Source organism: Pseudomonas sp. GD03875 (genome assembly GCF_029840585.1).
GTDB classification, from domain to species: domain Bacteria; phylum Pseudomonadota; class Gammaproteobacteria; order Pseudomonadales; family Pseudomonadaceae; genus Aquipseudomonas; species Aquipseudomonas paralcaligenes.
The window spans coordinates 225,186-282,195 of sequence record NZ_JAOCCV010000003.1 but is presented as its reverse complement, the minus strand read 5'-3'; the positions used below and the strand labels follow the sequence as shown (position 1 = coordinate 282,195).

The following is a 57,010-nucleotide window of genomic DNA, read 5'->3' as shown; positions in this document are numbered from 1 at the left end:
CTGCAATGTGGCCTGGTAATCACCCTGCGGGGTGGGCAGGCGCTGTCGCAGCCGTTCTTCGGAGCCTTCGAGGGCGACGATTTCGGTCTTGGTGCCACCCAGATCAATGCCTAAGCGGAGAGACATGCGCATTCTTAACCTTAAGTTACAAAGGGTGGCGCCGATATCCGGTATACAAGCTGTGGGGGATCTGCGCCTGGCAATTGGCCATTTCCGCTGATATCCACAAACACCGATACCTTGCCGTTCAATAGACCAGCCAGCAGCGGCTGGCATACAACAATAATGGCAACAGGAGACGTCTAGTGAATAGCGTGTTGTACCCTGCCATCGCGCTGATGAACCGCATGAGCTTTGGCATGAAGTTCAGCCTGATCAGTGTGCTGTTCTTCCTGCCCATGCTGGTCACCAACTACTTCCTGGTGCGGGACTCCTATGACGCCTTCGTCGATACCCGCACCGAGCTGCAGAGCCTGGAGCTGCTCAAGCAGAGCCAGAAGATGCGCCAGGAGCTGGAGCGCCTCAACGACCTCTACGAGATCAATGCCGTGCTCGGCCAGTCCGGCGAGTCGGACCGGCTCGCCGCGCTGATCGGCCCGCTGGAGAAGAGCATCGGCGAAACCCTCGCCGCGCTCGAGTCGCCCAGCGATGACGCGCAGAAGATCGAGGAATTCAACGCCCAGCGCGACGCCATCAAGGGCGCCCTGGACGCGGTGGCCGCCGAATCCTCGCTGCGCAGCAAGGCCGGCCTGGTGGTCAAGGCGCTGGACAATGCCGAGGTGTTCATCAAGTTCGTCGCCAGCCAGTCCGGCCTCAGCCAGGACAGCGACCTGACCGTGCGCCAGATGGCCGAGCTGCTGACCACCGCCACTCCCCCGGTGACTGCGGCGCTGAGCAAGGGCCGGGCCCTGGGCTCCTACTCCCTTGGCCAGGGCATCCTCGGCTCTTCCGACAGCACCAAGCTCGACGAGCTGCTGGCCGAACTGGAGAAGCTTCACGCCGAATACGGCTTCAAGATTCAGAGCGCGCTGGACGGCAACGCCCGGGCGCAGAGCGAGCTGAGCGCGCCGGCCGAGGCCAGCCGGGCCTCGCTGACCGAGGTCAGCGGCGTGCTGGAAGAGCAGCTGCTGATGGCCGACAGCCTGGACGCGCCCTGGCAGGGCTTCTTCGACCAGCTCACCACGGCCATCGACAAGACCTACACGCTCAACGACAAGGTGCTCGGCTTCCTCGACCTGGAGCTGAGCCAGCGCCTGGAAGGCAAGCGCACGCAGATGGTCCTGCTGGTGGTGGCCCTGGTCGTGCTGTTCCTCGCCATCGGCTATCTCTACGGCGGCTTCTACGTCTCCACCCGCGCCACCCTCAAGGGCTTCGGCAAGACCCTCAACCAGGTCGCCGCCGGCGACATGACGGTGCGCGTCAGCGTGCGCAGCCAGGACGAACTGGGCGAGCTGGGCGAGGTGTTCAACGGCACCGTGGCGAAGATCCGCGACCTGATCGAGCTGGTCGGCCAGACCGTCACCGAGGTCGAGCGTCAGGCCGACCGCGTGGAGCTGGTGTCCGGCGAGAGCAGCCAGGCGGTATCGGCCCAGCGCGGGCAGATCGAGCAGGTGGCCACGGCGATGAACCAGATGTCCGCCACTGCCCTGGAGGTGGCGCGCAGCGCAGCCGCCGCGGTGGGTAGCGCGCAGAGCGTGAACCAGGAGACGGTCAGCGGCCGCGAGCTGGTGGAGGCCCAGGTGGCCCGCATCCAGCGCCTGGCCAGCGAGATCGACCAGTCGGTGAACGTCATCAACCAGTTGGCCGCGGACAGTTCCGCCATCAGCCAGGTACTGGAGGTCATCAAGGGCATCGCCGGGCAGACCAACCTGCTGGCTCTCAACGCCGCCATTGAGGCCGCGCGGGCCGGCGAGCAGGGCCGCGGCTTTGCCGTGGTGGCCGACGAGGTGCGCAACCTGGCCAAGCGCACCCACCAGTCCACCGAGGAGATCGAGCAGATGATCGGTCGCCTGCAGAACGGCGTGGGCGCCACGGTGACCGCCATGAACGGCAGCCACCAGATGGTGGAGAGCACCGTCAGCCAGTCGACCCAGGTGCAGCAGGCGTTGGAGAACATCCTCGGCGCGGTCGGCATGATCGTCGACCAGAACCAGCAGATCGCCGCCGCCGCCGAGCAGCAGACCGCCGTGGCCCACGACATCGACATGAACATCGTCGAGATCAACCAGGCCGGCGAGCGCACCGCCGAAGGCGCCGTGCAGACCGAGCAGGCCAGCCGCGAGCTGTCCGATCAGGTGGCGCGGTTGAAGGAGCTGATCAGCGCGTTCCGCGTGTGATCCGCAGGTGGGCTCCATTCCCGGATTGCATCCGGGCTACATGAGCGTGATCGAAGAGGCTCGCCGATTGGCGGGCCTTTTCTTTGGCTATGTCCCCGTTATGTGTTGGCGACGCAATCCTGCTTCTGTGGGAGCGGCTGGGCGGCATTTCGATTGGCCGCGAAATTCGCGGATAAATCCGCTCCCACAAGGTGTGCAACAACTAACGGGGCTTTGTAGGGCGGGTGAAACCCGCGTTGCCGGTCCGCGGGTTGCACCCGCCCTACGTCGACCAGCCGAACAGCTCGGCGGCGTTGCGGCTGCTGGCGGTGGCCAGTTCCTCCGGCGCCACGCCCCACAGTTCGGCCAGGGCGGCGCAGATGTCCGGCAGGTGTTCCGGGCTGTTGCGCACCCCCGGGTGCATGGCCGGGGCCATGTCCGGCGAGTCGGTTTCCAGCACGACGGCGTCCAGCGGCAGGCGCGGGATCACCTTGCGCAGGCGCAGCGCCTGGGGCCAGGTCGGCGCGCCGCCCAGGCCTAGGCGAAAGCCCAGCCTGAGGTATTCGCGGGCTTCCTCGTAGCTGCCGGCGAAGGCGTGGATCACGCCGCCGCGGGCCAGTTTGAAGCGCTTGAGGGTGGCGATGGTGGCGGCGTGGGCACGGCGTACGTGAAGCAGGGCGGGCAGCTCGAATTCGGCGGCCAGCGCCAGCTGCGCCTCGAACAGCGCCTGCTGGCGCTCGCGGTCGAGGGTTTCCACGTAGTAGTCCAGGCCGAATTCGCCCACCGCGCACACGCTGGGATGGTCGGCGAGGCGCTGCAGCCAGTCGCGCAGTGCCTCCAGATGTTCGGGGCGGTGTTCCTCCAGATACACCGGGTGCAGGCCGAAGGCGGCGTACAGCCCCGCGTGCCGTTGCACCAGGTCCCACAGGCGCTGCCAGTTGCCCTGATGCACGCCGAGCACCACCAGCCGCTCCACCCCGAGCGCCCGGCTGCGCGCCAGCAGCGCGTCACGATCGGCGTCGAAGTCGGGGAAGTCCAGGTGGGTATGGGTGTCGATCAGTCGCATGGGCGGTGCCGTGGCCGGGCCTTGCAGCATCGGGTATTTCACTGGAGTGCGCCAGTCGAGGGAGCGTTCCCGGGTTTCGTCAGTCGAAGATTGCAACGATGTCGTGACACAGCGGAGGTGAAGGTGCGGGTACGCAAGTTGGTGAAGGGGGCGCTGGCCGTGCTCCTCCTGTCGGTGGCGGCGCTGATGCTGGTGCTCGTGTTGTTCGATTGGAACCTGCTGCGGCCGACCATCAACGAGCGCGTCTCGGCGGCGCTGAACCGGCCCTTCGCCATCGAGGGCAATCTCAGCGTGGTCTGGCGCCGCGAACCGGACGAAGGCGGCTGGCGCGCCTGGCTGCCGTGGCCGCATTTCTCCGCCGAGCAACTGGTGCTGGGCAACCCCGACTGGGCTCAGGGCGACACCTTCGTCAGCCTGGACCGGGTGCGCTTCCGCCTCGCGCCGCTGCCGCTGCTGTGGAAGACGGTGCGCATCCCCCGCATCGAGCTGGGCGCGCCCTACGCCAACCTGCAGCGCCTGGCCGATGGCCGCGCCAACTGGACCTTCGACCTCGGCAAGGATGAGGAGAACCCCGACGAGCCGAGCCCCTGGACGCTGGACATCGGCACCATCGGTTTCGACCAGGGCGTGGTCAGCGTCGACGACCAGGTCTCGCGAACCCGCCTGGAGATGCAGATAGACCCCCTCGGCCAGCCCATCCCGTTCAGCCAGATCGTCGGCGAGGGCACTGCCCAGCGCCTGGCCGAGGAACACGCCGCGGCCCAGGACTATGCCTTCGCCTGGCTCGCCAAGGGGCGCTTCCAGGGCCTGCGAGTGAACGGTCGCGGCAAGGTCGGTGGCCTGCTGGCGCTGCAGGATGCCAGCCTGCCGTTCCCCCTGCAGGCCGACGTACGGGTCGGCAGCACTCGCATCCAGGTCGCCGGCAGCCTGACCGATCCGAAGAACCTGGGCGCGCTGGACCTGCGCCTGCGCCTCGCCGGAACCAGCCTCAGCCAGCTCTATCCGCTGACCGGCGTGACCCTGCCGGACACGCCTGCCTACGCCACCGACGGCCGCCTGCGGGCGGACCTGCGCGACGAGGGCGGCGCCAGCTTCCGCTACGAGGGCTTCAACGGCCGCATCGGCGCCAGCGACATCCACGGCGACCTGACCTTCGTCGCCCGCCAGCCCCGGCCCAAGCTGTCTGGCCGGCTCACTTCCAACCAACTGCTGTTCGCCGACCTCGCACCCCTGGTCGGCGCGGACTCCAATGCCGAGAAGAAGGAGCGCGGCGCCGCCGCCAACCAGCCGGCCAACAAGGCGCTGCCGGTGGAGGAGTTCCGCACCGAGCGCTGGCGGGCCATGGACGCCGACGTGCGTTTCACCGGCAAGCGCATCGTCCATTCCGAGAAGCTGCCGATCAGCGACCTGGACACCCATGTGGTGCTCAACGACGGCATGCTCAGCCTCGAACCCCTGCGCTTCGGCATGGCCGGCGGCACCCTGGACGCGCAGATCCGCCTGAACGGCGCAGTGACCCCGCTGCAGGGCCAGGTGCGCCTGAGCGCGCGGGAGCTGAAGCTCAAGCAGTTGTTCCCCACTTTCGCACCGATGCAGACCAGCTTCGGCGCGCTCAATGGCGATGCCACCCTTAGCGGCACCGGCAACTCGGTGGCGGCGCTGCTGGGTGGCGCCAACGGCGAGCTGAAGATGCTGATCAACGACGGCGCGGTAAGCCGCGACCTGCTGGAGATCGCTGGGCTCAATGTCGGCAACTACCTGGTGGGCAAGCTGTTCGGCGACGAGGAGGTGACCATCCACTGCGCCGCCGCCGACCTGGGCATCAAGCAGGGGCTGATGAGCACCCGGCTGTTCGTGGTCGACACGGAGAACGCAGTGATCCGCGTCGACGGCAGCGCCAACTTCGCCAGTGAGCGGCTGAATTTCGACATCACCCCGGCGACCAAGGGCCTGCGCATCTTCTCCCTGCGCTCGCCGCTCTACGTGCGTGGCACCTTCAAGGACCCGGACGCCGGCGTGCGGGCCACGCCGCTGGCGCTGCGCGGCGCCGGCCTGGTGGCGCTGGGCGTGGCGGTGGCGCCGGCGGCCGGGCTGCTGGCGCTAGTGGCGCCCAGCGAGGGCGACAAGAGCAGCCAGTGCGCGCCGCTGCTGCGGCAGATGCAGCAGGGCGGCAAGGGGTAGCGTCGTTTCGCGGGGCTCCGTCACTGGCCGCAGGGGCGGTGCGCATGGCGCACCCTACGATCGCGGCGGGTCGGGTTTCGTTTAGCGCGCCACGCTGGCGGAGATGGCTACCGCGGCGGCGGCGGTGCGGGTTTCCACGCCGAGCTTCACGTAGACGTGCTCCAGGTGCTTGTTCACTGTGCGCGGGCTGAGGCCGAGGATGTCGCCGATGTCGCGGTTGGTCTTGCCGCAGGCCACCCAGCGCAGCACCTCCACCTCGCGTTCGGTGAGCTGGAAGCGGCTCGACAGCGCCTCGAAGGTCGGCTCGTTGCTCAGGGTCAGGTCCACCGGCTGGGCGGCGGCGCGGGCCGATTGCAGGGTGCGTGCCGTGCGCAGGTGGGCGGCGACCCGCGCTAGCACCTCGTCGGTGTGGATCGGCTTGGTCACGTAGTCGCTGCCGCCGGCGGCGAAGCCTTCCACCACGTGTTCGCTGTCGGTCAGCGCGGTCATGAACAGCACCGGGATGTCGGCGCTGTTCGGCTCGGCCTTGATCCGCCGGCAGGTCTCGAAGCCGTCCAGGCCGGGCATCATCGCGTCGAGCAGGATCAGGTCGGGGCGCCGCCGTTGGATGCGGTTCAGCGCGCTCTGGCCGTCGAGAGCCACCAGCACCATGTAACCCTGGGCGTCGAGGGCGTCGGAGAGCAGGGCGAGGTTGTCCGGCGTGTCGTCTACGATCAGCACGGTGCCGCGCTCAGCAAGCTGCGTGGCTGCATTCATGTTCGGCCTCCTTGAGTTGGCGGTTGAGTTCGTCCAGGCGGAAGCCCTTGGCCAGGGCCCGCAGCCGGGCGGTGAAGGGCGCGCAGGCGGGCGTCTGCCGCTCGATGGCGTCCAGCTTGTCCTGGATGCCGCGCATGTAGCCGAGCGCCACCAGCTCGCGCAGCTCGGCCAGTTCGCTGGCGCTGGGCAGTATTTCGATCGGTGGCGGCACGGGCTCCGGCTCGGCGACGCGGTGCAGCCACTGCAGGTCGAGCTGCTGCTGGATGCGTTCGAGCAGCGCCGGGGTATGTACCGGCTTGGCCAGGTAGTCGTTGCAGTAGGCGGCGATGCTGCGTTCGCGGTCGTCGGCGAAGGCGTTCGCCGAGATCACGATGATCGGTGCCTGGGACAGGGCGTTGCGGCGGATCAGCCGGCTGGTCTCGAAGCCGTCCATCTGCGGCATCGACAGGTCCATCAGGATCAGGTCGGGGTTCAGCAGCGCCACCTGGCGGATCGCCTCCTGGCCGCTGGCCGCCTGTTCGACGCGAAAGCCCAGCGGTTCGAGCATGCCGGCCAGCACGCGGCGGTGTTCCAGGTGATCGTCCACCACCAGGATCAGCCGGCGCGGGCCCTGGTAGCCGATGATGTCGTGCGCCACGTGCACCACTGCCCGGGGGGCGCGCACCTCGGAGAGGAACAGGCGCACCTGGAAGCGCGTGCCCTTGCCCGGCTCGCTGTGCACCGACAGTTCGCCGCCCATCAGCGCGGTGAGCATGCGGGTGATGGTCAGGCCCAGGCCGACGCCGTTGTCCTGGCGCATCAGGTCGCCGCGCTCGAAGGGCTGGAAGATGCGTTCGATCTGCTCCGGCGCGATGCCGATGCCGGTGTCGACGATCTCGAAGCAGGCGGTCTCGCGCAGGTAGCTGACGCGCAGGCGCACCTCGCCCTGCTCGGTGAAGCGCACGGCGTTGCCGAGCAGGTTGATCAGGATCTGCCGCACGCGCTTCTCGTCGCCGCGCACCACCGCCGGAATCCGCCCGACCGTTTCCAGGTGGAAGGCCAGGCCCTTCTCGGCGGCCTGCGGGGTGAACATGCGTTCGAGCTGGTCGACGAACTCGGGGAGGGGGATTTCCGAAAGCTCCAGGTGCAGCTTGCCGGCCTCGATCTTGGCCACGTCGAGCAGGCCGTCGATCAGCGACAGCAGGTGCGAGCCGCTGCGGAAGATGGTCGCCAGGGCGTCGCGGTGGCGCGCGGGCATGGCCGCGTCGCGCTGCAGGATCTGGGTGTAGCCGAGGATGCTGTTGAGCGGCGTGCGCAGCTCGTGGGACAGGCCGGTGACGTAGCGGCTCTTCGCCGCGTTGGCGCTCTCGGCCAGCACCTTGGCCTTCTGCAGCGCCTCGTCGGTCTTGCCGTGGGCCTCGATCTCCTGCATCAGCAGCAGGGTCTGGCGGTCCGACTCCTGCTGCGCCACCTGGCGGCTCTCGCGGGTCAGGACGATCCACCAGGCGAGCATGCCGGCGAACAGCGAGAGGGTAAGGAAGGCCTTGAGGAAGGCCTGGTACAGGGTCTGCTGGACCTCCGGCGAGTTCGGTACCAGGCCGTGGGAGACCTGGCTGTAGATCAGTGCCAGCGCGCCGAACAGCATCAGCACCAGCAGCGCGAGGAAGCCCAGGTACTGCGCCAGGCGGCTGTGCAGGCGCGGGATGCTAGCCCAGGGGAATAGCCAGTGGAGCAGGCCGTCGACCTGCCGGGACAGCCGTGCGTGGGGCTTGCAGGCGTCGCCACAGCGGGCGTCCAGCGAGCAGCACAGCGAGCAGATCGGCGTGCTGTAGGCCGGGCAGAAGGCCATGTCCTCGCGCTCGAAGGCGTTGTTGCACAGGCCGCAGCGCGGCGCCTCGCGCGCACCCGGCGGGTGGATCAGCGCCGCCGAGCTCTGCCGCGCGATGTAGAAGCGCCCGCCGGTGAGCCAGGCCAGCAGCGGCGCGCAGAGGAAGGCCGAGCCCAGCGCCACCATCGGCGAGGCGGCCTGGGCCAGGGCGCCGAACAGGCCGGCGTGGGCCAGCACCGAGAGCAGCGAGGCGATCAGCATGGCGCCGACGCCCACCGGGTTGATGTCGTACAGGTGGGCGCGCTTGAACTCGATGTGCTTCGGCGACAGGCCCAGCGGCTTGTTGATCACCAGGTCGGCGACCAGCGCGCCGATCCAGGCGATGGCGATGTTGGCGTACAGCCCGAGCACCTCCTCGATCGCCTCGAACACGCCCAGCTCCATCAGCATCAGGGCGATGGCGACGTTGAACACCAGCCACACCACCCGGCCCGGGTGGCTGTGGGTGACCCGGGCGAAGAAGTTGGACCAGGCCAGGGAGCCGGCGTAGGCGTTGGTCAGGTTGATCTTCACCTGGCTGACGATGACGAACAGCACCATGGCGCCGAGCGCCCATTCCGGCGACGAGAACACGTAGTGGAAGGCCACCAGGTACATCTGGGTCGGCTCGGCGGCGCGCTCGATGGGAATCTCGTGCTGCAGCGCGAGGAAGGCGAGGAAGGCGCCGGCCAGCATCTTCAGCGCGCCGGGGATGATCCAGCCCGGCCCGGCCATCAGCAGCGCGGCCCACCAGCGCTTGCGGTTCTGCGCGGTCTTCTCCGGCAGGAAGCGCAGATAGTCGACCTGCTCGCCGATCTGCGTGACCAGGGCCAGGGCCACGGTGCAGGCGGCGCCGAACGACAGCAGGTTGAAGGCGCCGGCCTCACCCTCGCGGCCGGCGAAGCTGGTCCAGTCGGACAGCGCGCCGGGGTTCTTCAGGATCACGAACAGGTAGGGCAGGAACAGCAGCACCAGCCACAGTGGCTGGGTCCAGGTCTGCAGGCGGTTGATCAGGGTGATGCCGTAGGCCACCAGGGGAATGATGATCACTGAGCAGATCACGTAGGCCAGGGCCAGCGGCAGGTCGAAGTACAGCTCCAGGGCCAGGGCCATGATCGCCGCTTCGAGGGCGAAGAACAGGAAGGTGAAGCTGGCGTAGATCAGCGAGGTGATGGTCGAGCCGATGTAGCCGAAGCCGGCGCCGCGGGTCAGCAGGTCCATGTCCACGCCGTAGCGCGCCGCGTAGTAGCTGATCGGCAGGCCGGTGAGGAAGATCACCAGGCTCACCGCGAGGATCGCCCACAGGGTGTTGGTGAAGCCGTAGGACAGCGCCAGGGCGCCGCCGATGGCTTCCAGGGCGAGGAACGACACGGCGCCCAGGGCGGTGTTGGCGATACGCAGCTCCGACCACTTGCGGAACGCCCGCGGGGTGAAGCGCAGGGCATAGTCCTCCATGGTCTCGTCGGCGACCCAGCTGTTGTAGTCGCGGCGGATCTTGACGATGCGCTGGGTTCCGGTGGGTTGCACGGTGCGGTTCCTGGTCGATGACATGGGTACTCGCGCCGTCCTTGCGCTGGGGTTCTTGTTGCCGGTGTCTGGTGTCTGGTGTCTGGTGTCTGGTGTCTGGTGTCTGGTGTCTGGTGTCTGGGGTCTGGGGTCTGGGGCTTTGGGTGGGAGCGGCCTTGGCCGCGATGGGGCTTGCGGGCATGTATTCGCGGCCGAGGCCGCTCCCACAATCCACGCCGACACCGACACCAGCGCGGTTGCAACATCCATGCCCCGGCCTTGCAGCCCTCGCCACGCGCGCACGGGCTTCTGTCCGGCCGCTGGCCTTGCGCGCAGCGTGCACCAATACGGTGCTCCGGGGCTGTACGTCAGATGACGTATGCGCTTACGTCATGCTGCGTATACCCCGGCGGGAGGGGCGCACGCATTCTTGCGGCGAACCCGGAGCAGACCTGCGCAGACAGGCCGGCGACGACCCAACCGCACGAGGAGCACGACGATGGATGCACAACCGACCCGACTTCTACCCCGCCGGCTGGCGCTGGGCGCCGCCGCGCTCTCGCTGCTGGCCGCCAGCGTGTTCAGCCAGGGCGCCATGGCCGACGCCGCCAACACCACCGGCCTGGCGGTGACCGACACCGAGGTGACGGTCGGCCAGCTGCACTCGGCCACCGGCACCATGGCCATTTCCGAGACCGGTTCGATCCAGGCCGAGCGCCTGGCCATCGAGCAGATCAACGCCTCCGGCGGCATCCTCGGCCGGCAGATCAAGGTGATCCAGGAAGACGGCGCCTCCGACTGGCCGACCTTCGCCGAGAAGGCCAAGAAGCTGCTGGTGGGCGACAAGGTCGCCGCCGTGTTCGGCTGCTGGACCTCGGCCTCGCGCAAGGCGGTGCTGCCGGTGTTCGAGAAGGAGAACGGCCTGCTCTACTACCCGACCTTCTATGAGGGCCTGGAGCAGTCGAAGAACGTCATCTACACCGGCCAGGAGGCGACCCAGCAGATCCTCGCCGGCCTCGATTGGATCGCCAAGGAGAAGGGCGCCAAGACCTTCTACCTGATCGGCTCCGACTACATCTGGCCGCGCACCTCGATGAAGATCGCGCGCAAGCACATCGAGAACGTGCTCGGCGGCGAGGTGGTCGGCGAGGAGTACTACCCGCTGGGCAACACCCAGTTCGGCTCGCTGATCAACAAGGTCAAGCTGAAGAAGCCCGACGTGGTCTTCACCGCCGTGGTCGGCGGCTCCAACGTCGCCTTCTACAAGCAGATGAAGGCCGCCGGCGTGACCTCCGCCAAGCAGAACCTGCTGACCCTGTCGGTCACCGAGGATGAGCTGCTCGGCATCGGCGGCGAGAACATGGAAGGCTTCTACGCCTCCATGAAGTACTTCCAGAGCCTGGACAACCCGAACAACGCCGCCTTCGTCGAGGCCTTCAAGGCCAAGTACGGCAAGGACGCGGTGATCGGCGATGTGACCCAGGCCGCCTACCTCGGCCCGTGGCTGTGGAAGGCCGCGGTGGAGAAGGCCGGCAGCTTCGACGTCGACAAGGTGGCCGCCGCCTCGCCGGGCATCGAGCTGAACACCGCCCCGGAGAGCTACGTGAAGGTGCATGACAACCATCACCTGTGGAGCAAGACCCGCATCGGCCAGGTGCAGAAGGACGGCCAGTTCAAGGTGGTCTACGAGTCCGGCCTGATCGAGCCGAACCCGTTCCCGAAAGGCTACCAGTAACAGCAGCGACGAGCTGCAAGCCTCAAGCGGCAAGTGGAGTGCGCTCTGCTTGCGGCTTGAAGCTTGAAGCTTGCAACTTCTTCTGAGGGTGCTCCTATGGAATGGCTATCGGAATTTGGTGCCATCGCGGCCATGCAGGGCTTCAACGGCTTGTCCGTGTTCTGCGTCCTGCTGCTGATGGCTCTGGGGCTGGCGATCATCTTCGGCCAGATGGGCGTGATCAACATGGCCCACGGCGAGTTCCTCACCATCGGCGCCTACACCACCTTCGTGGTGTCCTCGCTGACCGAACAGTACGCCCCGGCCTTCGGGCCTTACTACTTCTTCTTCGCCATCGCCCTGTCCTTCGTCATCGCCGGCGCCATCGGCTGGCTGGTGGAGTGGGCGATGATCAGCAAGCTCTACCACCGGCCGCTGGATACCCTGCTGGCGACCTGGGGCCTGTCCCTGGTGATGCAGCAGGCGTTCCGCTCGATCTTCGGTGCGCGCGAGGTCAGCGCCACCCTGCCGGAGTGGCTGATGGGCTCGTGGAACCCCACCGAAGCCATCGACATCCCGCGCAACGGCCTGTTCGTGATGGGCCTGACCATTCTGCTCACCGCCACCATCTTCCTCATGCTCTACCGCTCGCGCTGGGGCCTGCAGGTGCGCGCCACCATGCAGAACCGGGTGATGAGCCGCGCGGTGGGCATCAACACCAAGCGCGTCGACCGCATGACCTTCGCCCTCGGCTGCGGCGTGGCCGGGGTGGCCGGCGCGGCCTTCACCACCATCGGCTCCACCGGCCCGACCGCGGGCGGGTTGTACATCGTCGACACCTTCCTGGTGGTGGTCTTCGGCGGCGCGGCCAGCCTGCTCGGCACCATCGCCTCGGCGTTCACCATCGCCCAGGCCCAGTCGATCATGGAGTTCTTCATGAGCGGCTCGATGGCCAAGGTGCTGACCCTGTCGGCAGTGATCCTGATCCTGATGATGCGTCCGCAGGGGCTGTTCTCGATCAAGGTGCGCAAATGAGCGGCAACGCTGTCACCCCTCTCCCGCTGGGAGAGGGGCCGGGGGTGAGGGGCGGGCTCCGCGCTGCCGCCATCTCCCTCGCCCTGACCCTCTCCCAGGGGGAGAGGGAACGTTCAAGCATGAGGACCCGCAGATGAACCCGACTCTCGACAAACTCCTGGGCGGCAAGCAGGGCGCCATCGGCCTGGCGGTGCTCGCCGCGCTGATCCTGGTGGTGTTCCCGCTGGCGCTGGACGCCTTCCGCCTGAATATGGTCGGCAAGTACCTGACCTACGCCTTCGTCGCCGTCGGCCTGGTGCTGTGCTGGGGCTACGGCGGCATCCTCAGCCTCGGCCAGGGCATCTTCTTCGGCCTCGGCGGCTACTGCATGGCGATGTTCCTCAAGCTCGAGGCCTCCGACCCGGAGAGCACCAAGATCCAGTCCACCCCCGGCATCCCGGACTTCATGGACTGGAACCAGATCACCGAGCTGCCGATGCTCTGGCAGCCGTTCCACAGCTTCGGCTTCACCGTGCTGGCGGTGATCGCGGTGCCGGTGCTGCTGGCGCTGGTGATCGGCCTGACCATGTTCAAGCGCCGCGTCGGCGACGTGTACTTCTCCATCGTCACCCAGGCCATCGCGCTGATCCTCACCGTGCTGATCATCGGCCAGCAGGGCTTCACCGGCGGGGTCAACGGCATCACTGACCTGCGCACCCTGATGGGCTGGGACATCCGCACCGACGAGGCCAAGCTGATCCTGTACTTCGTCAGCGCCTTCCTGCTGTTCGGCTGCATCCTGCTGGCGCGCTTCATCATCGCCTCCAAGCTCGGCCGCCTGCTGCTGGCCATGCGTGACAAGGAGGAACGCGTGCGCTTCTCCGGCTACGACGTGGCCAGCTTCAAGATCTTCGTGTTCTGCGTCGGCGCCGCCTTCGCCGCCATCGGCGGGGCGATGTTCACCCTGCAGGTCGGCTTCATGTCGCCGAGTTTCGTCGGCATCGTGCCGTCGATCGAGATGGTCATCTTCGCTGCCGTCGGCGGGCGCCTGTCGCTGCTCGGCGCGGTGTACGGCGCGTTGCTGGTCAACTTCGGCAAGACCTACTTCTCCGAGAGCTTCCCCGAGCTGTGGCTGTACCTGATGGGCGGCCTGTTCATCGTCGTGGTGATGTACTTCCCCAACGGCATCGCCGGCCTGTGGGACAGCCACGGCAAGCGCTGGCTGGCACGCCTGATGCCGGCGAAGAAGGTGCCGGCGGTGGTCGAGCCGCCGACCAGGCCCATCGCCAAGGCCGCACCCACTCCCGAACTGGAGACCACCCCATGAGCCCGAATCCAACCGGCTTCCAGATGCCCAAACCGGTGCTGGCCATCGAGGGCCTGACCGTGTCGTTCGACGGCTTCAAGGCGGTCGACGACCTCAACCTGTACATCGACCGCAACGAGGTGCGCGTGGTCATCGGCCCCAACGGCGCCGGCAAGACCACGGTGCTCGACCTGATCTGCGGCAAGACCAAGGCTACTGCCGGCAGCATCCAGTTCGAGAACCGCGAGCTGACCAGGATGCGCGAGTTCGACATCGTCCGCGCCGGGGTCGGGCGCAAGTTCCAGAACCCATCGATCTACGAGAACCTGACGGTGTTCGAGAACCTGGAAATGTCCTACCCGGCCGGGCGCAAGGTGTTCGGCGCGCTGTTCTTCAAGCGCTCGCCGGCGGTGATCGAGCGGGTCGAGCAGGTGGCGGCGGAGATCATGCTCGGCGAGCACCTGCACATGCAGGCGGACCTGCTCTCTCACGGCCAGAAGCAGTGGCTGGAGATCGGCATGCTGCTGATGCAGGACCCGCAGCTGCTGATGCTCGACGAGCCGGTGGCCGGCATGAGCGTCAGCGAGCGGGTGGCCACCGCCGAGCTGCTCAAGCGCATCAGCCAGGGCCGCTCGGTGCTGGTCATCGAGCACGACATGGAGTTCGTCAAGAGCATCGCCCACAAGGTCACCGTGCTGCACCAGGGCAAGGTGCTGGCCGAGGGCAGCATGGACGCGGTGCAGAGCAATCCCAAGGTCATCGAGGTGTACCTGGGGCACTGATCCCGGGTGCCGAGGCTTCCACCGGCCGTAGGGTGCGCCGTGCGCACCGCCGGATGCGCAATGGTGCGCGCAGCGCACCCTACGTAGGAGTGACATTCATGTTCCAGATCAGCAACCTCGTCTCCGGCTACGGCCAGAGCCAGATCCTCCACGAACTCAACCTCGACGTGGCGAAGAAGGACATCGTCGCGGTGATGGGCCGCAACGGCATGGGCAAGACCACCCTGTTCAAGAGCCTGATGGGCGTGCTGCCGCAGTGGGGCGGGCAGATCAGCGTCGACGGCCGGGACATCTCCAGGCTGGAAACCCACCAGCGGGTCGAGGCCGGCATCGCCTACGTGCCCCAGGGGCGGATGATCTTCCCCAGCATGACCGTACTGGAGAACATCCAGACCGGCCTGCCGGCGTCGGCCAAGGGCAAGGTGCCGGACGACCTCTACGCGCTGTTCCCGGTGCTGCAGGAGATGCGCCACCGCAAGGGCGGCAACCTCTCCGGCGGCCAGCAGCAACAGCTGGCCATCGCCCGCGCGCTGGCCACCAACCCCAAGGTGCTGCTGCTCGACGAGCCTACCGAGGGCATCCAGCCGTCGATCATCAAGGACATCGCCCGCACCCTGAAGGAGATCCGCAACCTGCGCGACCTGACCATCGTCGTCTCCGAGCAGGTGCTGTCCTTCACCATGGAAATCGCCGACCGCTTCCTAGTCATCGAGAAGGGCAAGTTCGTGGTCGAGGAGGCGCGCGACAAGGTCGACGAGGCGACCATCAGCCGCTACCTCTCCGTGTGACGACGCACCCCGCGTAGCCCGGATTCCGTCCGGGCCGCAAGACAGACTCCCCCGTTTTACGGCCGGCGTGTTCTCCATGCGCCGGCCGCTTTTTCGCGCCCGCGAAAAAGCGCCGCAAGGCCCGCCGTTGCCGGCGCCGGCCATACGTCATCCGACGTATTTCCCGCCTCGCCGCGCTCCTCGAGACTGGCCACCGTACCCCGGCGCGCAGACGCCAGGCACCCACCACTGGTCCCAGGAGCACTGTCATGACCGATACCCTGATCAAGGTCGACCTCAACCAGGCCGCCACCGAGAACGAACAAGTCCACAACCGCTGGCACCCGGACATCCCGATGGCCTGCTGGGTCAAGCCGGGCGACGACTTCATCCTGGAGACCTACGACTGGACCGGCGGCGCGATCAAGAACGACGACGACGCCAGCGACGTGCGCGACGTCGACCTGTCCACCGTGCACTACCTGTCCGGCCCGGTGGGCGTGCATGGCGCCCAGCCGGGCGACCTGCTGATCGTCGAGCTGCTCGACATCGGCGCCAAGGCCGAGTCGCAGTGGGGCTTCAACGGCTTCTTCTCGAAGAACAACGGCGGCGGCTTCCTCACCGACTACTTCCCGTCCGCGCAGAAGTCGATCTGGGACTTCGAGGGCATGTTCACCAAGAGCCGGCACATCCCCGGCGTGCGCTTCGCCGGCCTGATCCACCCCGGCCTGATCGGCTGCCTGCCGGACCACAAGATGCTCGCCGAGTGGAACCGCCGCGAGCAGGAGCTGATCGACACCAACCCGACCCGCGTGCCGCCACTGGCCAACCCGCCGTTTTCCTCCACCGCGCACATGGGCAAGCTCACCGGCGCCGCCCGCGACATGGCCGCCGCCACCGGCGCGCGCACCGTGCCGCCGCGCGAGCACGGCGGCAACTGCGACATCAAGGACCTGTCGCGCGGCTCGAAGATCTTCTTCCCGGTCTATGTCGACGGCGCCGGCCTGTCGGTGGGCGACCTGCACTTCAGCCAGGGCGACGGCGAAATCACCTTCTGCGGCGCCATCGAGATGGCCGGCTGGGTGCACATGAAGGTCGAGCTGATCAAGGGCGGCATGGCCAAGTACGGCATCAAGAACCCGATCTTCAAGCCCAGCCCGATCGTGCCGACCTACAACAACTTCCTGATCTTCGAAGGCATCTCGGTCGACGACGCCGGCAAGCAGCACTACCTGGACGTCAACCTGGCCTACCAGCAGGCCTGCCTCAACGCCATCAACTACCTGACCAAGTTCGGATACTCGCCGGCCCAGGGCTATTCGCTGCTCGGCTCGGCGCCGGTGCAGGGGCACATCAGCGGCGTGGTCGACATCCCCAACGCCTGCGCCACCCTGTGGCTGCCGACCGACATCTTCGAGTTCGACATCAACCCCAGCGCGAGCGGCCCGACCAAGTACCTGGACGGCAGCATCGACATGCCCATCGCCTACGAGAAGTGAGGCCGGCACGCACGGCGCCGTAGGGTGCGCCGTGCGCACCGAATTTATCGAGGAACGCTGCCATGCCGATCTACGAATACGACTGCCCGCACTGCGGCGACTTCACCATGCTGCGGCCGATGGCCGAGCGCGACACCCCCTGCGCCTGCCCCTACTGCGAGACAGAAAGCGCGCGGGTGATCCTCAGCGCCCCGGGCCTGGCCACCATGCCCGGCAGCCAGCGCCGCGCCATCGAGACCAACGAGCGCTCGCGCCACGCGCCGCAGACCCTCGAAGAATACAAGACCAACCGCAAGCACCCGGCCGGCTGCAGTTGCTGCGGCCCGAGCAAGCCGGTCGAGCGGACCAGGGCCAACCCCCACGGCCTCAAGGCCAGCCCCTCGGCGCGGCCGTGGATGATCAGCCACTGAGGTTGTTTATTGGGTCCCCGCCTGCGCGGGGATGACGTGGGGCACGGACATCACCTTTCCACCGTCATTCCCGCGCAGGCGGGAACCCAGAGGCACAGCGCTGCGGCATTGCCCGGCACGACCTGATCCCCGGTGGGAGACGCTTCGCGCTTTTCCACCCTACGAAGCGAGGAGTCATTTATGCGTCACGGCGATATTTCCAGCAGCCCCGATACCGTCGGCGTCGCCGTCGTCAACTACAAGATGCCGCGCCTGCACAGCAAGGCCGAAGTGCTCGACAACGCGCGCAAGATCGCCGAGATGATCAAAGGCATGAAGCTCGGCCTGCCGGGCATGGACCTGGTGGTGTTCCCCGAGTACAGCACCATGGGCATCATGTACGACAAGGACGAGATGATGGCCACCGCTGCCACGGTGCCGGGCGAGGAGACCGCGATCTTCTCCGCCGCCTGCCGCGAGGCGAAGACCTGGGGCATCTTCTCGCTCACCGGCGAGCGCCACGAGGAACACCCGCACAAGGCGCCGTACAACACCCTCATCCTGATCAACGACCAGGGCGAGATCGTGCAGAAGTACCGCAAATGCATCCCCTGGTGCCCCATCGAGGGCTGGTATCCGGGTGATCGCACCTATGTCTCCGAAGGCCCCAAGGGCATGAAGATCAGCCTGATCATCTGCGACGACGGCAACTACCCGGAAATCTGGCGCGACTGCGCGATGAAGGGCGCCGAACTGATTGTGCGCTGCCAGGGCTACATGTACCCGGCCAAGGACCAGCAGGTACTGATGGCCAAGACCATGGCCTGGGCCAACAACTGCTACGTGGCGGTGGCCAACGCCACCGGTTTCGACGGCGTGTACAGCTACTTCGGCCACTCCGCGCTGATCGGCTTCGACGGCCGCACCCTCGGCGAGTGCGGCGAGGAGGAGATGGGCATCCAGTACGCCCAGCTGTCGGTCTCGCAGATCCGCGACGCACGCGCCAATGACCAGTCGCAGAACCACCTGTTCAAGCTGCTGCACCGTGGCTACACCGGCGTGTACAACTCTGGCGACGGCGACAAGGGCGTGGCCGACTGCCCGTTCGAGTTCTACCGCACCTGGGTGCTGGACGCGCAGAAGGCCCAGGAGGATGTGGAGAAACTGACCCGCTCGACCATCGGCGTGGCCGATTGTCCGGTGGGCGAGCTGCCCCATCCGGGCAAGGAGCGTTTCGCGTAGGGTGCGCTGTGCGCACCATGAGAGCTTGCGGTGCGCACGGCCTAGGCGGCCCCGCGACACCCTACCGGTGACCATCCCATGCCTTTTGCCAACGACCTGATCGAACACAACCGCCAGCAGCTGGACGAAATGCCGGCTGCCCGGTTGCAGTCACGCTTCCTGTTCGAGCCGGCCAGGGTCATGGCCCTATTGCGCGAGCGCATCGTCGGCCAGGATGCGGTGCTGGAGCAGGTCGAGGCGCTGCTCAAGGTGGTCAAGGCCGATATCGGCGAGCGCGAGCGGCCGCTGTCGGTCAACCTGTTTATGGGCCCCACCGGCGTCGGCAAGACCGAAGTGGTGCGCCTGCTGGCGCAGGCCATCCACGGCCGTGCCGACGCCTTCTGCCGCATCGACATGCATACCCTGGCCCAGGAACACTACGCCGCGGCGCTGACCGGCGCGCCGCCGGGCTATGTCGGCAGCAAGGAGGGCACCACCCTGTTCGACGCCGAGGCCATCGCCGGCACATTCGGCCGCCCCGGCATCGTGCTGTTCGACGAGCTGGAGAAGGCCAGCCCCGAGGTGCTGCGCAGCCTGCTCGGCGTGCTGGAGAACGGCCGCCTGACCCTCACCGCCGGCAGCCGTACTCTGGATTTCCGCAACAGCCTGATCTTCATGACCAGCAACGTCGGCGCCCAGCCGGTGCAGCGCTTGCGCGAGCGTTTCGCCCGCGGCTGGCGCCGCTGGCTGGGCCTGCGCGCCGACGAGGCCGGCGAGCGCGAACGGGCGCTCACGCGCAGCTTCGACCCGGAATTCCTCAACCGCATCGACCGTATCCTCGACTTCCAGCCCCTCGACGACGACTGGCTGGAGGCGCTGCTGGAGATCGAGCTGACCAAGCTCAACCAGCGCCTGGGCCGCCAGGGCCGTTCGCTGTGGCTGGAGGAGGGCGCGGTGGAGTGGCTTTGCCGCGCCCACGACGCGCGCTACGGCGCCCGCGCCCTGGCGCGGCGGGTGCGTACCGAGCTGGAGCCGGCCATCGCGGACTGCGTGCTGCTCGATCCAGCAGCGATCCGCCTGCGCGCGCAGGCCAATGAAGACGGGTTGTGTGTGGTGGTCGAGCGCGACCGGTCGAACGGTTAAACTGGCGTCTTTCCGTTTCTGGTTGCTCCGCCATGTCCTTCGAACCTCTCGGCCTGATCGAACCCCTGCTGCGTATCCTGGAGGCGCTCGACTACCGCGAGCCCACGCCGGTGCAGAAGCAGGCCATTCCCGCCGTGCTCAAGGGGCGCGACGTGCTCGCCGCGGCGCAGACCGGCACCGGCAAGACCGCCGGCTTCGCCCTGCCGCTGCTACAGAAGCTGACCATGGAAGGGAGCCAGGTGGCGGCCAACTCGGTGCGCGCGCTGGTGTTGGTGCCGACCCGCGAACTGGCCGAGCAGGTGGCGCAGGCCGTGCAGCAGTACGCGCAGAACCTGCCGCTGCGCACCTACACGGTGTACGGCGGGGTCAGCATCAACCCGCAGATGATGAAGCTGCGCAAGGGCATCGACCTGCTGGTGGCCACCCCCGGCCGCCTGCTCGACCTGTACCGGCAGAACGCGGTGCGCTTCGACCAGTTGCAGGCGCTGGTGCTGGACGAGGCCGACCGCATGCTCGACCTCGGCTTCGCCAAGGAGCTGGACGAGCTGTTCAGCGCGTTGCCGCGCAAGCGTCAAACCCTGCTGTTCTCCGCCACCTTCTCCGACGCCATCCGCCTGATGGCCAAGGAGCTGCTGCGCGACCCGCTGTCCATCGAGGTCAGCCCGCGTAATGCGGCGGCCAAGAGCGTCAAGCAGTGGCTGGTGACGGTGGACAAGAAGCGCAAGAGCGAGCTGCTGCTGCACCTGTATCGCGAACGTGGCTGGGACCAGCTGCTGGTATTCGCCAAGACCCGCAAGGGCGTCGACGAGTTGGAGCAACTGCTGCTGTCCGAAGGCATTGCTGCCGACTCGATCCATGGCGACAAGCCGCAACCGTCGCGCCTGCGCGCGCTGCAGCGGTTCAAGGCCGGCGAGGTGCGCGTGCTGGCAGCCACCGACGTGGCCGCGCGGGGCCTGGATATCAGCGAACTGCCGCGAGTGGTCAACCTCGACCTGCCGATCGTCGCCGAGGACTACGTGCACCGCATCGGCCGTACCGGCCGCGCCGGCGCCACCGGTGAGGCGGTATCGCTGGTCTGCGCCGACGAGGTCGAACTGCTGGCCGCCATCGAGACGCTGATCGGCCAGATCATCCGCCGCGAGGACGAGCCGGGCTTTGTGCCGGATCACCGCGTACCGCAGACCGCCCCCGGCGGTGCGGTACTGAAGAAGCCGAAGAAGCCCAAGGTCAAGGTGATTCCCGGTGCCGGTGCCGGTGCCGGTGCCCGCGCCGGCAAGGGCAAGATCCACATGGGCAACTGGTTCGAGGCCGACGACGACAAGCCGAAGGCCAAGGCCGTGCGCGCGGTGCCGAAGTTCGGCGAGAAGCCGCGGCCGAAGAAGAAGTAGGCCCCGCGCTCAGTCCTGGCGCAGCTGGCCGACCGCCGCGTCGGTCATGTCGTAGATCACCAGGCACAGGTGCTCGATGCGGCCCTGGGCGGCGGCCAGCGGGAGGATGGTCAGGTTCTGGTACATGAAGTCGGCCTGGCCGGTGATCGGCCGGTAGCTCTTGAAACGCATCAGGTAGGGCCGCTGCTGCCACAGGCTGAAGGCGCGGGTGCCCAGGCGCAGCACGGTGCCGACCTTGCGCTCCAGCCAGGGCCGGTCGATCTCCGGGAACAGCTCGAACAGCACCCGCCCCTGGGCCTGGTCGGCGCCCAGGCCCGAGTGGTTCTCCATGAAGCTGTTCCACACCTCGACCCGGTACTCGCGGTCCAGCACCAGCACGCCCACGTCCAGGCACTGGACGATGTCGAGCAGCCAGTGCAGCTCCTGCAGGTCGATCTGTGCGCGTTCGCCCATCGGCTCACTCCATCAGGTGCTGGATCTTGCCGGTCAGCCGCGGCACCGAGTCCTCGGTGAACAGCAACAGCAGATCGAAGTGCACGGCGTGGTTCTCCAGGCCGTAACTGATTTCCACCGCCAGGGTCTGGCGCCAGCGCTCGCGGTTGAGCTGGATCAGCTCGCCGACCCGGGCGTGCTGGCCGAGCAGTTGCGGATGACCCTGGGAGAAACGGATGTCCAACTGCTCGGCGATGCCGGACAGGCAGGCGCCGATCAGGATGCTGGCCAGGTCCAGAAGCATCTCCGAGGTGTCGTTCTCGTTGTCCGGCTGCCAGCCGAGCAGGCGGGCGATGTCGGCCACCTCCGAGTCGTGGAACAGCAGCAGCGCCTCGCCGGCGATGGCCTCGCCGATGAAGCCCTGGCACACGGCGCTGAGGTGCTCGCCACGGCGGGCGTCCTCCAGGGCCATGTGCAGCTCGCTGACCTCGAACAGGTTGACCGCCGGGATCGGCAGGCGCACGAACACCCCCAGTTCCTCGGCCAGCAGCGCGGCGGCGCGGCCCATGGCGACGTTGCTGACCTCGCGCAGGGCGTCGCGAAAGCCGACCTTGAAGGCCAGCTCCTTGCGTGCCGGAGGCGGCTCTTCGGTGGCCGGGGGCTGGAACAGGCCGAGGCTGCGCAGGGTCTCGCGCAGCTCGTCGGCCGGCGCCGGCTTGCGGATGAAGCCCAGGGCGCCAAGCTCGGCGACCCGCCGCTGGGCTTCCTCCTGGATATCGCCGGAGACCACCACGATGCGGCAGGCATGGCCCTCCTCGCGGACCTTGGCCAGCACCTGATAGCCGTCCATCACCGGCATGGTCAGGTCCAGCAGCACCACTTGGCCCAGGCCCTGGCGGATCGCGGCCATGGCTTCCTCGCCCTGGCTGGCCTGGGTGATGGACACCGGCCACTCGGGGGGCAGGGCGCGGATCAGTTGCTTGCGCGCCATGGTGGAGTCGTCGCAGACCAGCAGTGGGAGCACGTGGACACCTGCAAGAAGATCGATAGCGCAAGCATAGACCTCGGCGCCGCGCGTTGGTCGCATCGTTATGCGTGTCTTGAGGTGTTTTCGGCGGCGGTTCGGGCCGCTCGGGGTGCTAGGCGTTCTGCTGCTGCGGGGCGTCCAGCGCCTTCAGCTCCTGGCGCACCTCGGCCAGGCAGGCCTGGTGCAGGTTGCGATAGTGCCTCGGCGCGCGCCGTGCGTACTGCTCGATCTGCTCCAGCTGGCTGCGGGCCTCGGCGTCGCGGCCGGCCCGGCGCAGCAGCAGGGCGTAATGGTAGCGGGCCTCGGGGCCGGCAAAGTGGCCGAGCAGGGCGTGGAATTCCTCTTCGGCCTTGGCCAGCTCACCGAGCGCGGTCAGGGCCCGGGCGTAGAGCAGGTGGCCTTCGCTGGAGCGGTATTGCGGATTGTGCTGGATCAGTTGGTCCAGGGTGTCGCGGCAGCCGGCGGCGTCGTGCTGGGCGAACTGCGCCCGGGCGAGGCCGAGCATGATGTCCGGCGCGTGGCTGTGGACGCCGCGCAGGGCCGCGCGGTAGTGCTCGGCGGCTTCCGCGGCCCGCTCCAGGCGCAGCAGCTCGTCGGCCAGCTGCACCCGCGTCTCGCGGGTGTCGCTCTGCTCCAGCGCATCGAACAGGGCGCGCAGGTGGCGCTCGGGGTCGAGGCGGTCGTGCAGCTGGTTGAGGGTGCGGCGCCCTCGCCGGCTGCGCAGCAGGTCCGGGGCCATGATGCCGAGGAAGTAGATGAGGCAGCCGAGGCCCGGCAGGGCGATGATCAGGTACAGCCAGTAGCGCTCCTGGCCGCTGCGGACCACGTGCAGACCGCAGGCGACCTGGCAGGCGATGAGCAACACAGCGAGCAGGGGCATGGGCGGGACATCCTTGGCGGGTGGGCGCCTTGTGTAGCACGGCGCCGTGCCATTGTCACCGCGCCGCTCCGGCTTATGTGCGGTCCACCCACTTCGGCGCGGCGGTCGGCTGCCAGGCGTCCATCAGGTCGAGCAGTTCGCCGGGCGACTGGCTGATCTGGAGGATCGCGCGGTGCTGTTCGCGGACGAAGCGCTCGGCCACCAGATGGTCGAGGAAGTCGGTCAGGCGCGAGTAGAAGCCGTCCACTTCGAGCAGGCCGAGCGGCTTGGCGTGGTAGCCGAGCTGGCCCCAGGTCCAGACCTCGAACAGTTCTTCCAGGGTGCCCAGGCCGCCGGGCAGGGAGATGAAGGCGTCGGCCAGCTCGGCCATTCGCGCCTTGCGCGCGTGCATGCCGTCGACCACTTCCAGGCGGGTCAGCCCCTTGTGGCCGATCTCGGCGCGTTCCAGGCTCTGCGGGATGATGCCGATCACCTCGCCACCCGCGGCCAGGGCGGCGTCGGCGACCACGCCCATCAGGCCGACCGCGCCGCCGCCGTAGACCAGGGTCAGGCCGCGCTCGGCCAGGCTGCGGCCGAGGTTCTCGGCGGCTTCGCGGTAGATCGGGCGGGCGCCGGGGCTGGCGCCACAGAACACGCAGACGGACTTCAGGTTCATGCAGGGGGCTCCCGTGGTCGTGAAGGGCGCACAGGGTAACCCTGTCCGATCGGTCAGGCGAGTTGTTCCGGGCAGGTGCCGCTGGCGCCGGCGGCATACGCGGCCAGCAGGGCGTGCAGGAAATGCGGGGTGGACATGGCGGGTTCTCCGGGTGGGTCTGGCGGCCAGACTACGCCCGGGGCGGCGGGGCTTCCCGTTGATTGTTTCGATCAGGCCCATAGCCGGGCCGCGCGCCTCAGAGTCTGTTCAAAATCTCGCGAGCTGGCGCTATGCAAGGCAAAACAGACTCTCAGCGCGGCAGCGAGGTCAGGTCCCGCTGCGGGCGCTCGGCGAAGAAGCGCTCCAGCCAGGGCTGATAGTGGGCCAGGGTGCGCGGCGGGATGTAGGTCTGCTGCGCCTCGATGAACAGGGCGATGACCTCGGGGCGGCGGGCGATCTCGTCGATCCGGCGCACCAGCTCGGCGCCCTCGGCGTTGCGGCTGCAGTAGATGCCGCTGAGGTAGGGCGAGCCGACCTCGGCCAGCGGCAGCAGGCTCAGGCCCCGCGCCAGGCCCTGCTGGCGCTGCACGTATTGCACCACCTCGGCGTAGTCCAGCAGGTAGTCGATGCGCCCGCGTTCGAGCATGCCGTAGAGGTTGCTGCCGGCGCTGCTGGTCTGGATGCGCTGCAGCTGGGGCTGCGCCTCGGGGGCCAGCAGCAGCGGGTCGAGCACCGGCCCGTAGCTGCGGTCGCGGACCAGCCCGCCGCGCAGGCGCTTGTCGCGCAGCAACTCGCGTAGCGACACCTCGTCCCGGCCGGCGGCGAAGCGCTGCACGTCCTCGCTGCGCACCACCAGTTGGTGCGGCATGGCGACGAACAGGCCGACGTAGTAGCCGTGGCGGTCGCGCTCGGCGGTGCGGAAGGTCGGCAAGAAGCAGCTCAGCGGCTCGCGCTTGAGCTGTTCCAGGCCGCGGGTGAGGTTGTTCAGGCGGTAGTGGTGGCGGTATTCCGGGAGGCGCTCGACGATCTGCTGCAGCAGCTCGACCATGATGCCGCCGTCCGGCTGGTTGTCGCGCTCGTTGATCAGGCCCGGCCAGGGGCTCATGTTCCAGGTCACGTCCGGCTGGCGAGATGCTTCGCCGCGCACCGGCAGGGACAGCGTCAGCAGGACGAGCAGCAGGGGGACGAGGCGAGCGGGCATGCGGGACACTTCGGCGAAGGGCGGGGCCAGTCTAGCAAGGCGGGAAGGGGCTGCCCGTGCGCCCCGTCTCGGTGGCGCATCGCGGCGGCGGCCTTCAGTCGCTGCCCTGGCCGATACCGCGCCAGTGCTTGGCGCCGATGAAGATGAAGCGCAGTTGCTGGATCATCTTGGCTTCCGGCGTGAGGTGCGCGGGCAGCGCCTCGGCGGGTGGGTCGATCAGCTCGGGCAGGGTGGCGAACACGGTCTTCACCACCAGGTCGGAGACGATGTCCAGCGCGGGCTCGTCCAGGTGCGGCGTGCGGTTCATCAGTTTGAGGTCGGCGGCCAGGTCGTCGGTGATCCGCTGGCGCAGGTGGCCGATGGCCTGGCGCACCGGCTGCGAGCCGCCGTACTGCTCGCGGGCCAGGAACAGGAACTGGCTGCGGTTGTCGCTCACCGCGTCGAGGAAGATGCGCGCGCTGGCCTCGATGATGCTGCCCATCTCGAACTGGCTGCGGCGCACCTCGCGCAGGGTGCTGCGGAAGGTGGCGTCGACCTCGGCGACCAGCGCCAGGCCCAGTTCGTCCATGTCCTGGAAGTGCCGGTAGAAGCCGGTCGGCACGATGCCGGCGGTGCGGCTGACTTCGCGCAGGCTCAGGCTGCCGAAGCCGCGGCCGCTGTCCATCAGGCTGCGGGCGGCATCCATCAGGGCGTGGCGGGTCTGCTGTTTCTGTTCTGCGCGTGGCGACATGGCGTTCAGGGACGATGACGGCTTAGCGGGGCACTCTAGCATCTTGTCGCCGGCGAATCACAGTGAGTGAACAAGTGTTTACTGAGATATGAGGCTTCTGGTATTTTTGTGAACACTTGTTCACTGGAATTGCCGTATGTCCGTCTTGCCCCTTTCCCTCGTTCGTCGCTCCGCGCCCTGGCTGGAGCCCCTGCGACTGCTGGCCGCGCGCGACTGGCTGCGCGAGGCGGAGGTGGACGCCGTGCTGGGCTGGCTGCACCCGGCCTGGCGCCTGAGCCGTGTGTTCGCCCGGGTGGTCGGGCGCGAGTGGGTCAGCGACGACCTGCTGGCGCTGCGCCTGCGCTGTAACGGCAACGCCCGCGGCTGGCGGCCCGGCCAGCATGTCCAGCTGCACCTGGAACTGGACGGCGTGCGCCATGGGCGCAGCTACAGCCTGACCCGGGTCGACCCGGACGGCTGCGTCGAACTGGGCATCCGCCGCCAGCCGGGCGGGCGCTTCTCCAACCATGTGCTCGATCACCTGCCGGTGGGCGCGGTGGTGGAGCTGGGCCAGGCCGCGGGCGAACTGCATTGGCCGGAGCGCGCGGCCGGAGTCGGCCTGCTGGCGGCGGGCAGCGGCATCACGGCGCTGCTCGGCCTGATGCGCGAGGCGCTGGCGCGGGGCTACGCGGCGCCGGTGACCCTGCTCCACTACGTGCGCGAGGCCGGCCAGCGCGCCTACCAGGGCGAGCTGCAGCAACTGATGCGGCGCCATTCCAATCTGCAGGTGCGCTGGCTGCTGACCGGCCCGGATGCGCCGGCCGATGCCCGGGGCGGGCGCTTCCAGCCTGGCCACCTGCTCGGCATGAGCGGTTTCGAGCTGCTCGCCTGCGGCCCGGCGGGCTTCGTCGAGGCGGTGCGCAACGGCTGGGACGGCGTGCTGCAGAGCGAGGCCTTCAGCCCGCTGCGCCGCGTGCTCGAACCCGGCCAGGCGGTGCGCCTGGACTTCTTCCGCAGCCGCCTGGAGGCGAACGGCGACAGCGCCCGCAGCCTGCTGGAGCAGGCCGAGGAACATGGCCTGCGCCCGGCCCACGGCTGCCGCCAGGGCATCTGCGCCAGCTGTACCTGCCTGCTGCTCGGCGGCGCCGTGCGCGACCTGCGCAGCGGTGAGGTGTTCGCCGAGCCGGGGCAACCGATCCGCCCCTGTGTCAGCGCCCCGCTGGGCGATGTACGAATCGATCTGTAGGAGTGCCGCGATGCGCACCGACCGTGAATTGACCCCCGCCGAACTGGACGCCTTCGCCGCCGAACTGGACCAGCTGCGCCGGACGACCCTGGCCGACCTGGGCGAGGCCGACGCCCGCTACATCCGCCGGGTGCGCGCCGCCGTGCGCTTCTGCTGCTGGAGCGGGCGGGCGCTGCTGATGCTGGGCTGGTTCCCGCCCACCTGGCTGCTCGGCAGCCTGCTGCTGGGGCTGGGCAAGATCCTCGAGAACATGGAGCTGGGCCACAACGTGATGCACGGCCAGTACGACTGGATGAACGATCCCGAACTGGCCGGTCGTGCCTACGAGTGGGACATCGTCGGCCCCGGCGACTTCTGGCGGCACACCCATAATCACGTGCACCACACCTGGACCAACGTGCTGGGCATGGACGACGACGTCGGCTACGGCGTGGTGCGGCTGTTCCCCGAGCAGCGCTGGCGGCCCTTCTATCGCTGGCAGCCGCTGTGGGTGACCCTGCAGGCGATGCTGTTCCAGTACGCGGTCGGCATCCAGCATCTGCGCCTGGACAAGTGGTACAAGGGCAAGATAAGCGGTGACGAGGTGCGCCCGCTGGCCCGTCGCTTCGGCGCCAAGATATTGCGCCAGTGGGTCAAGGACTATGCGTTCTTTCCGCTGCTGGCCCTGGTCTGCGGCGCCAACGCCCTGGCGGTGCTGGCCGGCAACCTGCTGGCCAACCTGTTGCGCAACCTGTGGACCTTCCTGGTGATCTTCTGCGGCCACTTCACCGAGCGCGCCGCGGTGTTCCCCAAGGAGTCGGTGGAAGGCGAGAGCCGCGGCCACTGGTACCTGCGCCAGTTGCGTGGTTCCAGCAACCTGGAGGGCGGCAGGCTGTTCCACATCCTCACCGGCAACCTCAGCCACCAGATCGAGCACCACCTGTTCCCCGACCTGCCGGCGCGGCGCTACGCCGAGCTGGCGCCGCGGGTGCGCGAGATCGCCGCCCGCTACGGCCAGGTCTACAACAGCGGGCGGTTGTCGGCGCAGTTCGGCAGCGTGCTCAGGCGCATCTGGGTCTATCGGCTGCCGTCGCCGATGCAGGCTGATCTGTAGGGTGCGCCATGCGCACCACCTGCACGGAGGATCGGTGCGCGCGGCGCACCCTACGGGGCTGAGTGCGGAGTCGGCCTATTCGGCGACGAACAGGCAGGTCAGGTAGCGATTGCTGAAGCCGTAGCGCAGCATCGCCGCGAGGCGTGAGAACAGGTAGGTGGGGTGGCGCCGGTAGTAACCGAGCACCGCGTTGCCGACCCCTTCCGAGCGGTGGCGCTTGGCGTGGTCCGGTCGGCGCGAGAACAGGCCGCGGAACTGCCACCACTGGATCTGCTCCAGCTCCTGCTCGCCCGGGCGCAGGCGATGGCGGCGGAACAGGGCGAGGAACGAGCGGCGGCTGAAGTCGTGCAGGTGGTGCGGGTTGCCGTCCAGGGTCGGGGTGATCGGCACCGAGGCGATCACCCGGCCGCCCGCCGTCAGCAGCCGCGCGTAGTTGGCCACCAGGCGCACCGGATCGGGCAGGTGCTCGATGGTCTCCAGGCTGACGATGCTGTCGAAGCCCTGGCCTTCGTCGAAGCGCTCGGCGTCGGCGCACACGTAGCGCAGGTTCGGCAGCTGGTAGTGGCGCTGGGCGTAGGCGATGGCTTCCGGGTCGATGTCGACGCCGGTCACCTGCTTGTCCGGGTGCCGCTCGGCCAGCAGGGCGGTGCCGTAGCCGCAGCCGCAGGCCATGTCCAGCACGCGAGCGCCGCCCAGGTGGCGGGCGGCGAACTCGTAGCGTTCGAGGTGGATGTGCAGGGTGGCCTGGTCGCTGGGGCTGGCGGGGTCGAGGTCGGGCGGATAGATTCGCTCGATGCTGTGCATGCCCACCGCCGTGCCGTCGTTCATGTCAGCTACGCCTTTGCCGCCTATCGCTCCACTGGCTCCACTCGAAGCCGAGCACCACCAGCAGGGACAGGGCGAACGGCAGCAGCAGGTAGAACATGCGGAACACGATCAGCGCCGCCAGCACGTCGGCCTTGGGCAGCTCGGGCATGGCGGCCAGGAAGGTCACCTCCAGCACGCCCAGCCCGCCCGGCGCGTGGGACAGCAGCGCCAGGGAGAAGGAGGCGAGGAACACGCCCAGCACCACCAGGTAGCCGGGGTTGGATTCCGCCGGCAGGGCGAAGTAGATGATCGCGGCGGCGCAGGCCAGCTCCAGCGGGCCGGCCAGCAGCTGGCGGCCGACGATGCCCAGGCGCGGGTACTCGACGTGCAGCTTGCCCAGGGTCCACGGCTTGAAGTGGCGCCAGGAACCCAGTACGTAGAGCGCCACCAGCCCCAGCAGGAGCAGGCCGATGCACACCGACAGCCAGGGGCTGACATCGGCCACGCGCTTGATCAGGTCGGGCTGGCAGACCAGCACGGCGCCGCCGGACAGAAGCACGCCGAGGGCGAAGGTGAAGGAGCAGAAGACGATCAGCACGCCGATCTCGGACGGCAGCAGCCCCTTGCTGGTGTAGGCGCGGTAGCGCACCACTGCTCCCGAGAACACCGAGGCGCCTATGTTGTGGGCCAGGGCGTAGGTGGTGAAGGAGCAGAGGGTGATGAACCACCAGGAGATTTTCTTGCCCAGGTGGGCGATGGCGATGCGGTCGTACCAGGCCAGCGCGACGTAGGCGCCAAAGGTGGCGCCGGCGGCCATCAGCCAGTTGTGCAGGGAGATGGCATGGAGGCTGTCCTGCAATTCGTCCAGGGAGATCGTGCGGATCTCCTTGTAGAGCAGATAGCAGGAAAATACGACTGCGGCCAGACCGATGAGGGTCCAGATCCAGTCGCTTCTTTTCATCATCGACGATGGCTCCCCGTCTTTTCGCTGTAAGGCAATCCATTGGCCATTGGGCGCATTCGCCGGATGAATGGTCAGGCGCTGCGTAAATCGGCGTGCAGTATCACGGAGCCGGGCGCTTGGCTCAAGCCGCGCGTTTTCAACGGGCGTAACCGGCTGTTACAGAGCGCGACGGCAGCGGAACCCGTTCACGTTCCGCCGCGTGCCTTTCGAGAGGCGTGGAAACGAAGCGGGGCGCGCCCGTCCCGGAACGCTCATCCATTGCTCCGAGACCTCCTTTCCCCGGCCACCGTGAACGGGGTCTCAGGCGATGCGCGCCTGGGCCGTGCTCGGTTCCAGGCGGATGGCGACGAACTTGGAGGTGGGCGTGTTGCTGCCCTCGCCGACGCTCTCCAGCGGCACCAGCGGGTTGGTCTCCGGGTAGTAGGCGGCGGCCTGGCCGGGTGGGGTGTCATAGGCGATCAGGGTGAAGCCGCGCACCCGCCGCTCGATGCCGTCGTCCCACAGCGACACCATGTCCACCTGCTGCCCCGGGGCGAAGCCGAGGCGGCGGATGTCCTGTTCGTTGGCGAACAGCACTTCGCGCATGCCGTATACGCCGCGGTAGCGGTCGTCCAGGCCGTACAGGGTGGTGTTGTACTGGTCGTGGGAACGCAGGGTCTGCAGCACCAGGTGCGGTGCTTCGGCCTGATTGCGCACCTGGATCGGCAGCAGGTCGTCGGGCAGGGCGTGGGCGACGAAGCGGGCGCGGCCGGTGGCGGTGTTCCAGCGCCGGCTGCCGGCGGCGTTGCCCAGGTAGAAGCCGCCGGGGTGGGCGAGGCGGGCGTTGAAGTCGGCGAAGCCGGGGATGGTGTCGGCGATCAGCTCGCGGATGCGCCCGTAGTCCTCGACCAGGTGCAGCCAGTCCACCGGGCGCGGGCCGAGCAGGGCGTTGGCGATGCCGGCGATGATCGCCGGCTCCGAACGCATCTCCCGCGACAGCGGGGCGAGCTGCCCGTGGGAGGCGTGGACCATGCTGAACGAGTCCTCCACCGTCACCGCCTGCGGGCCGGCGGCGCGCAGGTCGAGGTCGGTGCGCCCCAGGCACGGCAGGATCAGTGCCTGGCGGCCGTGGGTGAGGTGGCTGCGGTTGAGCTTGGTGCTGATCTGCACGGTCAGCTCGCAGCGCCGCAGGGCGGCGTGGGTGCGCGGGCTGTCCGGGGTGGCCTGGGCGAAGTTGCCGCCGAGGCCGATGAACACCTTGCTGCGGCCGTCGAGCATGGCGGCGATGGCTTCCACCGTGTTGTGCCCCTGCTCGCGCGGCACGTCGATGCCGAAGCGGTGCTGCAGGGCGTCGAGCAGCCTGGCCGGCGGCCGTTCGTCGATGCCCATGGTGCGGTCGCCCTGCACGTTGCTGTGGCCGCGCACCGGGCACAGGCCGGCGCCGGGCCTGCCGATGTTGCCGCGCAGCAGCATCAGGTTGGCGATTTCCTGGATGATCGCCACCGAATGACGGTGCTGGGTGATGCCCATCGCCCAGCAGGCGATGACCCGCTCGGCGTTGCGGTACAGGCGCGCGGCGTGCTCGATCTCGCCACGGGCCAGGCCCGACTGCGCCTCGATCTGCGTCCAGTCGGTGGCGTCCACCGCTGCCAGCCAGGCGGCCAGGCCGTCGGTGTGCTGGTCGATGAAGGCTTGGTCGAACACCGTGCCCGGCTGCTCGCGCTCCCACTGCAGCAGGTACTTGGCCATGCCGCGCACGGCGGCCATGTCGCCGCCCAGGCGCGGGCGGAAGTAGGCGCTGCTGGTCGGCCGGGAGCCGTTGCCGAGCATCTCCAGGGGGTGCTGCGGATGCTGGAAGCGCTCCAGGCCGCGCTCCTTCAGCGGGTTGAAGCAGACCACGCTGGCGCCGCGCGCCACCGCCTCGCGCAGCGGTTCGAGCATGCGTGGGTGGTTGGTACCGGGGTTCTGGCCGAACACGAAGATGGCGTCGGCGTGCTCGAAGTCGGCGAAGGTCACCGTGCCCTTGCCGACCCCCACGCTCTCGCCGAGGGCCACGCCGCTGGCCTCGTGGCACATGTTCGAGCAGTCGGGGAAGTTGTTGGTGCCGAAGGTGCGCACCATCAGCTGGTACAGGTAGGCGGCCTCGTTGCTGGCCCGCCCGGAGGTGTAGAACTCCGCCTGGTGCGGACTCTCCAGCCCGCGCAGGGTGTCGGCGATCAGGGCGAAGGCGGCGCCCCAGTCGATCGGCACGTAGCGGTCGCTGGCGGCGTCGTAGCGTAGCGGCTCGATCAGCCGGCCCTGGTGCTCCAGCCAGTAGTCGCTCTGCTCGCGCAGCTGGGCGACGCTGTAGCGGGCGAAGAAGTCGCGGCCCACGCCGCGCCGGGTGGCTTCCCAGTTCACCGCCTTGGCGCCGTTCTCGCAGAACTTCACCAGATGGTTGTCGGGCGAGTCGCCCCAGGCGCAGCCGGGGCAGTCGAAGCCCTTGTCCTGGTTGGTCCGGAGCAAGGCGCGCAGGTTCTTGATCGGTTGCTTGCTGTCCAGCCAGAAGTGGGTGACGGCGCGCAGGGCGCCCCAGCCGGCGGCGGGGCCGGTATAGGGTTGGTAGCGGGGCTCGGCGCTCATGGGCGGTGCTCCTCGAGGCTCGGCGCCGGGCTGTAGACCCGTGGCGCGCTGTGGTGGGGCAGGTGGATCAGGTTCAGCCGGTGGTGTCGCGCCCAGTCCACGGTGAGCGCGGTGGGGGCGGAGAGGCTGACCAGGGTGGCGAAGCCGGCGCGCACCGCCTTGTGCAGCAGCTCCAGACTGCAGCGGCTGGTGACCACGGCGAAGCCGGCGTGCGCCGGCAACCGCTCGGCGGCGAGCGCGCCGATCAGCTTGTCCAGGGCGTTGTGCCGGCCGATGTCCTCGCGGCACAGGAGTAGTTCGCCGCGTTCGTCGACGAACAGGGCGGCGTGCAGCGCGCCGGTGCCGCGGGCGCGCTGCTGGGCCTCGGCGATGCGTGTGCGCAGGTCGTCGAGGTGCGCGGCCGGCGGCAGCACGCGCGCGGGCAGCGGCGCCAGGCCGGGCAGGGCCTGTTCCAGCGCCTCGACCCCGCACAGGCCGCAGCCGCTGGTGCCGGCCAGCTGGCGGCGCTGGCGCTTGAGCGCCCAGAACGCGCGGGCGCTGACCTGCACCTCGGCCCGGCGCGCGTCGCCGGCGCCGTCGAGGGCGATGTCATAGATTTCTTCGATGGACTCCACCAGGCCATTGCTCAGGCTGAAGCCGCGGATGAAATCTTCCAGATCGGTGGGCGAGACCATCATCACGGCGTGGTTCAGGCCGTTGTAGTCGATGGCCAGGGCGCATTCCTCGGCCAGCCGGGTCTCGGCAAGGCGGGAGGCGGGCCCCATTTCGGCATAGGCGTAGCCATGCGGCGCGCATGGCGGGGGAGACACGGCAGGCATGATGCAACCCTTCTCATGAGGGAATGGGCCCAGCCTAGGCCCTTGCGCGGCGGGCGTCTAATCGCCCTTGCCGATGGTCTGATCGATGCTGTCTATCAATCTGTCTCGGGGCGTCCCGCCGCCCGTCGATTTCGTGTCGCAGGCCGCGATCAGCTGCGATCCTGCTGGAGCATCGACCCCGATGGGCCTACCTTTCCCGCTCGCCAGAGGCTCGCACGAGTACGCCATGAACGACGACATCGAGGGGCTGCTGGCCCGCCTGTACCGCGAGGAATCCCGCCGGGTGCTGGCCACCCTGATCCGCCTGCTGGGCGATTTCGACCTGGCCGAGGAGGCCCTGCACGAGGCTTTCCGCGCCGCCCTGGAGCAGTGGCCCGAACAGGGCGTGCCGGACAGCCCGCGCGCCTGGCTGGTGTCCGCCGGGCGTTTCAAGGCCATCGACCAGCTGCGCCGCCAGGCGCGCTTCCAGGCTTTGGACGAGGTGGACGAACCGGCCGGCGGCGAGGCCTGGGATGGCGAGCATCTGCAGGACGACCGCCTGCGCCTGGTCTTCACCTGCTGCCACCCGGCCCTGGCGGCGGACGCCCAGGTGGCGCTGACCCTGCGCGAGGTCTGCGACCTGACCACCGAGGAGATCGCCAGCGCCTTTCTGGCCACGCCGCCGACCATCGCCCAGCGCATCGTGCGCGCCAAGCACAAGATCCGCGACGCGCGCATCCCCTACGAGGTGCCGGGCCGGCGCGAGCTGCCGGAGCGCTTGGAGGCGGTGCTGCGGGTGGTCTACCTGGTGTTCAACGAGGGCTACTTCGCCAGCGGCGGCGAGAGCCTGACCCGCCAGCACCTGTGCGCCGAGGCCATCCGCCTCGGCCGCCTGCTGCTGGAGCTGCTGCCCGAAGCGGAAGTGCGCGGTCTGCTGGCGCTGATGCTGCTGCAGGAGTCGCGCCGCGCCGCGCGCAGCGACGCCGAGGGCCGGCCGGTGCTGCTGGAGGAACAGGATCGAGGCCTGTGGGACCGCCAGCTGATCGCCGAGGGCGAGGCGCAGGTCCAGGCCGCCTTCGCCAGCGGCGAGATCGGCCCTTACTGCCTGCAGGCCGCCATCGCCGCGGTGCATGCCGAGGCGCCGAGCGTCGAGGCCACCGACTGGGTGCAGATCGTCGGCCTCTACGACGTGCTGCTGGGCGCCTCGCCCTCGCCGGTGATCGAACTCAACCGCGCCGTGGCCGTGGCCATGCGCGACGGCGCCGAGGCGGGCCTGCGCCAGGTGGAGGCCATACTCGAACGCGGCGAGCTGGGCGACTACCACCTGGCCCACGCCGCCCGCGCCGACCTCAACCGCCGCCTTGGGCGCTGGGGCGAGGCACGCAGCGCCTACCAGCGGGCTTTGCAGCTGAGCCAGCAGGGCGCCGACCGGCAGTTCCTCGAACGCCGTCTGGCCGAGTTGCCGGGCGCCTGAAATTTTTTGCGCGGCCCTGTCGAATTTCCATGGCGCCGCTCGACCAGTAGGTGACAGCAGCGAAAACCGCTGCCAGGGAGGAACGCGATGAAATACCTGTGCCTGATCTACAGCGACGAGAAAGTCCTGCACGACTCGCCGGACAGCCCGCGCGATGCGGAGTGCCTGGACTACGCGCAGACCGTGCAGCAGAGCGGCCGCATGCTTGCTGCCGAACCGCTGGAGCCGGTCGCCACCGCCACCACCGTGCGTGTGCGCGGCGGCAAGCTGAGCATCACCGACGGTCCCTTCGCCGAGACCAAGGAGCAGCTGGCCGGCTTCTATCTGATCGAAGCGCGCGACCTCAACGAGGCGCTGCAGATCGCCGGCGGCATCCCCGCCGCGCGGGTCGGCAGCGTCGAGGTGCGGCCGGTGCGCGAGTTGCAGGTCTGAGGTTTTTTCCCCTCTCCCAGGGGGGGAGGGGGCTATTCGTGCACGCCTGAGGCCATGGTTTGGCCTGCTGTCTCGCCAAGCATTCATCCATGGTTTGAATCGAGAGGCATCGAGATGAATCCTGATTACCCGAAAGTCGCCAGCCGTGAAGAATGGCTGGCCGCCCGCCTGCAGCTGCTGGAGCAGGAGAAGGCCCTGACCCACCAGCGCGACGCGCTCAACGTCCAGCGCCGCGCCTTGCCGATGGTAGCGATCGACGCCGACTACCGCTTCACCGGGCCGGAAGGCGAAGTAGGCCTGGCCGAGCTGTTCGCCGGGCGCAGCCAACTGATCGTCTACCACTTCATGTTCCATCGCGATAAAGGCGAGGGCTGCCCGGGCTGTTCCTTCCTGGCCGACAACATCGGTCACCTGGCCCACCTGCATGCCCGCGACACCAGCCTGGTGCTGGTCTCCAACGCGCCGCTGGCCGAGTTGGAAGCCTTCAGGAAGCGCATGGGCTGGAACCTGCCCTGGTATTCGTCGTTCGGCAGCCGTTTCAACTACGACTTCCACGTCACCATCGATGCCAGCCAGGCGCCGGTCGAATACAACTACCAAGATGAGGCCGAGCTAAAGCGCATGGGCCAGCTGGACATGATCAAGGGTGAGTTGCCCGGCGCCAGCGTGTTCCTGCGCGACGGCGCCCAGGTGTTCCACACCTATTCCACCTATGCGCGTGGCCTGGACATGCTGATGAACGCCTACCACTACCTCGACCTCACGCCGTTCGGCCGTGGCGAGGGCTGGGGCGGCATGGCCGATGTGGACGGCAAGGGGCTGAACTGGACCCGTCTGCACGACCAATACGACGGCGCGACTGCTGCCAAACACGACTGCTGCGCCTGAGCGCGAGGAGAGAATTTATGAACACTGCAAACAGCGAACTGAAAGCCCTGACCGACAGCTGGGAAGCGGCCAACCAGGCCCGCGACGTCGACGCCATCCTCGGCCACTACGCCGATGACCTGGTCGCCTTCGATGCCATCCTGCAACTGCAGTTCAAGGGCCGCGAGGTCTACAAGGCGCACTGGAAAAACTGCCTGGAGATGTGCCAGGGACCGATGACCTTCGAGGTACACCAGTTGCAGCAGTGGGGCGAGGGCGATGTCGGCTTCGGCCATTTCCTCTGCCACTGCGGCGGCACCGACAACGAGGGCAATACGCACAACTGCTGGATGCGCGTGACCCAGGGCTACCGGCGGATCGGCGGCCAGTGGCGCATCGTGCATGACCACTTCTCCGCGCCCTTCGATCCGGAGAGCGGCCAGGCGTTGTTCGAACTGCAGCCCTAAGTCCGACAAGGGCCGTCCGTGGATGGTCCTTCCGCCCATATCGCAAGGAAGGCAAGCATGAGCATTCTGATCGTCGTTGTCCTGCTGGTCGCCGGGCTGGTCGTGTTTATCGCCACGCGCCCGGCTCAGTTCCGCGTCGAGCGCTCGGCGCTGATCCAGGCGTCGCCCGCTGCGCTGCAGGCGCAGATCGAGGATTTCCATCAGTGGCCGCACTGGTCGCCCTGGGCCAGGCGCGACCCGGCGATGAAGGTGGACTACGAGGGCCCGGAGCAGGGCGTCGGCGCCATCCAGCGCTGGGCGGGCAACAAGGACGTGGGTGTCGGCAGCGCGACCATCGTCGACAGCGTGCCGGGCGAACGGGTGCAGGTGCTGCTGGAGTTCATCGAGCCGTTTCGCGCCACCAGCCTGGCCGAGTTCCGCTTCACCCCGGAGGGCGCCGGCACCCGGGTGAACTGGAGCATGACCGGGAACAACGGCTTCATCGGCAAGGCCATCTCGCTGGTGTGCGATGTGGATGGGCGGGTCGGCGGCGACTTCGAGCAGGGTCTGCAACAGCTACGCATGCGGGTGGAGGAGAGCTGATCGGCGTACAATCGCGCCTTTGCTTTATACCGCCTGGCTAAGGAGTAACCGTGGAATCGGTGATTTCCGTCGAGAACCTGAGCAAGACCTACAAGTCCGGCCATCCGGCGCTGAACAACATCAACCTGGACATCCGCAAGGGCGAGATATTCGCCCTGCTCGGCCCCAACGGGGCCGGCAAGACCACCCTGATCAGCATCATCTGCGGCATCGTCAACCCGGGCGAGGGCAAGGTGCGCGTCGCCGGCCACGACATCAAGGCCGACTACCGTGCGGCGCGCTCCGCCATCGGCCTGGTGCCCCAGGAGCTGGTCAACGACGTGTTCGAGACGGTCTGGGCGACGGTCAAGTTCAGTCGCGGCCTGTTCGGCAAGAAGCCGGACCCGGAGTACCTGGAGCGGCTGCTCAAGGACCTGTCGCTGTGGGACAAGCGCGAAGCCAAGATTTTCGAACTGTCCGGCGGCATGAAACGGCGGGTGATGATCGCCAAGGCGCTCTCTCACGAGCCGTCGATCCTGTTCCTCGACGAGCCCACCGCCGGGGTCGACGTGGAGCTACGCCGCGACATGTGGAACATGGTGCGGCGCCTGCGCGAGCGTGGCGTGACCATCATCCTCACCACCCATTACATCGAGGAGGCCGAGGAGATGGCCGACCGCATCGGGGTGATCCGCAAGGGCGAGATCATCCTGGTGGAGGACAAGGACGCACTGATGCACAAGCTCGGCAAGAAGCAGCTCACCGTGCAGCTCAAGCACCCGCTGGCCGACGTGCCGGCCGAGCTGGCGCACTACGGCCTGGAGCTGGCCGACGAGGGCCACGCGCTGGTCTTCACCTTCGACGCCCAGCGCGAGCACACCGGCATCGCCGAGCTGCTCAAGGACATGGCCCAGCACGGCCTCGACTTCAAGGACCTGCAGTCCAGCGAAAGCTCGCTGGAAGACATCTTCGTCAGCCTGGTCCACGAAAAGGAGCGCGCATGAACCTGCAAGCCATCAAATCCATCTACCTGTTCGAGCTGCACCGCACCTGGCGCACCCTGCTGCAGAGCATCGCCACCCCGGTGATCAGCACCTCGCTGTACTTCGTGGTGTTCGGCTCGGCCATCGGGTCGAGCATGACCGAGGTGCACGGCGTGAGCTACGGCGCCTTCATCGTGCCCGGCCTGATCATGCTGGCGCTGCTCACCGAGAGCATCGGCAACGCCTCGTTCGGCATCTACATGCCGAAGTACTCGGGCACCATCTACGAGCTGCTGTCGGCGCCGGTGTCGTTCTTCGAGATCCTGGTCGGCTACGTCGGCGCGGCGGCCACCAAGTCGGTGGTGCTCGGCCTGATCATCTTCGCCACCTCGCGGCTGTTCGTCGATTTCGAGCTGGCCCACCCGTTCTGGGCGCTGGCGTTCCTGGTGCTGACGGCGATCACCTTCTGCCTGTTCGGCTTCATCATCGGCGTGTGGGCCGACGGCTGGGAGAAGCTGCAGATCGTGCCGGCGTTGATCGTCACGCCGCTGGCCTTCCTCGGCGGCAGCTTCTACTCGATCAGCATGCTGCCGGAGCTGTGGCAGAAGCTGACCCTGTTCAACCCGGTGGTGTACCTGATCAGCGCGTTCCGCTGGGCGTTCTTCGGGGTGGCCGACGTCAACCTGGGCCTGAGCGTGGGGATGATCCTTGGCTTCCTGCTGGCCTGCGTGCTGGTGGTGAGCTGGATATTCAAGACCGGCTACCGGCTGAGGCAGTGAGGCACCGATTCCCGGCTCTGGGGGAGGCTGCCGAGCCGCTCTTGCGAGCGGCTGTTTGCATGCGTTTTTCGCTTGAGAAAAGCCTGCGGGCGCAGTGATTTTCGTTATTGCTAGAATTCCCTACAGCCCAGCAACCATGCGGCTTTGCGCTAATGCGAATCGCTCCGTTGGGCGCGGCATTTTGCTGCTTGACCATTGCCGTTCAAGAGCCGAAGCTGCCGCCCTTGAGTGATCTTTTTTGTGGGAGCCGAGTCATGAAGGGCGCGACCGAAGTCGTCGATTATCTGAGGGATCTGCTGCGTGGCGAGCTGGCCGCGCGCGATCAGTATTTCCTCCATTCGCGGATGTACCAGGACTGGGGCTTCACCAAGCTCTACGAGCGGATCAACCACGAGATGGAGGAGGAGACCCAGCACGCCGACGCATTGCTGCAGCGCATCCTGTTCCTCGAAGCCACCCCCGACATGACGCCCAAGGCCATCCACCCCGGCGCCACCGTGCCGGAGATGCTGCGCTCGGACCTCAAGCTGGAATACGAAGTCCGCGCCGCGCTGGCCAAGGGCATCGAGCTGTGCGAGCAGCATGGCGACTTCATGAGCCGCGACATCCTGGTGCTGCAGCTCAACGATACCGAGGAAGACCACGCCTACTGGCTGGAGCAGCAGCTCGGCCTGATCGACCGCGTCGGCCTGCAGAACTACCTGCAGTCGCAGTGCTGAGAGCGTCGGTCCGAGGGTACGCATGGCGCACCCTGTGAGGGAGCCCTGGCGGCTCCCTTTTTCATGGCTGTGTTCCCGTGACGTGTTGCAGACGCTACAGCGGCCTGCCCCTGGATTCCCGCCTGCGCGGAATTTCGCGGCCAATCGGAATGCCGCCCAGCCGCTCTCACAAGAGCAGAATCGCGCCGCCAACTCGTAACGGGCACATGGCCTTTTTCATGGCTATGTCCCCGTTAAATGTTGCATGTCCTGTAGGAGCGGATTTATCCGCGAAATTCGCGGCTGAAGCCGCTCCCACAAAGCAGGATCGGTGCAACAACAGGTAACGGGGACATAGCCTTTTTCATGGCACCCCCCCCCGTAGGAGCGAGCTTTGCTCGCGAAGCTCCTGTCAGGAGTTATTCGCGAGCAGAGTTCGCTCCTACCGCTGTCAGGCGCTCAGAGCTTCCAGCGCAGGGTTAGCGTGGTGCTGCGCGGTTCGCCGAGGTAGGTCTGGCGGGTCGGGCCGATGCGGTCGTAGTAGTACTTGTCGAACAGGTTGTTGACCGTCAGGGTGCCGTCCAGGTGGCGGTTCAGGCGGTAGCCGAGTTGCAGGCTGGCGAGGGTGTAGCCGGGCTGTTTCCAGCGCAGGCTGCCCACTTCGTAGGAACTCTCGCTGACCCGCTTGAGGCCGCCGCCGAGGCTGGTGCCGTCCAGCCAGCCGTCGCCGAAGCGGTACTTGGTCCAGAGGTTGAAGTTGTGCCGGGGGAAGCCGGTGGAATACGGCTGGCCCTTGAGGGCGTCGTCGGCCTCGATGTACTCGGTGCGGGTGTAGGCGTAGCCGGTGGTCAGCTCCCAGCGCTCGGTCAGGCTGCCGCTGATCTCGGCCTCCAGGCCCTCGCTCTCCACCTCGCCAGCGGCGATGGAGGCGAACGGGTCGTCCGGGGCCTGCATGGCCTGGTTCTTGTCGCGGATGCGGAACAGCGCGAAGTGGCTGTTCAGGCGGCCGTCGAAGTACTCGCCCTTGATGCCGATCTCGTACTGCTGGCCCTCCCTCGGTTCGAGGAAGCGGTCGTCGCGGTCGCGGGCGGTCTGCGGCAGGTAGATGGTGCTGTAGCTGGCGTAGAGCGACAGGTGGTCGTCGAGGTCGTAGATCAGGCCGCCGTAGGGCACCACCTGGCCGCTCTCGGTCTGCTCGCTGTGCGCGTCATGATCCTCGGTGCGCCAGTCGCTGACCCGCGCGCCCAGCACCAGGGTCAGCGGGTCGAGCAGGCGGTAGCGCAGCTGGCCGTAGATCGACGCTTGGCTCTGCTCCACGTCGGGCACCTCGCCCAGCGGCAGGTCCGGCTTGGGAATGTGCACGTCGGGATCGAAGATGTTCTGGTTGGTGGCGAACATGCCGTAGGTCGAGCGGTTGTAGGCGGAGCCGCCGCTGTAGCGCTGCCAGCTGGCGCCGAGCAGCAGGTTGTGCTCGCGGCCCAGCGCCTCGAAGGGCGTGGAGACGAAGCCGTCCAGGTTGATGTCGCGCTCGTCGCTGCGGATGGCGATGGGCACCATGCGCACCTCGCCGCTGGCGGGGTCGATGAAGGAGCTGCTCCAGCCGTTGTTCTCGCCGTCGCTCTCGCGGTCCAGCAGGCTGACCGTCAGCTTGGCCTGGCCGCCGTTGGCCAGGCGGTGGTCCAGCTCGGTGAGGTAGAAGGTCAGGTGCTCGGTCTTGTTGTTCCAGTCCGCGCCGATGAAGGTGTCGCGGTCCAGGCGCGCCAGGGTGCCGTCGACGTAGCTGGACAGGCCGTAGAAGGGGTTGGACTTGCCGTCCTGGCGCACCAGCATGGCGGACAGGGTGGTGCTGTCGTCCAGGTCGAACTCCAGCGTGCCGTAGCTGACGTTCTTGCGCCACCACACGTAGTCGGTGAACGCCTGGCTGTCCTCGTAGGCGTTGACGAAGCGCCCGCGCAGGCGGCCGTCCTCGCTGAGCGGGCCGGTGACGTCGATCTCGCTGCGGTAGCGGTCCCAGGAGCCGGCGGAGAGGCTGCCGCCCAGGGCGAACTCGCCGAGGGCGCGCTTGCGCGCCAGGTTGACCGTGCCGCCCGGCTCGCCGGCGCCCTGCAGCAGGCCGGCCGGGCCGCGCCAGACTTCGATGCGGTCGAAGATCGCCAGGTCGAGGAAGCCGCTGCTCCAGGAGCCCTGGCCGGCGCGCACCGGCACGCCGTCGAGCTGGTAGCTGTCGAGGTCGTAGCCGCGGGCCTCGATGTTGTCGGTGCCGGTGCCGTAGCTGGTGGTCTTCATGCCGGTGGTGTAGCGCATCGCCTCGCCGAGCGTGGTCAGGTTCTGGTCGTCCATGCGCTGGCGGGTGACCACGCTGACCGACTGCGGCGTTTCGCGCAGCGACTGTTCGCCCTTGCCCAGGGTGAGGCGGCCGGTGGTGTAGGAGCCGGTGCCCTCGGTGCTGGTGCCGAGGGCGCGGCCGCTGATGTTGGTGGCGCCCAGTTCGACCGCGTCCGACGGCTGGCTGATCACCAGGGTGTTGCCGCTCTGCTGGTAGCGCAGCCCGCTGCCGGCGAGCAAGTGGCCCAGCGCCGCGAGCGGCTCGAGCTGGCCGCGCAGCGCCGGGGCGGTCCGGCCGCTGGTCAGGCTGCTGTCGACCGCGATGGTCAAGCCGGCGGCCTCGCCGAGCTGGCGCAGGGACAGGGCCAGCGGCTGGGCCGGCAGATCGAGGTCGACCGGCGCGGCGTGGACCTGGGCGGCGATGGACAGCGCCATGGCGGCGACCAGGCGGCGCATTGGGTATGCAGTGGGCATGGATTTCCCTTCTGTGAGGTTTGGCAGATGCACCCCTGACGCGCGGGGTCGGGAAATCCCTGATGTCGCTGTCGCGAATCGTTCGCGGCGCCGACGAGCGGTCGTCCGCTGCCGAGGCGGCAACGGCTCAGCGTGGGTGCAGCAGGGTGGCCCTGGCCTGGTGTTCCAGGCGCACCGGTGCGATCGCCGGCAGGGCCTCGAGGAAGTCCTCCACCTCGCCCAGCTGGACCACCGCGTCGATGCGCGGACCGCCGCCGCCCACCACCCGCACCGGCTGCCGGCGGTAGCGCGACAGGCTGGCGGCGATCTCGGCGAGGTCGGCCTGCTCGAACACCAGCCGTCCCGCCTGGAAGGCGAAGGCATTGCCCGCCGGCAATGGCAGGCGGCGCAGCTCGCCCTCTGCGTCCACTTCCAGCACCTCGCCGGCGTGCAGCTGCAGGCTGTGGCCGGGCGCGGTCAGGCTGTCGACCCGGACCAGGCCGTGGTCCACGCTGACGCGCAGGCGGTCGCGCAAGCGGTCGACGGCGAAGCGGGTGCCGAGTACGGTGACCCGTGCCACCCCGCCGTCGACGACGAAGGGCCGGTCCGGGTTGCGCTCGACCTCGAACACCGCCTCGCCGCGCTGCAGGGCCACGTGCCGTTGGTGCTCGTCGTATTTCACGTGCAGCCGGGTGTCAGCGTTGAGGCTCACGGCGCTGCCGTCGCGCAGGCGTTCCTGGCGCTGTTCGGCGATGCCGGTCTGCAGGGCCAGGTCCTGCGGCCCCTGGCGATACAGGTGCAGGCCGGCGAAGCCCGCCAGCACCAGCAGCGCGCCGCACAGGGTGCCGCGCAGCAGATGGCGGCGGCGCCCGGCGCGGCGCCGCTCCATGGCGTCGGCCAGCGCCTCGCTGCCGCGCGGCGAGGACAGCTCGCCCCACAGCTCGGCGAAGGCCTGGTACTCGGCGGCGTGCTCGGGGCTGGCCGCCAGCCAGCGCTCAAAACGCGCGCGCTGGCGCGCGTCACCTTCGCCGTGCAGGCGGACGAACCAGCGGGCGGCCTCCTCGCGCACGCCGCTCACGGCTGCAGCAGCTCGCGGGCCGCGCGCAGGTCGAGCAGGGCGCGCATCATGTGGCGCTCCACCATGTTCAGGCTGATGCCCAGCTGCTCGGCGATCTCGCGCTGGCCACAACCCTCGATGCGGGCCAGCCAGAACACCTCGCGGCAGCGCGGCGGCAGGCAGTCGAGGATGCGCTGCAGGGCCTGCAGGCGCCGCTGCAGGTCGAGCAGGTGCTCGGGCGACGGCATGCAGGCGTCGCCGATGGCTTCGAGGGCGTCGAGGTCATCGTCCGGCAGCGGGCTGTAACGGTTCTCCTTGCGGAAATGGTCGATCAGCACCGAGCGCGCGACGCGCCTCAGGTAGGCGTCGGGCTGGGCGATGGGCTGCTGATGCTGGGCCAGGGCGAAGCGCAGCAGGGCGTCGTGCAGCACATCGTAGGCGCGCTGCACGCAGCGGGTCTGCCGGCTGAGGCTGAGCAGCAGATCGCCGTAGGCCCAGCGCAGGTCGATGCCGAGCCAGTTCATTCGGCCGATCCCGGCGGTGAGAGGGTGTCGAGAGGGAGGCGGCGGATCGGCACGGGACGGGGCTCGGAGGCGGTGACGGCGGAAAGGATAAGGGCGGCATCAATCGAACGTAAATAAGAAATATTTTTATTTGAGATGGGCCCAGGCGCTTCTCGCCGACCCATTTCGGCGATTGCCGGCGTTTACGTTCTTTACGACCCCTCTTTCGCTACATGAGGTTTGGAATTACCATGATAATTATTCTCATAAACAACATGCAGTCATTCGGAGCATCCCATGTCCCTTCCCGTTACCCGGCGTCAGCAGGGCGCTGTAGGTGAGCGCTCGTCCGTGTCCATTCGCCCGCTGGCCCTGGCCGTGCACATGCTGGCGATCGGTCTCGCCATGCCCTCTCTGGTCCAGGCGGCGGAAACCGCCGAGCAGGCCGAGGACGGCGTCACCCTCGCGCCGCTGTCCATCACCGACACCGCCACCCGGGAACGCAACGCCGTCACCGAGGACACCCAGTCCTACACCACCGAGGCGGCGCGCACCGCCACCCCGTTGAGCATGTCCCTGCGCGAGACGCCGCAGTCGGTCACCGTGGTCACCCAGCAGCGCATGCGTGATCAGGACATGCAGACCATCACCGATGTGGTGAACAACACCACCGGTATCTCGATGAACCGCTATGAAACCAGCCGTGGCCAGATCAACGCCCGTGGTTTCCAGCTCAACTCGCTGATGATCGATGGCGTCTCCACTATCTGGGAGCAGCCGTGGAGTTCCGGCGAAATCTTCAGCAGCCTGTCCATGTACGACCGGGTCGAAGTGGTGCGCGGCGCCAATGGCTTGATGACAGGCGCCGGCGATCCTTCCGCGTCGCTCAACATGGTGCGCAAGCGCGCCAGCAGTCGGGAGCTGAAGGGCTCGGTGGCGCTGAGCGCCGGCACCTGGGACACCTACGGCACCCTGGGCGACCTGTCCCTGGCCCTGAACGAGGCCGGCACCGTGCGTGCCCGCCTGGTCGGCGAGTACAACGAAGGCGACAGCTGGATCGACCTGCACTCCAACGAACGCCAGTCCTTCTACGGCACCATGGACATCGACCTGACGCCCGACACCACCCTGTGGTTCGGTGCGAGCAATCAGGAGAACAAATCGGATTCTCCCGCCTGGGGCGGGCTGCCGCTCTGGTACTCCGATGGCCGCGACACCGACTGGAGCCGTTCCAAGACCCTGTCCGCCGACTGGAGCAAGTGGGACACCAGCTACGAGACCTATTTCGCCAACCTCGAGCACACCTTCGCCAACGACTGGCATGCCAAGGCCGGTTACACCCGTGGCAAGCGCGAGGCCGACTCTTATCTGGTCTACCCGTACGGCTTCCCGAACCCGGTGACCGGAGCGCTGGAGCTGCCGGGGCCGATGGCGCCGTTCGCGGGCTTCAACGCCGGCTCGTACAAGACCGAGACCACTCAGGATGACTACTACCTGCAGGTCGGCGGCCCTGTGGAACTGTTCGGCCGCAGCCATGAAGTGGCGCTCGGCTACTCCCACAGCGAGCAGGACTTCGACGCCGATACCCGGGGCTACATCCCGCTCGGCAACTACGACTTCATCCACTACCAGGGCGCTATTCCCGAGCCGGACTGGCAGCCCCTGAGCGATTCCGATGCCAGCGAGACGACCCAAGAAGGACTGTACGTCGCCACTCGCCTGAACCTGACCGACGACCTCAAGGTGATCCTCGGCGCGCGGAACAGCAACTACGAGAAAGAGCAAGGCAACTCCAAGATCGACGTGGACAACGAAGTGACCCCCTATGCGGGCATCGTCTACGACCTCACCGAGAACCTTTCCGCCTACGCCAGCTACACCGAGATATTCCTGCCGCAGTCGGTGCGCGACGCCGACAAGAAGATGCTCGATCCCATCGTCGGCGAAAGCTACGAGACCGGCCTGAAGGCCGAGTTCCTCGATGGCCGTCTGAACGCATCCGCCGCCATCTTCCAGATCAAGCAGGACAACCTGGGCAAGAGCACCGGCTCTCTGATCGATCCTACCGATGCCTCTCAGGGATACGCCTACGAGGCGACCGAGGGGGCGACCAGCAAGGGCTTCGAGCTGGAAGTTTCCGGCGAACTGGCACCGGGCTGGAATCTCTCGGCGGGCTATACCCAGTTCGATGTCGAGGACGCCGACGGCAACGAAGTCAACACGCTGTATCCGACCAAGCTGCTGCGTACCTTCACCACCTATCGCCTGCCGGGCGTGCTCAACAAGCTGACCATCGGTGGCGGTGTGAACTGGCAAGACTCCATCTACACCTACGCCAGCGGTGCGACTGGCGCCACCGAGAAGGTCGAGCAGGACGCCTACGCCCTGGTCAACCTGATGGCGCGCTACGAGATCACCGAGAACCTCACGGCCCAGCTGAACGCCAACAACGTGACCGACGAGAAGTACTTCGATGTCTTCGACGCCTACGGTGCCCTGACCTACGGCGCGCCGCGCAGCTTTACCGCTTCGGCGAAGTACAGCTTCTGAGGCCTCTGAAGCGAGGCGTACAGCGCCTCGGGTGAAAGGAACGCCGGCCCTCTTGGCCGGCGTTCTGCTTTCCGGCAGTCCGTCACCTGGCGCAGTGCTTTCCCGGGCCGCCGCAGTCGTGCCCGCCCGCTGGGCTGCCCGACTCCAGATCCCGCAGGATCGGGCAGTCCGGCCGGTCGTCGCCCTGGCAGTGGCCGACCAGCTCGCCCAGGGTGTCGCGCAGGGCGGTCAGTTCCTCGATCTTGCGGTTCAGCTCGTCCATGTGGGCCAGGGCCAGTGCCTTGACGTCGGCGCTGGCGCGCTCGCGGTCCTGCCAGAGCGCCAGCAGCCTGCCGACTTCTTCCAGGGAGAAACCCAGGTCGCGGGAGCGCTTGATGAAGGCCAGCACGTGCAGGTCCTGCGGGCCGTACAGGCGGTAGCCGCTCTCGCTGCGCCCGGCCGGCCGGAGCAGGCCGATGGATTCGTAGTAGCGGATCATCTTGGCGCTCAGCCCGCTGTGTTTCGCTGCCTGGCCGATGTTCACGGGCGTTTCTCCCCTTCCGGTTTCCAGGTGTTGAGCAGCAGCGCATTGCTGACCACGCTGACGCTGGACAGCGCCATGGCGGCGCCGGCCAGCATCGGGTTGAGCAGGCCGAAGGCGGCCAGCGGGATGCCCACCAGGTTGTAGACAAAGGCCCAGAACAGGTTCTGCCGGATCTTGCTCCAGGTGCGCCGGCTGATAGCCAGCGCCGCCGGCACCAGGCGCGGGTCGCCGCGCATCAGGGTGATGCCGGCGGCGTGCATGGCCACGTCGGTGCCGCCGCCCATGGCGATGCCGACGTCGGCGGCGGCCAGGGCCGGGGCGTCGTTGATGCCGTCGCCGACCATGGCCACGGTGGCGCCGCCTCGTTTCAGGTCGGCGACGTGGGCGGCCTTGTCCGCCGGCAGCACCTGGGCGTGGACCCGGTCGATGCCCAGGGCGCGGCCCACGGCGCCGGCGCTGCCTGCGTTGTCGCCGCTGATCAGGTGGCTCTCGATGCCGCGCTCGCGCAGCGCGGCGATGGCCTCGGCCGCGCCTTCCTTGAGGCTGTCGCCGAAGGCCAGCAGGCCCAGCACCGCGGGCGGCTCACTTTGCTCGATCAGCCAGGACAGGGTGCGGCCCTCGGCCTCCCAGGCGCCGGCCTGCTGTTGCAGTTCGCTGGCCAGCGCCAGTTCGTCGAACAGGCGCTGGTTGCCCAGCGCCAGGGTGCGGCCTTCCACGTCGCCGCGGATGCCGCGTCCCGGCAGCGCCTGGCTGGTGGCCAGCGCCGGCAGGCGGATGTCCCGCTCGCCCGCGGCGTCGAGCACTGCGCGCGCCAGCGGGTGTTCGCTGCCCTGCTGCAGGGCGCCGGCCAGGCGCAGCAGTTCGTTTTCCCCGATGCCGGTGGCGGCCAGGTGGACGACGCGCGGCTGGCCGGAGGTGAGGGTGCCGGTCTTGTCGAACGCCACCACCGAGACCCGGTGCGCCAGTTCCAGCGCCTCGGCGTCCTTGATCAGGATGCCGTGGCGCGCGGCCACGCCGGTGCCGGCCATGATCGCCGCCGGGGTCGCCAGGCCGAGGGCGCAGGGGCAGGCGATCACCAGCACCGCCACGGCGTTGATCAGCGCCTGCTCCACGCCGGCGCCGGCCAGCAGCCAGCCGCCGAGGGTGAGCAGGGCGATCACCAGCACGGCGGGGACGAACACGCCGCTGACCCGGTCCACCAGTTTCTGGATCGGCGCCTTGGCCGCCTGGGCGTCTTCCACCAGGCGGATGATCCGCGCCAGCACAGTCTCGCCGCCGAGTGCCGTGGTACGCACCACCAGCCGGCTTTCGCCGTTGATCGCGCCGCCGGTGACCTTGTCGCCCGGCGCCTTGGCGACCGGCAGGCTCTCGCCGCTGATCAGCGCCTCGTCGGCCTGGCTGCGGCCCTCGCTGACCTCGCCGTCCACCGGGAAGCGTTCGCCGGGGCGCACCACCACCAGGTCGCCGAGGCGCAGCGCGGCCAGGGCCACCTGTTCCTCGCGGCCGTCCACCAGGCGGGTGGCGTGCTCCGGGCGCAGCGCCTCCAGCGCGCGGATGGCGGCGCTGGTCTGGCGCTTGGCGCGACTCTCCAGGTACTTGCCCAGCAGCACCAGGGCGATGACCACGGCCGAGGCCTCGAAATACAGGTGCGGCGCGTGGTGGCCCGCGGTGGCCCAGAGATAGAGGCTGAGGCCGTAGCCGGCGCTGGTGCCCAGCGCCACCAGCAAGTCCATGTTGCCGGTGCCGGCGCGGACCGCCTTCCAGGCCGCCTTGTAGAAGCGCGCGCCGAGGACGAACTGCACCGGCGTGGCCAGCAGGAACTGCACCCAGGGCGGCAGCATCCAGTGCAGCCCGGCCCACTCGGCGAACATCGGCAGCACCAGTGGCGCGGCCAGCAGCAGTGCCAGGACCACCGCCAGGCGCTCGCGGCGTAGCGCGGCCTGTGGATCGGTCCGCGGGGCTGCGTCCAGCAGGCTGGCGGAGTAGCCGGCCTGCTCCACCGCGGCGATCAGCGCGGCCGGGTCGGTGCCTTCCAGCAGCTCGACGCGGGCGCGCTCGCTGGCCAGGTTGACGCTGGCGCCGCGCACGCCGGGCACCTTGCCCAGGGCGCGCTCGACGCGGCCGACGCAACTGGCGCAGGTCATGCCGCCGATGGCCAGCTCCAGGCTGCCGAGCGGCACCTCGTAGCCGGCCTGTTGCACGGCATCCAGCAACGCGCCCAGCTGGCCGGCGCCGGCCTCGACGTGGGCGCGTTCGCTGGCCAGGTTGACGCTGGCGGCGCTCACGCCGGGCACCTTGTTCAGGGCGCGCTCGACGCGGCCGGCGCAGCTGGCGCAGGTCATACCGCGGATGGGAAGGTCGAAGGTCTGGGCTGTGCTCATGGGGCGGCTCCACTGGATTCGCCCCTAGAATCAACCTTGCCACCTGGGCAAGGTCAAGCGCCGGCTTGTCGCATCAGTAGTTGAGCGGCGCCGGGATCAGGCGCAGACCCGCGGGTTCCATGGCGATGCGGTACTTGGTCACTTCGCCAGCGTTGATGCGCAGGGTCTGGCTGTGCAGCTGCTCGAAGCGCGGCTGGCAATGACCGCCGCCGAGCTGGCCGAGGCGGACCAGCACGTTGCCCGGCGGCAGGTTGAGGGTGACCGACTGGCCCTGGTACAGGCGGGCGGCCAGGTTGCCCTGCAGGTACAGGCCGATGTCGCAGGGGGTGGAGACTTCCAGGCGTTCGCGGGAGACGGTGAGCACGCCGTAGTCGATGGGCGCGCCCAGGGTCATGGGCGCCAGCGGCACGGCGGCGGGCATCGCCGGTGGCGGGGCCGGCACGGCCGGCGATTCGGGGGGCGCCTGGTCGGCCAGGGCCGGCAGGGCGAGCAGCGCGAACAGGATGGGGAGCGGACGCATGGCAAACCTCCGGAAGCTGAAGTCCAGCTTGGTCCAGCCGGCCCGTGACGACAAGTCGCAAGCCTTGACCTTGCCACGATGGCAAGCTCGACACTGATCGCGTCAGTCAAACCTAACGAGGAAAACGCCATGCAGATTCTGAAAGTGTCGGGCATGACCTGCGGCCATTGCGTCCGCGCCATCACCCAGGCGATCCACGCCGGCGACCCGGCCGCCGAGGTGCAGGTGGACCTGGGCGCGGGCGAGGTGCGGGTGGCCAGCCGCCTGAGCCTGGAGCAGGTGCTGGCGGCGATCCGCGAGGAAGGCTACGCCGCCGAACCGGCCTAGGGGCTGTTGGCGTTTCGGCGCGCCGGCACCAGTTTTTGCGCGGAGCGAGACGCGAAATTCGGCTGCCCCAATGAGGCGTCGAGCAACAACGGCGTTCCGCGCAAAAAAGCTATGTTTCCGTTGCGTGTTGCAGACGCTACCGCTGCCCTCCTGCGAACGGCCTGCCTGCAATATCAATAGGACCCCGTAGGGTGGGTTAGGCCACAGGCCGTAACCCACCGGCGGAATCGACTGCGGTACCGTTGCTAGGTTATGCCGGCAATCGGCTGGCCCACCCTACGCGCTGTGCAGGCAAGCCCCTCTCTCACAGCGCTGCAGCTGCCTGCCCCTGGATTCCCGCCTGCGCGGGAATGACGGTTTCGGAAGAAATTGGAAATTCCACCCCTACCTCGTCATCCCCGCGCAGGCGGGGATCCAGAGGGGGTCAGGGCACTACAACATCTGACAGGTACATAGCCAAAAAGGCCCGTGCCTTAGGGTTAAGCGTCAAATAGCCCCTCCGCCGTCGCAGGGCTTGGCAAGGAAACACCATTCCCTGCGTCCTACGCCTAGCGGAGCGCCGCCCGGCCTGGCGCGATTGGGCGCTGCGTCGAAGCGTCAACAGACCCTGGGGATAGCCTGAAATAGTCGTAACTCCCGCGCAGGCGGGGCAGCAGCTGTATCGCTGAACAGCGCTTGCGCTGGCCCGAAGGGGAATGATCCGGAGACCTCGCAGCGCCTGGACTCCCGCCTGCTCAGGCGTGACGGCAAGGCGCTTTTTCAGTGTTTCCCTAGCGCTCGGCGGGCGGCGCCCAGTCGCGCAGCAGGCCGCGCAGCTGGGCGTCGATCAGCGGGGCGGTGTCGCGCAGCGGGTCGAACAGCCCGGGGTCGCGGGTCCAGTCGCTGAACAGGCCGACCAGCAGGCCGTGGATCGCCCGCGACGCCAGGTGTGGGGTGACCCCCGGCTGCAGGCGTTCGCGGCACCCGGGGCGGGCGAACAGGCTCTCCACCAGCTCGATGAACAGGCTGACGAAGGCGTTGTGGCGTTGCTCGGCCTCGCGCAACTCGTCGGTGAACTCACAGCGGTGCAGCAGGATGGTGAAGATGCGCCGCTTCTGCTCGTCGGTGGCCATGCTGGCCACCGCCTCGATGCACAGGTCGCGCAGCGACAGCAGCGGATCGACGCCGCCGTCGCCGCTCAGGCGCTCGGCCATCTGCTCCGGCGGCAGGCGCACCTCGCTGAGCATTTCGTGGAACAGATGCGCCTTGTTCTGGAAGTGCCAGTACACCGCCCCGCGCGTCACCCCGGCGGCGCGGGCGATCTGGTCCAGCGTGCTGTGGGCCACCCCTTTCTCCAGGAACAACTGCTCGGCCGCGGCCAGGATGGCGGCGCGTGTCTGTTCGGCTTGCTCTTTGGTTCTGCGCATGGCGGGCTGGAGGAATCGGGCTAGGCTCTGTTCTGGAGAGTGCACAGTGTAACGGCTTCGGGGCTGTCGTCGTTGCTTACAGACGCACATGTATGTAAATGCCATGGCAGCCAACAGGCCATTGCCCAAGACGTCACGGAGATGACCATGCCTGCGAGCCCGTTTCCCTTCGTCCTGAAAATGCTGGTGCTCGGCACGGTATTCAGCCCGCTGCTGCAGGCGGCCGAGCAGGGCGAGCAGCAGATGCCGCCGCCGGAGGTGGTGGTGGAGGTGGCCAGGACCGAATCGGTGCCGCTGGAGCTGGAGTACGCGGCGCGTACCGCCGGCTACCGCGAGGTGCAGGTGCGCGCCCAGGTCAGCGGCATCCTCCAGGAGCGCACCTACCAGGAGGGCAGCCAGGTCAAGCGTGGCCAGGTGCTGTTCCGCATCGACCCGCGCCCCTATCAGGCCGCGCTGTCGCGGGCCAAGGGCGCACTGGCGCAGGAGCAGGCGCGCTACCGGCAGACCGAGCGCGACCTCAAGCGCATCCGCGAACTGCAGAAGAAGGGCTTCGCCAGCGAGAGTGAACTGGACAACGCGGTCTCCAACTTCGAGCAGAGCAAGGCCAACATCGAGGCCGCCAAGGCCGAGGTGCAAGCCCGCCAGATTGATCTCGACTACACCACCGTCGAGGCGCCGATCTCCGGCATCACTAGCAAGGAGACGGTGTCCGAGGGCAGCCTGATGGTGGCGGGTGATCCCAACGCCAGCCTGCTGACCCAGATCACCCAGCTCGACCCGCTCTACGTCAACTTCGCCGCCCCGGACCGCGAGGTGGAGCGGGTGCGCAGCGGCCTGGCCGCCGGCACCCTGAGGATGGAAGGCGAGCACATGCGGGTGGAGCTGAAGTTCGGCGACGGCTCGACCTACCCGACCGAGGGCCGGGTCGACTTCACCGACAGCCTGGTCGACCGCGGCACCGGCACCGTCAGCGTCCGCGCGGTGGTGCCCAACCCGGAGCAGAGCCTGTTGCCCGGCCAGTTCGTGCGGGTGGTGGTCAAGGGGCTCAGCAAGCCCCAGGCGATCACGGTGCCCGAGCGGGCGATCTCCCAGGGGCCCAGCGGCACCTTCGTCTACATCGTGGACGAGCAGGGCATGGCGCGGGCGCGCCCGGTGACCACCTCGCAGACCGCCGGCGGCCGCTGGGCGGTGGACAGCGGGGTGAGCGCCGGCGACCGGGTGATCGTCGAGGGCCTGCCCAAGGTCCGCCCGAACGCGCCGGTGAAGGTGGTCGACAAGCCCGCCACGACTGCCGCGCAGTAGAGGAGCGAGCGCCGTGATCTCGAAGTTCTTCATTGATCGGCCGGTGTTCGCCACCGTCATTTCCGTGGTCATCATCCTGGCCGGCCTGGCGGCGATGAAGGCCCTGCCCATCGCCCAGTACCCGCAGATCCTGCCGCCCCAGGTATCGGTGTCTGCCAGCTACCCGGGCGCCAGCGCCCAGGTCATCGCCGAGACCGTGGCGGCGCCGCTGGAGCAGCAGATCAACGGCGTCGAGGGCATGATCTACCAGCTGTCCAACTCGGCGGCCAGCGGCGCCATGAGCCTGTCGGTGTACTTCGAGGTGGGGCGCGACCCGGACCAGGCCACCATCGACGTCAACAACCGGGTGCAGGCCGCCCTGGCCAAGCTGCCGGAGGAAGTGCGCCGGCAGGGCGTGAAGGTGGAGAAGAAGTCCTCGGACATCCTCCAGGTGGTCGCCCTGTACTCGCCGGACGATTCCAAGGACCCGGTGTTCATCTCCAACTACGCGCTGATCAACGTCATCGACGAACTCAAGCGCCTGCCCGGCGTCGGCGACGTCAGCCAGTTCGGCTCCAAGGACTACTCTATGCGCATCTGGCTGCGGCCGGACAAGCTGGCCCAGTACGACCTGACGCCGACCGACGTGGTCAACGCCATCCGCGAGCAGAACTCCCAGTTCGCCGCCGGCAGCTTCGGCCAGCAGCCGCTGCAGACGCCCCAGGACTTCACCTACACGGTGACCACCCAGGGCCGCTTCAAGGACCCGAAGGAATTCGAGAGCGTGATCCTGCGCTCCGACGCCACCGGCGCCAGCCTGCTGCTGCGCGACGTGGCGCGCATCGAGTTGGGTGCCCAGGACTATTCCCTGGTGACCTCGCTCAACGGCCAGCAGAACGCCGCGTTCGGCGTCTACCTGCAGCCCGGCGCCAACGCCCTGGACACCGCCGAGGCAGTGCGCAGCGCGATGGAGCGGCTGGCCAAGCGCTTCCCCGAGGGCATCGCCTACAAGATTCCCTACGACACCACCAAGTTCGTCGAGGTCTCCATCGAGGAGGTGATCCACACCTTCTTCGAGGCCCTGGTGCTGGTGGTGCTGGTGGTGTTCATCTTCCTGCAGAACTGGCGCGCCACGCTGATCCCGGTGCTGGCGATCCCGGTGTCGCTGGTCGGCACCTTCGCCGGCATGTACCTGCTGGGCTTCTCGATCAACCTGCTGACCCTGTTCGGCATGGTGCTGGCGATCGGCATCGTGGTGGACGACGCCATCGTGGTGATCGAGAACGTCGAGCGGGTGATGCGCACCAAGAAGCTCGGCGCCCGCGAGGCGGCCATCGAGGCGATGGAGGAAGTGACCGGGCCGATCATCGCCATCGTGCTGGTGCTGTGCGCGGTGTTCGTGCCGGTGGGTTTCCTCGGCGGCCTGGCCGGGGAGATGTACAAGCAGTTCGCGATCACCATCGCGGTGTCGGTGGTGATCTCCGGCATCGTCGCGCTGACCCTGTCGCCGGCGCTCTGCGCCCTGCTGCTGAAGGACGAGCACCGCGAGCCGGCCGCGCCGTTCCGCGTCTTCAACCGCTTCTTCGAGCGCATGACCGAGGGCTACGGCGCCGGCGTGGCGTTCTTCCTGCGGCGCTCGCTGATCGGCCTGCTGCTGTTCGGCGGGATGATCGCGCTGATCGTCGTGCTGTTCGGCCGGGTCCCCGGCTCGCTGGTGCCGGACGAGGACCAGGGCTACGTGATCAACGCCTACTTCCTGCCGCCGGCGGCCTCGGTCAACCGCACCGACGCGCTGACCCACGACTTCACCGAGCAGCTGATGAAGCACCCGGCGGTGCAGGACGTGGTCACCTTCGCCGGCTTCGACGTGCTGACCTTCGGCCTGCGCAGCAACGCGGGCGTTTCCTTCGTGCCGCTCAAGGACTGGTCCGAGCGCACCACGGACGAGACCGACGCGCGCAACCTGACCCGCACCTTCATGGGCATGGGGCTGAAGGAGAAGGACGGCGTGGTGATGAGCTTCAACCCGCCACCGATCACCGGCATGAGTACCACCGGCGGTTTCGAGGGCTACATCCAGGATCGCGCCGGCGGCAGCGTCGAGCAGTTGCAGGAGAAGGTCCAGGCTTTCCTCGGTGCCGCTCAGAAGCGCCCGGAGCTGGCCGGCGTGCAGAGCACCTTCAGCGCCAACGTGCCGCAGTACTACATCGACCTTGACCGCACCAAGGCGCGCGCCCTGGGGGTGTCGATCAGCGATGTGTTCACCGCCATGCAGTCCACCTTCGGCAGCTACTACGTCAACGACTTCACCCTGTACGGTCGTACCTGGCAGGTCAGCCTGCAGTCGGAGTCGGAGTTCCGCCGCAAGCCCGAGGACCTGTCCCAGGTCTACGTGCGCGCCAGCGGCGGCGACCTGGTGCCGCTGACCAGCCTGATCAAGGTGCGGCGCATCCTCGGCCCGGACACCTTCGCCCGCTTCAACGTCTACCCCGCGGCCAAGATCCTCGGTGGCCCGGCGCCGGGCTACAGCTCCGGCCAGGCCCTGGCCGCCATGCAGGAGGTGGCCAACGAGGTGCTCGGCAGCGAGTACACCCTGGGCTGGATCGGCTCGGCCTACCAGGAGTTGGCGACCCAGGGCTCGGGCAGCGTCGCCTTCGTGTTCGGCCTCATCATGGTGTTCCTGATCCTGGCCGCCCAGTACGAGCGCTGGACCCTGCCGCTGGCGGTGGTCACCGCCGTTCCCTTCGCAGTGTTCGGCGCGATCCTGGCGGTGTGGCTGCGCGGCATCCAGAACGACGTCTACTTCCAGGTCGGCCTGCTCACCCTGATCGGCCTGGCGGCGAAGAACGCCATCCTCATCGTCGAGTTCGCCGTGCTCCTGCGCGCCGAGGGCAAGGGCATCTTCGATGCCGCCTTCGAGGCGGCCAAGCTGCGCTTCCGCCCGATCGTGATGACCTCGCTGGCCTTCATCCTCGGCGTGCTGCCACTGGCGATCAGCTCCGGCGCCGGCTCGGCCAGCCGCCACTCGATCGGCACCGGCGTCATCGGTGGCATGCTCGCCGCGACCGTGCTGGCGACATTCATGATCCCGATGTTCTATTTACTGGTGGAGTCCCTGGGCGAGAAACTGGGTCGCAGGAAGAAGGTGGCGGCGGAGCCGCACTGACCTGACCAGAGACTGGCCTGTATGATCTCAAGGCGCCCCTCGGGGCGCCTTTCGTTTTCCGGTGGACAATCAATGAGCTTTCGCATCCTGCTGATCCTCGGCACCCTCAGCGCCTTCGGGCCCATGGCAATCGACTTCTACCTGCCTAGCTTCCCGACCCTGGCCCTGGTCTTCGGCACCGATGTCGAGCATGTGCAGTTGTCCCTGGCCTCATATTTCGCCGGCACCGCCCTGGGCCAGCTGGTCTACGGCCCGCTGGCCGACCGTTACGGCCGGCGCTGGCCGCTGCTGGCCGGGCTGGTGCTGTTCACCCTGGCCTCGCTGGCCTGCGCGCTGGCGCAGACCCTGGAGTGGCTGATCGTGGCGCGCTTCGTCCAGGCCCTCGGCGGCTGCGCCGGGATGGTCATCTCGCGGGCGGTGGTGCGCGACCTGTGCGACCCGCTGGCCTCGGCCAAGGTGTTCTCCAAGCTGATGCTGGTGATGGGCGTGGCGCCCATCCTCGCGCCCCTGGGCGGCGGGCTGCTGCTGCAGCTGTTCGGTTGGCAGTCGATCTTCCTCGGCCTGGTGCTGTTCAGCGCGCTGTGCCTGGTGGCTGTGCTGCTGTGGCTGCCGGAGACCCGCCCGCAGAGCCTGCCGCCACAACCGCTGACGGGCGCGCTGGGGCGCTACGTGGTGCTGCTGCGCGACCGCCTGCTGGTGGGCTACGGGCTGACCGGCGGAGTGGCCATGGCGGGCATGTTCGCCTACATCTCCGGCTCGCCCTTCGTCTTCATCGATCTGTACGGCGTGCCCGCCGAGCACTACGGCTGGCTGTTCGGCGCCAACGCCGCCGGCTTCATCCTCACCGCCCAGCTCAACGGCTGGATGCTGCGCCACCACGGCCCCGGCTACTGGCTCAAACGCACGGTCTGGGTCTATTGCGCCGCGACCCTGGCGCTGCTGGCCGTGGCCATGACCAAGCCGGAGCAGCTGT

Annotated in this window: 48 protein-coding genes (2 of these 48 only partly in view); 27 read left to right on the top strand and 21 right to left on the bottom strand. The window is 68.1% G+C overall.

Annotated features, from left to right (window positions below; genetic code table 11):
- Window positions 1-126, bottom strand: the start of a protein-coding gene (locus tag N5D30_RS04230) for an ROK family protein (RefSeq protein ID WP_279907809.1). It extends 762 nt beyond the left edge of the window; the window shows 126 of its 888 coding nt (coding positions 1-126); the start codon lies at window positions 124-126; its stop codon lies beyond the left edge, outside the window.
- A gap of 179 nt (window positions 127-305) precedes the next feature.
- Between N5D30_RS04230 and N5D30_RS04225 the strand changes: the two genes are divergently transcribed.
- The gene (locus N5D30_RS04225) at window positions 306-2,336 is read left to right on the top strand and encodes a methyl-accepting chemotaxis protein (protein ID WP_279907807.1); all 2,031 of its coding nucleotides are present in this window, start codon (window positions 306-308) and stop codon (window positions 2,334-2,336) included.
- A 262-nt stretch (window positions 2,337-2,598) separates the two neighbouring features.
- Here N5D30_RS04225 and N5D30_RS04220 read toward each other — a convergent pair whose 3' ends face one another.
- Entirely contained in the window at window positions 2,599-3,381 is a 783-nt protein-coding gene (locus N5D30_RS04220) for a TatD family hydrolase (RefSeq protein WP_279907806.1), read from the bottom strand.
- A gap of 123 nt (window positions 3,382-3,504) precedes the next feature.
- Here N5D30_RS04220 and N5D30_RS04215 point away from each other — a divergent pair, with 123 nt between their 5' ends.
- Window positions 3,505-5,562 (top strand): AsmA family protein, encoded by a 2,058-nt coding sequence (locus N5D30_RS04215; protein WP_279907805.1) that lies wholly within the window; start codon window positions 3,505-3,507, stop codon window positions 5,560-5,562.
- 81 nt (window positions 5,563-5,643) lie between these two features.
- Here N5D30_RS04215 and N5D30_RS04210 read toward each other — a convergent pair whose 3' ends face one another.
- Window positions 5,644-6,318 (bottom strand): response regulator, encoded by a 675-nt coding sequence (locus N5D30_RS04210; RefSeq protein ID WP_279907804.1) that lies wholly within the window; start codon window positions 6,316-6,318, stop codon window positions 5,644-5,646.
- The gene (locus N5D30_RS04205; RefSeq protein WP_279907803.1) at window positions 6,293-9,691 is read right to left on the bottom strand and encodes an ATP-binding protein; all 3,399 of its coding nucleotides are present in this window, start codon (window positions 9,689-9,691) and stop codon (window positions 6,293-6,295) included. Before N5D30_RS04205 ends, N5D30_RS04210 begins: the two co-directional genes overlap by 26 nt.
- Window positions 9,692-10,169: 478 nt before the next feature.
- Here N5D30_RS04205 and urtA point away from each other — a divergent pair, with 478 nt between their 5' ends.
- From urtA to N5D30_RS04155, 10 genes are all read left to right on the top strand, one after another.
- On the top strand, window positions 10,170-11,405 hold the full coding sequence (urtA, locus tag N5D30_RS04200) for an urea ABC transporter substrate-binding protein (RefSeq protein WP_279907802.1): 1,236 nt from the start codon (window positions 10,170-10,172) through the stop codon (window positions 11,403-11,405).
- Window positions 11,406-11,501: 96 nt separating this feature from the next.
- Complete coding sequence (urtB, locus tag N5D30_RS04195) at window positions 11,502-12,419, top strand: urea ABC transporter permease subunit UrtB (RefSeq protein WP_220811620.1); 918 nt, start codon at window positions 11,502-11,504, stop codon at window positions 12,417-12,419.
- Between the two features lie 133 nt (window positions 12,420-12,552).
- Window positions 12,553-13,725 (top strand): urea ABC transporter permease subunit UrtC, encoded by a 1,173-nt coding sequence (urtC, locus tag N5D30_RS04190; RefSeq protein WP_279907801.1) that lies wholly within the window; start codon window positions 12,553-12,555, stop codon window positions 13,723-13,725.
- Window positions 13,722-14,486, top strand: coding sequence for an urea ABC transporter ATP-binding protein UrtD (gene urtD, locus N5D30_RS04185; RefSeq protein ID WP_279907800.1), 765 nt, complete (start codon window positions 13,722-13,724; stop codon window positions 14,484-14,486). Before urtC ends, urtD begins: the two co-directional genes overlap by 4 nt.
- Window positions 14,487-14,584: 98 nt before the next feature.
- Complete coding sequence (gene urtE, locus N5D30_RS04180; protein WP_279907799.1) at window positions 14,585-15,274, top strand: urea ABC transporter ATP-binding subunit UrtE; 690 nt, start codon at window positions 14,585-14,587, stop codon at window positions 15,272-15,274.
- 248 nt (window positions 15,275-15,522) lie between these two features.
- Window positions 15,523-16,752 carry a formamidase gene (fmdA, locus tag N5D30_RS04175; RefSeq protein WP_279907798.1) on the top strand — a complete coding sequence of 410 codons (1,230 nt, stop codon included), beginning with the start codon at window positions 15,523-15,525 and terminating at the stop codon, window positions 16,750-16,752.
- Window positions 16,753-16,814: 62 nt separating this feature from the next.
- Window positions 16,815-17,162, top strand: a complete 348-nt coding sequence (locus N5D30_RS04170) for a zinc ribbon domain-containing protein (protein WP_279907797.1) — start codon at window positions 16,815-16,817, stop codon at window positions 17,160-17,162.
- Between the two features lie 180 nt (window positions 17,163-17,342).
- The gene (locus tag N5D30_RS04165) at window positions 17,343-18,383 is read left to right on the top strand and encodes an aliphatic amidase (RefSeq protein WP_279907796.1); all 1,041 of its coding nucleotides are present in this window, start codon (window positions 17,343-17,345) and stop codon (window positions 18,381-18,383) included.
- 78 nt (window positions 18,384-18,461) lie between these two features.
- Window positions 18,462-19,505 (top strand): AAA family ATPase, encoded by a 1,044-nt coding sequence (locus N5D30_RS04160; protein WP_279907795.1) that lies wholly within the window; start codon window positions 18,462-18,464, stop codon window positions 19,503-19,505.
- Window positions 19,506-19,537: 32 nt separating this feature from the next.
- Entirely contained in the window at window positions 19,538-20,893 is a 1,356-nt protein-coding gene (locus N5D30_RS04155; protein WP_279907794.1) for a DEAD/DEAH box helicase, read from the top strand.
- Window positions 20,894-20,902: 9 nt separating this feature from the next.
- Here N5D30_RS04155 and N5D30_RS04150 read toward each other — a convergent pair whose 3' ends face one another.
- The 6 genes from N5D30_RS04150 to fabR form a co-directional block, all read right to left on the bottom strand.
- Window positions 20,903-21,346 (bottom strand): PAS domain-containing protein, encoded by a 444-nt coding sequence (locus N5D30_RS04150; protein ID WP_220811636.1) that lies wholly within the window; start codon window positions 21,344-21,346, stop codon window positions 20,903-20,905.
- A gap of 4 nt (window positions 21,347-21,350) precedes the next feature.
- A complete protein-coding gene (locus N5D30_RS04145; RefSeq protein WP_279907793.1) occupies window positions 21,351-22,412 on the bottom strand; it encodes a response regulator in 1,062 nt (353 codons plus the stop codon).
- A gap of 52 nt (window positions 22,413-22,464) precedes the next feature.
- Entirely contained in the window at window positions 22,465-23,232 is a 768-nt protein-coding gene (locus N5D30_RS04140) for a tetratricopeptide repeat protein (protein WP_279907792.1), read from the bottom strand.
- Window positions 23,233-23,305: 73 nt separating this feature from the next.
- Window positions 23,306-23,887: a TIGR00730 family Rossman fold protein gene (locus N5D30_RS04135; protein WP_279907791.1), complete on the bottom strand. Its 582-nt coding sequence runs from the start codon at window positions 23,885-23,887 to the stop codon at window positions 23,306-23,308.
- Between the two features lie 289 nt (window positions 23,888-24,176).
- A complete protein-coding gene (locus N5D30_RS04130) occupies window positions 24,177-25,067 on the bottom strand; it encodes a hypothetical protein (RefSeq protein WP_279907790.1) in 891 nt (296 codons plus the stop codon).
- Between the two features lie 94 nt (window positions 25,068-25,161).
- Window positions 25,162-25,797: an HTH-type transcriptional repressor FabR gene (gene fabR, locus N5D30_RS04125; protein ID WP_220811645.1), complete on the bottom strand. Its 636-nt coding sequence runs from the start codon at window positions 25,795-25,797 to the stop codon at window positions 25,162-25,164.
- A 136-nt stretch (window positions 25,798-25,933) separates the two neighbouring features.
- On the opposite strand from fabR, the gene N5D30_RS04120 reads away from it, so the two are divergent.
- Both N5D30_RS04120 and N5D30_RS04115 read left to right on the top strand, forming a co-directional pair.
- Window positions 25,934-27,022 (top strand): iron-sulfur cluster-binding domain-containing protein, encoded by a 1,089-nt coding sequence (locus N5D30_RS04120; protein ID WP_279907788.1) that lies wholly within the window; start codon window positions 25,934-25,936, stop codon window positions 27,020-27,022.
- Window positions 27,003-28,115, top strand: a complete 1,113-nt coding sequence (locus tag N5D30_RS04115) for a fatty acid desaturase (protein ID WP_279907787.1) — start codon at window positions 27,003-27,005, stop codon at window positions 28,113-28,115. Before N5D30_RS04120 ends, N5D30_RS04115 begins: the two co-directional genes overlap by 20 nt.
- A 75-nt stretch (window positions 28,116-28,190) precedes the next feature.
- On the opposite strand, the gene N5D30_RS04110 is transcribed toward N5D30_RS04115, so the two are convergent.
- The 4 genes from N5D30_RS04110 to fdhD form a co-directional block, all read right to left on the bottom strand.
- Entirely contained in the window at window positions 28,191-28,943 is a 753-nt protein-coding gene (locus tag N5D30_RS04110; protein WP_279907786.1) for a class I SAM-dependent methyltransferase, read from the bottom strand.
- 1 nt (window position 28,944) lies between these two features.
- Entirely contained in the window at window positions 28,945-29,886 is a 942-nt protein-coding gene (locus tag N5D30_RS04105; RefSeq protein ID WP_279907785.1) for a YbhN family protein, read from the bottom strand.
- Between the two features lie 300 nt (window positions 29,887-30,186).
- The gene (locus N5D30_RS04100; protein WP_279907784.1) at window positions 30,187-32,487 is read right to left on the bottom strand and encodes an FdhF/YdeP family oxidoreductase; all 2,301 of its coding nucleotides are present in this window, start codon (window positions 32,485-32,487) and stop codon (window positions 30,187-30,189) included.
- Window positions 32,484-33,251, bottom strand: a complete 768-nt coding sequence (gene fdhD, locus N5D30_RS04095; RefSeq protein ID WP_279907831.1) for a formate dehydrogenase accessory sulfurtransferase FdhD — start codon at window positions 33,249-33,251, stop codon at window positions 32,484-32,486. The genes N5D30_RS04100 and fdhD overlap by 4 nt, the downstream gene beginning before the upstream one ends.
- Before the next feature lie 280 nt (window positions 33,252-33,531).
- Here fdhD and N5D30_RS04090 point away from each other — a divergent pair, with 280 nt between their 5' ends.
- The 8 genes from N5D30_RS04090 (at window position 33,532) to bfr (ending at window position 39,566) form a co-directional block, all read left to right on the top strand.
- A complete protein-coding gene (locus N5D30_RS04090) occupies window positions 33,532-34,758 on the top strand; it encodes an RNA polymerase sigma factor (RefSeq protein ID WP_279907783.1) in 1,227 nt (408 codons plus the stop codon).
- A gap of 87 nt (window positions 34,759-34,845) precedes the next feature.
- Window positions 34,846-35,190, top strand: coding sequence for a YciI family protein (locus N5D30_RS04085; RefSeq protein ID WP_220811659.1), 345 nt, complete (start codon window positions 34,846-34,848; stop codon window positions 35,188-35,190).
- A gap of 114 nt (window positions 35,191-35,304) precedes the next feature.
- Entirely contained in the window at window positions 35,305-36,078 is a 774-nt protein-coding gene (locus tag N5D30_RS04080) for a DUF899 domain-containing protein (protein WP_279907782.1), read from the top strand.
- A gap of 17 nt (window positions 36,079-36,095) precedes the next feature.
- Window positions 36,096-36,524 carry a nuclear transport factor 2 family protein gene (locus tag N5D30_RS04075; RefSeq protein WP_279907781.1) on the top strand — a complete coding sequence of 143 codons (429 nt, stop codon included), beginning with the start codon at window positions 36,096-36,098 and terminating at the stop codon, window positions 36,522-36,524.
- A 57-nt stretch (window positions 36,525-36,581) separates the two neighbouring features.
- Window positions 36,582-37,106, top strand: a complete 525-nt coding sequence (locus N5D30_RS04070) for an SRPBCC family protein (RefSeq protein ID WP_279907780.1) — start codon at window positions 36,582-36,584, stop codon at window positions 37,104-37,106.
- A gap of 50 nt (window positions 37,107-37,156) precedes the next feature.
- Window positions 37,157-38,089, top strand: a complete 933-nt coding sequence (locus N5D30_RS04065) for an ABC transporter ATP-binding protein (protein WP_279907778.1) — start codon at window positions 37,157-37,159, stop codon at window positions 38,087-38,089.
- A complete protein-coding gene (locus N5D30_RS04060; RefSeq protein WP_220811667.1) occupies window positions 38,086-38,847 on the top strand; it encodes an ABC transporter permease in 762 nt (253 codons plus the stop codon). Before N5D30_RS04065 ends, N5D30_RS04060 begins: the two co-directional genes overlap by 4 nt.
- 254 nt (window positions 38,848-39,101) lie before the next feature.
- A complete protein-coding gene (gene bfr / locus N5D30_RS04055) occupies window positions 39,102-39,566 on the top strand; it encodes a bacterioferritin (RefSeq protein ID WP_279905318.1) in 465 nt (154 codons plus the stop codon).
- 438 nt (window positions 39,567-40,004) lie between these two features.
- Here the strand turns inward: bfr and N5D30_RS04050 are convergent, their stop codons facing one another.
- From N5D30_RS04050 to N5D30_RS04040, 3 genes are all read right to left on the bottom strand, one after another.
- On the bottom strand, window positions 40,005-42,344 hold the full coding sequence (locus N5D30_RS04050; RefSeq protein WP_279907776.1) for a TonB-dependent siderophore receptor: 2,340 nt from the start codon (window positions 42,342-42,344) through the stop codon (window positions 40,005-40,007).
- A gap of 127 nt (window positions 42,345-42,471) precedes the next feature.
- Window positions 42,472-43,401 carry a FecR domain-containing protein gene (locus N5D30_RS04045; protein WP_279907775.1) on the bottom strand — a complete coding sequence of 310 codons (930 nt, stop codon included), beginning with the start codon at window positions 43,399-43,401 and terminating at the stop codon, window positions 42,472-42,474.
- Window positions 43,398-43,904, bottom strand: a complete 507-nt coding sequence (locus N5D30_RS04040) for a sigma-70 family RNA polymerase sigma factor (RefSeq protein ID WP_279907774.1) — start codon at window positions 43,902-43,904, stop codon at window positions 43,398-43,400. The genes N5D30_RS04045 and N5D30_RS04040 overlap by 4 nt, the downstream gene beginning before the upstream one ends.
- Before the next feature lie 276 nt (window positions 43,905-44,180).
- Here N5D30_RS04040 and N5D30_RS04035 point away from each other — a divergent pair, with 276 nt between their 5' ends.
- The gene (locus tag N5D30_RS04035; RefSeq protein WP_279907773.1) at window positions 44,181-46,433 is read left to right on the top strand and encodes a TonB-dependent siderophore receptor; all 2,253 of its coding nucleotides are present in this window, start codon (window positions 44,181-44,183) and stop codon (window positions 46,431-46,433) included.
- An 82-nt stretch (window positions 46,434-46,515) separates the two neighbouring features.
- Here N5D30_RS04035 and cueR read toward each other — a convergent pair whose 3' ends face one another.
- The 3 genes from cueR to N5D30_RS04020 form a co-directional block, all read right to left on the bottom strand.
- Complete coding sequence (cueR, locus tag N5D30_RS04030; protein ID WP_279907772.1) at window positions 46,516-46,956, bottom strand: Cu(I)-responsive transcriptional regulator; 441 nt, start codon at window positions 46,954-46,956, stop codon at window positions 46,516-46,518.
- Window positions 46,953-49,337 (bottom strand): heavy metal translocating P-type ATPase, encoded by a 2,385-nt coding sequence (locus N5D30_RS04025; protein ID WP_279907770.1) that lies wholly within the window; start codon window positions 49,335-49,337, stop codon window positions 46,953-46,955. Before N5D30_RS04025 ends, cueR begins: the two co-directional genes overlap by 4 nt.
- Before the next feature lie 73 nt (window positions 49,338-49,410).
- Window positions 49,411-49,857 carry a hypothetical protein gene (locus N5D30_RS04020; RefSeq protein ID WP_262880188.1) on the bottom strand — a complete coding sequence of 149 codons (447 nt, stop codon included), beginning with the start codon at window positions 49,855-49,857 and terminating at the stop codon, window positions 49,411-49,413.
- A gap of 129 nt (window positions 49,858-49,986) precedes the next feature.
- On the opposite strand from N5D30_RS04020, the gene N5D30_RS04015 reads away from it, so the two are divergent.
- The gene (locus N5D30_RS04015) at window positions 49,987-50,184 is read left to right on the top strand and encodes a cation transporter (RefSeq protein ID WP_279905300.1); all 198 of its coding nucleotides are present in this window, start codon (window positions 49,987-49,989) and stop codon (window positions 50,182-50,184) included.
- Between the two features lie 770 nt (window positions 50,185-50,954).
- Here the strand turns inward: N5D30_RS04015 and N5D30_RS04010 are convergent.
- Window positions 50,955-51,590, bottom strand: a complete 636-nt coding sequence (locus N5D30_RS04010) for a TetR family transcriptional regulator (RefSeq protein WP_220811713.1) — start codon at window positions 51,588-51,590, stop codon at window positions 50,955-50,957.
- 147 nt (window positions 51,591-51,737) lie between these two features.
- On the opposite strand from N5D30_RS04010, the gene N5D30_RS04005 reads away from it, so the two are divergent.
- The 3 genes from N5D30_RS04005 to N5D30_RS03995 all read left to right on the top strand — a co-directional run.
- The gene (locus tag N5D30_RS04005; protein ID WP_279907769.1) at window positions 51,738-52,892 is read left to right on the top strand and encodes an efflux RND transporter periplasmic adaptor subunit; all 1,155 of its coding nucleotides are present in this window, start codon (window positions 51,738-51,740) and stop codon (window positions 52,890-52,892) included.
- A gap of 13 nt (window positions 52,893-52,905) precedes the next feature.
- Complete coding sequence (locus N5D30_RS04000) at window positions 52,906-56,037, top strand: efflux RND transporter permease subunit (RefSeq protein ID WP_279907768.1); 3,132 nt, start codon at window positions 52,906-52,908, stop codon at window positions 56,035-56,037.
- A gap of 72 nt (window positions 56,038-56,109) precedes the next feature.
- Window positions 56,110-57,010, top strand: the 5' portion of a protein-coding gene (locus N5D30_RS03995) for a multidrug effflux MFS transporter (RefSeq protein ID WP_279907767.1). Its footprint extends 287 nt past the window's final position; only the first 901 of its 1,188 coding nucleotides appear in the window; its start codon is at window positions 56,110-56,112; its stop codon lies off the right edge, out of view.

What these genes read in the sequence shown, in the direction of transcription:
- urtA (WP_279907802.1), top strand. Translation starts at nt 10,170, where the DNA reads ATGGATGCACAACCGACCCGACTTCTACCCCGCCGGCTGGCGCTGGGC.
- N5D30_RS04155 (WP_279907794.1), top strand. Translation starts at nt 19,538, where the DNA reads ATGTCCTTCGAACCTCTCGGCCTGATCGAACCCCTGCTGCGTATCCTG.
- N5D30_RS04070 (WP_279907780.1), top strand. Translation starts at nt 36,582, where the DNA reads ATGAGCATTCTGATCGTCGTTGTCCTGCTGGTCGCCGGGCTGGTCGTG.
- urtC (WP_279907801.1), top strand. Translation starts at nt 12,553, where the DNA reads ATGAACCCGACTCTCGACAAACTCCTGGGCGGCAAGCAGGGCGCCATC.
- fdhD (WP_279907831.1), bottom strand. Translation starts at nt 33,251, where the DNA reads ATGGGGCCCGCCTCCCGCCTTGCCGAGACCCGGCTGGCCGAGGAATGC.
- N5D30_RS04040 (WP_279907774.1), bottom strand. Translation starts at nt 43,904, where the DNA reads ATGAACTGGCTCGGCATCGACCTGCGCTGGGCCTACGGCGATCTGCTG.
- N5D30_RS04135 (WP_279907791.1), bottom strand. Translation starts at nt 23,887, where the DNA reads ATGAACCTGAAGTCCGTCTGCGTGTTCTGTGGCGCCAGCCCCGGCGCC.
- N5D30_RS04140 (WP_279907792.1), bottom strand. Translation starts at nt 23,232, where the DNA reads ATGCCCCTGCTCGCTGTGTTGCTCATCGCCTGCCAGGTCGCCTGCGGT.
- N5D30_RS04075 (WP_279907781.1), top strand. Translation starts at nt 36,096, where the DNA reads ATGAACACTGCAAACAGCGAACTGAAAGCCCTGACCGACAGCTGGGAA.
- N5D30_RS04025 (WP_279907770.1), bottom strand. Translation starts at nt 49,337, where the DNA reads ATGAGCACAGCCCAGACCTTCGACCTTCCCATCCGCGGTATGACCTGC.
- N5D30_RS04165 (WP_279907796.1), top strand. Translation starts at nt 17,343, where the DNA reads ATGCGTCACGGCGATATTTCCAGCAGCCCCGATACCGTCGGCGTCGCC.
- N5D30_RS04130 (WP_279907790.1), bottom strand. Translation starts at nt 25,067, where the DNA reads ATGCCCGCTCGCCTCGTCCCCCTGCTGCTCGTCCTGCTGACGCTGTCC.
- N5D30_RS04085 (WP_220811659.1), top strand. Translation starts at nt 34,846, where the DNA reads ATGAAATACCTGTGCCTGATCTACAGCGACGAGAAAGTCCTGCACGAC.
- N5D30_RS04090 (WP_279907783.1), top strand. Translation starts at nt 33,532, where the DNA reads ATGAACGACGACATCGAGGGGCTGCTGGCCCGCCTGTACCGCGAGGAA.
- N5D30_RS04210 (WP_279907804.1), bottom strand. Translation starts at nt 6,318, where the DNA reads ATGAATGCAGCCACGCAGCTTGCTGAGCGCGGCACCGTGCTGATCGTA.
- N5D30_RS04015 (WP_279905300.1), top strand. Translation starts at nt 49,987, where the DNA reads ATGCAGATTCTGAAAGTGTCGGGCATGACCTGCGGCCATTGCGTCCGC.
- urtE (WP_279907799.1), top strand. Translation starts at nt 14,585, where the DNA reads ATGTTCCAGATCAGCAACCTCGTCTCCGGCTACGGCCAGAGCCAGATC.
- N5D30_RS04145 (WP_279907793.1), bottom strand. Translation starts at nt 22,412, where the DNA reads ATGCGACCAACGCGCGGCGCCGAGGTCTATGCTTGCGCTATCGATCTT.
- bfr (WP_279905318.1), top strand. Translation starts at nt 39,102, where the DNA reads ATGAAGGGCGCGACCGAAGTCGTCGATTATCTGAGGGATCTGCTGCGT.
- N5D30_RS04035 (WP_279907773.1), top strand. Translation starts at nt 44,181, where the DNA reads ATGTCCCTTCCCGTTACCCGGCGTCAGCAGGGCGCTGTAGGTGAGCGC.
- N5D30_RS04160 (WP_279907795.1), top strand. Translation starts at nt 18,462, where the DNA reads ATGCCTTTTGCCAACGACCTGATCGAACACAACCGCCAGCAGCTGGAC.
- N5D30_RS04005 (WP_279907769.1), top strand. Translation starts at nt 51,738, where the DNA reads ATGCCTGCGAGCCCGTTTCCCTTCGTCCTGAAAATGCTGGTGCTCGGC.
- N5D30_RS04080 (WP_279907782.1), top strand. Translation starts at nt 35,305, where the DNA reads ATGAATCCTGATTACCCGAAAGTCGCCAGCCGTGAAGAATGGCTGGCC.
- urtD (WP_279907800.1), top strand. Translation starts at nt 13,722, where the DNA reads ATGAGCCCGAATCCAACCGGCTTCCAGATGCCCAAACCGGTGCTGGCC.
- N5D30_RS04020 (WP_262880188.1), bottom strand. Translation starts at nt 49,857, where the DNA reads ATGCGTCCGCTCCCCATCCTGTTCGCGCTGCTCGCCCTGCCGGCCCTG.
- N5D30_RS04110 (WP_279907786.1), bottom strand. Translation starts at nt 28,943, where the DNA reads ATGAACGACGGCACGGCGGTGGGCATGCACAGCATCGAGCGAATCTAT.
- fabR (WP_220811645.1), bottom strand. Translation starts at nt 25,797, where the DNA reads ATGTCGCCACGCGCAGAACAGAAACAGCAGACCCGCCACGCCCTGATG.
- N5D30_RS04100 (WP_279907784.1), bottom strand. Translation starts at nt 32,487, where the DNA reads ATGAGCGCCGAGCCCCGCTACCAACCCTATACCGGCCCCGCCGCCGGC.
- N5D30_RS04120 (WP_279907788.1), top strand. Translation starts at nt 25,934, where the DNA reads ATGTCCGTCTTGCCCCTTTCCCTCGTTCGTCGCTCCGCGCCCTGGCTG.
- N5D30_RS04010 (WP_220811713.1), bottom strand. Translation starts at nt 51,590, where the DNA reads ATGCGCAGAACCAAAGAGCAAGCCGAACAGACACGCGCCGCCATCCTG.
- N5D30_RS04115 (WP_279907787.1), top strand. Translation starts at nt 27,003, where the DNA reads ATGTACGAATCGATCTGTAGGAGTGCCGCGATGCGCACCGACCGTGAA.
- N5D30_RS04105 (WP_279907785.1), bottom strand. Translation starts at nt 29,886, where the DNA reads ATGATGAAAAGAAGCGACTGGATCTGGACCCTCATCGGTCTGGCCGCA.
- urtB (WP_220811620.1), top strand. Translation starts at nt 11,502, where the DNA reads ATGGAATGGCTATCGGAATTTGGTGCCATCGCGGCCATGCAGGGCTTC.
- N5D30_RS04150 (WP_220811636.1), bottom strand. Translation starts at nt 21,346, where the DNA reads ATGGGCGAACGCGCACAGATCGACCTGCAGGAGCTGCACTGGCTGCTC.
- N5D30_RS04220 (WP_279907806.1), bottom strand. Translation starts at nt 3,381, where the DNA reads ATGCGACTGATCGACACCCATACCCACCTGGACTTCCCCGACTTCGAC.
- N5D30_RS04060 (WP_220811667.1), top strand. Translation starts at nt 38,086, where the DNA reads ATGAACCTGCAAGCCATCAAATCCATCTACCTGTTCGAGCTGCACCGC.
- N5D30_RS04170 (WP_279907797.1), top strand. Translation starts at nt 16,815, where the DNA reads ATGCCGATCTACGAATACGACTGCCCGCACTGCGGCGACTTCACCATG.
- fmdA (WP_279907798.1), top strand. Translation starts at nt 15,523, where the DNA reads ATGACCGATACCCTGATCAAGGTCGACCTCAACCAGGCCGCCACCGAG.
- N5D30_RS04050 (WP_279907776.1), bottom strand. Translation starts at nt 42,344, where the DNA reads ATGCCCACTGCATACCCAATGCGCCGCCTGGTCGCCGCCATGGCGCTG.